This window comes from Kribbella sp. NPDC051952, from assembly GCF_040680855.1.
GTDB lineage: Bacteria > Actinomycetota > Actinomycetes > Propionibacteriales > Kribbellaceae > Kribbella.
The window spans coordinates 1-47,926 of record NZ_JBFAXQ010000044.1 but is presented as its reverse complement, the minus strand read 5'-3'; the positions used below and the strand labels follow the sequence as shown (position 1 = coordinate 47,926).

Annotated in this window: 40 protein-coding genes; 15 read left to right on the top strand and 25 right to left on the bottom strand. The window is 68.3% G+C overall.

What is annotated here, in order from left to right; translation table 11 throughout:
• On the bottom strand, positions 1-1,555 hold a 1,555-nt coding region (locus AB0L70_RS40110; protein ID WP_363692158.1), incomplete at its 3' end, for an AAA family ATPase.
• A 121-nt stretch (positions 1,556-1,676) separates the two neighbouring features.
• Between AB0L70_RS40110 and AB0L70_RS40105 the strand changes: the two genes are divergently transcribed.
• Positions 1,677-2,276 (top strand): dihydrofolate reductase family protein, encoded by a 600-nt coding sequence (locus tag AB0L70_RS40105; RefSeq protein ID WP_363692157.1) that lies wholly within the window; start codon positions 1,677-1,679, stop codon positions 2,274-2,276.
• A 4-nt stretch (positions 2,277-2,280) separates the two neighbouring features.
• Here the strand turns inward: AB0L70_RS40105 and AB0L70_RS40100 are convergent, their stop codons facing one another.
• The 9 genes from AB0L70_RS40100 to AB0L70_RS40060 all read right to left on the bottom strand — a co-directional run bounded on the left by AB0L70_RS40100 (position 2,281) and on the right by AB0L70_RS40060 (position 14,798).
• The gene (locus AB0L70_RS40100; protein ID WP_363692156.1) at positions 2,281-4,320 is read right to left on the bottom strand and encodes an AAA family ATPase; all 2,040 of its coding nucleotides are present in this window, start codon (positions 4,318-4,320) and stop codon (positions 2,281-2,283) included.
• Positions 4,321-4,444: 124 nt separating this feature from the next.
• A complete protein-coding gene (locus AB0L70_RS40095) occupies positions 4,445-4,864 on the bottom strand; it encodes a hypothetical protein (protein WP_363692155.1) in 420 nt (139 codons plus the stop codon).
• A 5-nt stretch (positions 4,865-4,869) separates the two neighbouring features.
• Positions 4,870-5,529 (bottom strand): DNA/RNA non-specific endonuclease, encoded by a 660-nt coding sequence (locus AB0L70_RS40090; protein ID WP_363692154.1) that lies wholly within the window; start codon positions 5,527-5,529, stop codon positions 4,870-4,872.
• 24 nt (positions 5,530-5,553) lie between these two features.
• Complete coding sequence (locus tag AB0L70_RS40085) at positions 5,554-8,298, bottom strand: phosphoesterase (RefSeq protein ID WP_363692153.1); 2,745 nt, start codon at positions 8,296-8,298, stop codon at positions 5,554-5,556.
• A 4-nt stretch (positions 8,299-8,302) separates the two neighbouring features.
• Entirely contained in the window at positions 8,303-9,655 is a 1,353-nt protein-coding gene (locus AB0L70_RS40080; RefSeq protein WP_363692152.1) for an ABC transporter permease, read from the bottom strand.
• On the bottom strand, positions 9,652-10,590 hold the full coding sequence (locus AB0L70_RS40075; protein ID WP_363692151.1) for an ABC transporter ATP-binding protein: 939 nt from the start codon (positions 10,588-10,590) through the stop codon (positions 9,652-9,654). Before AB0L70_RS40075 ends, AB0L70_RS40080 begins: the two co-directional genes overlap by 4 nt.
• 105 nt (positions 10,591-10,695) lie before the next feature.
• Positions 10,696-12,477, bottom strand: coding sequence for an ABC transporter ATP-binding protein (locus tag AB0L70_RS40070; RefSeq protein WP_363692150.1), 1,782 nt, complete (start codon positions 12,475-12,477; stop codon positions 10,696-10,698).
• A complete protein-coding gene (locus AB0L70_RS40065; protein ID WP_363692149.1) occupies positions 12,470-14,224 on the bottom strand; it encodes an ABC transporter ATP-binding protein in 1,755 nt (584 codons plus the stop codon). The genes AB0L70_RS40070 and AB0L70_RS40065 overlap by 8 nt, the downstream gene beginning before the upstream one ends.
• A 118-nt stretch (positions 14,225-14,342) precedes the next feature.
• Positions 14,343-14,798 (bottom strand): nuclear transport factor 2 family protein, encoded by a 456-nt coding sequence (locus AB0L70_RS40060; protein ID WP_363692148.1) that lies wholly within the window; start codon positions 14,796-14,798, stop codon positions 14,343-14,345.
• 77 nt (positions 14,799-14,875) lie between these two features.
• Here AB0L70_RS40060 and AB0L70_RS40055 point away from each other — a divergent pair, with 77 nt between their 5' ends.
• Entirely contained in the window at positions 14,876-15,385 is a 510-nt protein-coding gene (locus AB0L70_RS40055; protein ID WP_363692147.1) for a helix-turn-helix domain-containing protein, read from the top strand.
• On the opposite strand, the gene AB0L70_RS40050 is transcribed toward AB0L70_RS40055, so the two are convergent.
• Complete coding sequence (locus AB0L70_RS40050; RefSeq protein WP_363692146.1) at positions 15,362-15,775, bottom strand: hypothetical protein; 414 nt, start codon at positions 15,773-15,775, stop codon at positions 15,362-15,364. The genes AB0L70_RS40055 and AB0L70_RS40050 overlap by 24 nt on opposite strands.
• 18 nt (positions 15,776-15,793) lie before the next feature.
• Positions 15,794-16,990, bottom strand: a complete 1,197-nt coding sequence (locus tag AB0L70_RS40045) for an ROK family transcriptional regulator (RefSeq protein WP_363692145.1) — start codon at positions 16,988-16,990, stop codon at positions 15,794-15,796.
• A gap of 159 nt (positions 16,991-17,149) precedes the next feature.
• Here AB0L70_RS40045 and AB0L70_RS40040 point away from each other — a divergent pair, with 159 nt between their 5' ends.
• The 6 genes from AB0L70_RS40040 to AB0L70_RS40015 are packed head-to-tail and all read left to right on the top strand — an operon-like array spanning position 17,150 to position 23,849.
• A complete protein-coding gene (locus AB0L70_RS40040) occupies positions 17,150-18,097 on the top strand; it encodes an ROK family protein (RefSeq protein WP_363692144.1) in 948 nt (315 codons plus the stop codon).
• A 31-nt stretch (positions 18,098-18,128) separates the two neighbouring features.
• Complete coding sequence (locus AB0L70_RS40035) at positions 18,129-19,847, top strand: ABC transporter substrate-binding protein (RefSeq protein WP_363692143.1); 1,719 nt, start codon at positions 18,129-18,131, stop codon at positions 19,845-19,847.
• 50 nt (positions 19,848-19,897) lie between these two features.
• Positions 19,898-20,896: an ABC transporter permease gene (locus tag AB0L70_RS40030; RefSeq protein WP_363692142.1), complete on the top strand. Its 999-nt coding sequence runs from the start codon at positions 19,898-19,900 to the stop codon at positions 20,894-20,896.
• 4 nt (positions 20,897-20,900) lie between these two features.
• Entirely contained in the window at positions 20,901-21,839 is a 939-nt protein-coding gene (locus AB0L70_RS40025; protein ID WP_363692141.1) for an ABC transporter permease, read from the top strand.
• Positions 21,817-22,812 (top strand): ABC transporter ATP-binding protein, encoded by a 996-nt coding sequence (locus AB0L70_RS40020; protein WP_363692140.1) that lies wholly within the window; start codon positions 21,817-21,819, stop codon positions 22,810-22,812. Before AB0L70_RS40025 ends, AB0L70_RS40020 begins: the two co-directional genes overlap by 23 nt.
• Entirely contained in the window at positions 22,809-23,849 is a 1,041-nt protein-coding gene (locus AB0L70_RS40015) for an ABC transporter ATP-binding protein (RefSeq protein WP_363692139.1), read from the top strand. Before AB0L70_RS40020 ends, AB0L70_RS40015 begins: the two co-directional genes overlap by 4 nt.
• 7 nt (positions 23,850-23,856) lie before the next feature.
• Here the strand turns inward: AB0L70_RS40015 and AB0L70_RS40010 are convergent, their stop codons facing one another.
• From AB0L70_RS40010 to AB0L70_RS40000, 3 genes are all read right to left on the bottom strand, one after another.
• The gene (locus tag AB0L70_RS40010; protein ID WP_363692138.1) at positions 23,857-24,630 is read right to left on the bottom strand and encodes an SDR family oxidoreductase; all 774 of its coding nucleotides are present in this window, start codon (positions 24,628-24,630) and stop codon (positions 23,857-23,859) included.
• Positions 24,631-24,644: 14 nt separating this feature from the next.
• Entirely contained in the window at positions 24,645-25,445 is an 801-nt protein-coding gene (locus AB0L70_RS40005; protein WP_363692137.1) for an alpha/beta hydrolase, read from the bottom strand.
• A gap of 113 nt (positions 25,446-25,558) precedes the next feature.
• Positions 25,559-29,173, bottom strand: coding sequence for a GH116 family glycosyl hydrolase (locus tag AB0L70_RS40000; RefSeq protein WP_363692136.1), 3,615 nt, complete (start codon positions 29,171-29,173; stop codon positions 25,559-25,561).
• A gap of 578 nt (positions 29,174-29,751) precedes the next feature.
• On the opposite strand from AB0L70_RS40000, the gene AB0L70_RS39995 reads away from it, so the two are divergent.
• From AB0L70_RS39995 to AB0L70_RS39985, 3 genes are all read left to right on the top strand, one after another.
• Positions 29,752-31,140, top strand: a complete 1,389-nt coding sequence (locus tag AB0L70_RS39995) for an MFS transporter (protein ID WP_363692135.1) — start codon at positions 29,752-29,754, stop codon at positions 31,138-31,140.
• Positions 31,141-31,201: 61 nt separating this feature from the next.
• Positions 31,202-33,184 carry a heparinase II/III family protein gene (locus AB0L70_RS39990; RefSeq protein WP_363692134.1) on the top strand — a complete coding sequence of 661 codons (1,983 nt, stop codon included), beginning with the start codon at positions 31,202-31,204 and terminating at the stop codon, positions 33,182-33,184.
• A gap of 168 nt (positions 33,185-33,352) precedes the next feature.
• Complete coding sequence (locus AB0L70_RS39985; RefSeq protein ID WP_363692133.1) at positions 33,353-34,690, top strand: peroxidase family protein; 1,338 nt, start codon at positions 33,353-33,355, stop codon at positions 34,688-34,690.
• Here AB0L70_RS39985 and AB0L70_RS39980 read toward each other — a convergent pair.
• Positions 34,665-36,008, bottom strand: coding sequence for an FAD-dependent oxidoreductase (locus tag AB0L70_RS39980; protein ID WP_363692132.1), 1,344 nt, complete (start codon positions 36,006-36,008; stop codon positions 34,665-34,667). The genes AB0L70_RS39985 and AB0L70_RS39980 overlap by 26 nt on opposite strands.
• Positions 36,009-36,258: 250 nt before the next feature.
• Between AB0L70_RS39980 and AB0L70_RS39975 the strand changes: the two genes are divergently transcribed.
• Complete coding sequence (locus tag AB0L70_RS39975; protein WP_363692131.1) at positions 36,259-37,989, top strand: FAD-dependent oxidoreductase; 1,731 nt, start codon at positions 36,259-36,261, stop codon at positions 37,987-37,989.
• 6 nt (positions 37,990-37,995) lie between these two features.
• Here the strand turns inward: AB0L70_RS39975 and AB0L70_RS39970 are convergent, their stop codons facing one another.
• A complete protein-coding gene (locus AB0L70_RS39970) occupies positions 37,996-38,910 on the bottom strand; it encodes a LysR family transcriptional regulator (RefSeq protein WP_363692130.1) in 915 nt (304 codons plus the stop codon).
• Positions 38,911-38,992: 82 nt separating this feature from the next.
• On the opposite strand from AB0L70_RS39970, the gene AB0L70_RS39965 reads away from it, so the two are divergent.
• Positions 38,993-39,865: an EamA family transporter gene (locus AB0L70_RS39965; protein WP_363692129.1), complete on the top strand. Its 873-nt coding sequence runs from the start codon at positions 38,993-38,995 to the stop codon at positions 39,863-39,865.
• Here AB0L70_RS39965 and AB0L70_RS39960 read toward each other — a convergent pair.
• From AB0L70_RS39960 to AB0L70_RS39935, 6 genes are all read right to left on the bottom strand, one after another.
• Positions 39,862-40,503 (bottom strand): NAD(P)-binding domain-containing protein, encoded by a 642-nt coding sequence (locus tag AB0L70_RS39960; protein ID WP_363692128.1) that lies wholly within the window; start codon positions 40,501-40,503, stop codon positions 39,862-39,864. The genes AB0L70_RS39965 and AB0L70_RS39960 overlap by 4 nt on opposite strands.
• Positions 40,500-41,540: an LLM class flavin-dependent oxidoreductase gene (locus AB0L70_RS39955; RefSeq protein WP_363692127.1), complete on the bottom strand. Its 1,041-nt coding sequence runs from the start codon at positions 41,538-41,540 to the stop codon at positions 40,500-40,502. Before AB0L70_RS39955 ends, AB0L70_RS39960 begins: the two co-directional genes overlap by 4 nt.
• 67 nt (positions 41,541-41,607) lie before the next feature.
• Positions 41,608-41,988, bottom strand: coding sequence for a hypothetical protein (locus AB0L70_RS39950; RefSeq protein ID WP_363692126.1), 381 nt, complete (start codon positions 41,986-41,988; stop codon positions 41,608-41,610).
• Between the two features lie 16 nt (positions 41,989-42,004).
• The gene (locus tag AB0L70_RS39945) at positions 42,005-42,880 is read right to left on the bottom strand and encodes an RNA polymerase sigma-70 factor (protein ID WP_363692125.1); all 876 of its coding nucleotides are present in this window, start codon (positions 42,878-42,880) and stop codon (positions 42,005-42,007) included.
• A gap of 17 nt (positions 42,881-42,897) precedes the next feature.
• Positions 42,898-43,128: a hypothetical protein gene (locus AB0L70_RS39940; RefSeq protein WP_363692124.1), complete on the bottom strand. Its 231-nt coding sequence runs from the start codon at positions 43,126-43,128 to the stop codon at positions 42,898-42,900.
• Positions 43,129-43,133: 5 nt separating this feature from the next.
• Positions 43,134-43,889 carry an SDR family oxidoreductase gene (locus AB0L70_RS39935; protein ID WP_363692123.1) on the bottom strand — a complete coding sequence of 252 codons (756 nt, stop codon included), beginning with the start codon at positions 43,887-43,889 and terminating at the stop codon, positions 43,134-43,136.
• 150 nt (positions 43,890-44,039) lie between these two features.
• On the opposite strand from AB0L70_RS39935, the gene AB0L70_RS39930 reads away from it, so the two are divergent.
• Positions 44,040-45,248 (top strand): low temperature requirement protein A, encoded by a 1,209-nt coding sequence (locus AB0L70_RS39930; RefSeq protein WP_363692122.1) that lies wholly within the window; start codon positions 44,040-44,042, stop codon positions 45,246-45,248.
• Here the strand turns inward: AB0L70_RS39930 and AB0L70_RS39925 are convergent.
• Positions 45,238-45,801: a helix-turn-helix domain-containing protein gene (locus tag AB0L70_RS39925; RefSeq protein WP_363692121.1), complete on the bottom strand. Its 564-nt coding sequence runs from the start codon at positions 45,799-45,801 to the stop codon at positions 45,238-45,240. The two genes, AB0L70_RS39930 and AB0L70_RS39925, sit on opposite strands and share 11 nt — an antisense overlap.
• 87 nt (positions 45,802-45,888) lie before the next feature.
• Between AB0L70_RS39925 and AB0L70_RS39920 the strand changes: the two genes are divergently transcribed.
• Entirely contained in the window at positions 45,889-46,797 is a 909-nt protein-coding gene (locus AB0L70_RS39920) for an SDR family oxidoreductase (RefSeq protein WP_363692120.1), read from the top strand.
• On the opposite strand, the gene AB0L70_RS39915 is transcribed toward AB0L70_RS39920, so the two are convergent.
• Complete coding sequence (locus tag AB0L70_RS39915) at positions 46,794-47,786, bottom strand: Gfo/Idh/MocA family oxidoreductase (RefSeq protein ID WP_363692119.1); 993 nt, start codon at positions 47,784-47,786, stop codon at positions 46,794-46,796. The two genes, AB0L70_RS39920 and AB0L70_RS39915, sit on opposite strands and share 4 nt — an antisense overlap.
• Positions 47,787-47,926 lie beyond the last annotated feature (140 nt).

Sequence of the window (47,926 nt, the reverse complement as noted above, 5' to 3'; positions counted from 1 at the left end):
CGTGCTGCTGCGCCTCGACGCCGGGAGCTCCGACGAACTCGGTGAACGCCAGCCCGGACAGCATCCGGCTGCGTAGCGCGTCGTTCCCTTCCGGCACCAACTCGACCGCACGCGCGAGGTCGCCGCCGCCACCGCCGTCGATGCGGCACTGCAGCAGGCCACGCAGCCGCAGCAGATTTGCCACCCGGAACGGTTCCGCCGACGGATCGAGCTCAGCCAATGCGGCGGACGCGTGGTCGACACCGGTCTGCGATCGGCCGGTGGTGAACGACACCGCAGTCGCCAGCTCTTGCACCGTGGCGCGGTCGACCTCGATGAGATCCTCGTCGATCCACAGCGCCAGGACGCGTTCGAGCAGGTTGAGCTGCTCGTCGTACGCGTACTGCCGCTCGGCGACCGCTGCGGCCCGCCACGCGGCGACCAGCGCCTTGGCCGGCTCGCCCGCGACGGTCCAGTGCTCGGCCAGCGCGGCGGTCGGCTCCGATCCGGCCGCGATCGCCTCGGCGTACCGGGCGTGCAGACGGCGGCGCTCGCCCGGTAGCAGGGCGCCGTACACCGCCTCGCGGATCAGGTCGTGCCGGATCATGTAGCCGTCGTCGTGGATCGAGATCTGGTTGCGCTCGATCAACTCGCGGACAGCGTCGTCGACCGGTTCGCCGGAGACCTCGGACAGCAGTTCGTCGGTGACGGTGCCGCCCGCGACCGCGATCGTCGCCAGCACCTTCCGTGCCGACGGGGAGAGATCGGCCACCCAGTCCAGGAGCAAGGTGGTGAGTCCGTCGGAGGACGCCGTACCGGCCGCGCGGAGGGCCTCCACGAAAAGCGGGTTCCCGTTGCTGCGGCGGTAGATCTCGCTGCTCGCGACCGGGTCCGGCGGCCGGCCCTCGATCGCGGTCAGCAATGCGCTCACCTCTTGGCGTCCGAGCGGCGCCAGGTCGAGCCGCACGACCTCGGCCCGCCGGCCGACCTCCCCCAGCAGTTGCCGGGTCGGATGCCCTGGGGGCAGCTCACCGGTCCGCACCGTCCCGATCAGCAGTACGGCGTGGGCACCGAGATTGCGGACCAGATACACGAACAGCTCCCGGCTGGAGGCGTCCGCCCAGTGCAGGTCCTCCACCACCAGGACCAGCGGCCGCGTTTCCGCCGCCCGTGCGAGCAGGCCGAGGACCTCACCGAACAGCCGGACGTGACCGCCAGGGGCCTCCGGCAACGACAATTCCGGCAACCATCCCGCCAGCGCGGAGCCGCCGGTCGGCAGGGCCGCGCGCAGCTGGTCCGGGCCCCATTCCCGCAGCAGGCCGCGCAGGATCGCCACGAAGGGCATCCACGGCGTGCCGTCCGCCCCGAGTTCGAGACAGCCGCCGGTCAGCACCAACGGCTTCGCCCCGAGTTCCTCGACCACCGTCGCGACGAGCCGGGATTTCCCGATCCCGGCCTCCCCCGAGACCAGCGCGGTCACCGATTGCCCCGACTCGACCTGTGCGTACGCCGTGCGCAGCGCAGCGAGCTCCGGATCTCGGCTGACCAGCACGGGGCTGATGACGGCGGACGGCATGCGCCCATCCTTACATCACGTGGTTCCCGGTCGAGATGTCATCAGATCTGGTGACGACGGTCGCGGGGCTCGACGCCGAGAGTTGAGGCATCAAGTTCCGAACCACCAAGGAGTTCCCACCATGAGCAACACCCCGAATCGGACCGTGGTCGGCAATGTCTCGCTGTCTCTGGACGGGCGCTTCAACGGACCGGGCGGTGACTACGACATGAGCTGGATCGCTCCGCACGCAGTCACGCCCGGCTCACTCGCCCACATGAGCCGCGTGACCACGCCGGCGACCACGGCCCTGCTCGGCCGGAAGAACTACGAGGGCTTCGGCGGCTACTGGCCGACGGTCGCCGACGACGAGAACGCTCCCGAGGAGAGCCGGGCGTTCTCGCGGTGGCTGAACGACGTCGAGAAGGTGGTCTTCTCGTCCACCCTCACCGAGGCGGCCTGGCAGAACAGCCGGATCGCGTCGACCGACCCGGCCACCACGGTCAAGGAGCTGCGCCGCCAGGAGGGTGGCGACATCATCGTCCTGGCGAGTTCCAGTGTCATCCGCGCCCTGCTCGTCGCCGACGAGCTCGACCGCCTGTCCGTCACCCTCTGCCCCGAGCTGGTCGGCGGCGGTGGCCGGCTGTTCGACGAGACGATCCCGGCCGCATCCTGGACCCTGACCGACTCGACCCCCACCGAGAGCGGCGCCCTCTGCCTGCTCTACGACCGCATCCGCTAATCGATCAGGGATAGTCGATAAGGGCCGTTGGCAACGGTTTTGCGTGGACCACGTGCAGCCGGCTGACGGCCCGGGTCAGGATGACGTAGAGGCGGTGCAGGCCGCGGGGTTCGGCGGCGACGATCTGGGCCGGCTCGGCGACGACGACCGAGTCGAACTCGAGGCCCTTGGCGAGGGTGGCCGGGACACAGACCAGCCGGGCTGCGTCCAGGTCGTCCTCGGTCTCACCGAGCAAGGTCGGCTGCAGACCGGCGGCCGCGAGTACGTCCCGGAGCTGCGCGATCTGCTCGTCGGCGGCGATCAGCGCGACCGAGCCTTCCCCGGCCAGCGCCGCTTCGCAGGCGGCGACGAGCTCGTTCGGGAAGGTTCGCTCATCGGCCTCGACGATGGCGAGCGCGTCGGCGACGGTACGGATGCCGGTCGGAACCCCGAGCGTGGGAGCGATCTGCGGCAGCAGCCTCGCGGCGAAGTTGATGATCTGGGCCGGGACGCGGAAGCCCCGGTCGAGCTCGGCCACCACGCCATCCGTCTTGTCCAGGTGACCGAGGACCTGATCCCACGGACCGGCTGCCCACGACGTCGTCGCCTGAGCCAGGTCTCCGAGCACTGTGGCCGAGCCGGTGCGGCACCGGCGCCCGAGCGCCCGCAACTGCATGGCGGACAGGTCCTGTGCCTCGTCCAGGACAAGGTGACCGAGTGATCCGGGCGTGCGTTCGATCAGGTCCTCGAGCTCGTCCAGCAACACCGTGTCGGCGAACGACCACTTGGCCGACTTCCATGACCGGGCCGGCTTGGCCCACAAGAGCGCCGTACGCTCCTCTTCCGTCAACTCGTCACCGACGACCTGGGTCAGGAAGTCCGCGTTGGACCACAGCCGGTGCAGGATCTGCTCAGGTACGACGCGTGGCCACACGGCGTCGAGTAGCGACTTCACGGGCTTGGAGCGCGCCACTGCGTTCTGGACGCGGTCGTCCGGCGACTCGGCCCGCTCCTCCATCCGGACCAGTACGGCGTGGGCGATCCGCTGCGCGAGCGCGTTGCGACCGGGAGCGTACCTGGTCGACTCCCGCAGGTCGGAGACGATGTCGGCGACCTCGTGCTCGTGTACCCGGTAGCGTCGGGATCCCTTGCTGTACAGGATTCCCTCGGTCGGCGTACCGACGTATGACCAGAGCGCGCGCCGCAGGACTCCCGCCATCCGGGCATCGCCCTTGAGCCGCGCGGCCTCCGGATCGTCCGGTTCCGTGGACGGCCTGGTGATCAGCTCCTCGATGGTGATCTGCCGTACGTCGACCTCGCCCAGCGCGGGCAGGACCTTGCGGATGTACGACAGGAACGAGCGGTTCGGCCCGACGATCACGACGCCACCGCGGCTGAGCCGTTCCCGCTCGGTGTACAGCAGGTAGGCGACGCGATGCAGGCCGACCGCGGTCTTCCCGGTCCCGGGGGCTCCCTGCACGCAGACGCTCGGGTGCAGCGGCGCGCGGACCAGGTCGTCCTGCTCGGGCTGGATCGTGGCGACGATGTCGCGCATCGGCCCGGTGCGCGGGCGCTCGATCTCGGCCCGCAGGAAGGTGTCGGCCTGATCGGACCGGGCCACGCCGACCATCGGCTCGTCCTCGAAGCCGGTCAGCGCGGCCGCGTCGGAGAACCCGTAGCGACGGCGCAGCAGGACCCGCTGGCGGTCGCTGTGGGTGGCTCGGTAGAACGGCACGGAGACAGGTGCACGCCAGTCGATGACGAGCGGTACGCCGCTGCCGTCGTGCACATGCCGTCGCCCGATGTAGATCTGGTCGTGCCCCTCGATCGTCCCGGCCTCGTAGTCGAGCCGGCCGAAGAACAGCGGTACGTCGGGCAGGTCCAGCAGGGCCTGGGTCCGCTGCAGTTTGGCCCGCTCGTTGGCCTCGTTGGTGAAGCGTTCGTCGTTGTCCTCGCCACCGATGATCGGGACGTCGCGAACCTCGACCTCCTGGTGCATGCGGTGCAGCGCGGCGCGGGCGGTGGCGAGAAAGGCGCGTTCGGCCTCGAGTTCCGGCTCGACCATGACAGGTCCCCTCGAATCAGCGGATGGACAGGGTCCCGCCCCGGAGCCAACTCATCCGGTTCGATTCGATCCCGAAAAAGACAGGTCGGGGACGCTACCACCCACGTCGGGGACGTGCCACTGATTAAAGCTGGGCCGATTGAAGCTTGGCGCGGAGCCAGTCCGGGACGTACTGGTCCTCGCGCGGGAACTCGGCCAGGTCCTCGGCGTAACTGGCGTCGTCGACCGGCATCGACCAGGCCGGCTCGCCGTCGTAGTCGAAGTCGGTCTCGAAATGCCCGTCCGGGGTGATCGTGAGCCGCGCGGTCAGCCAGGCGCCCTTCCCCGGCTGGTACATCTGCGACCGCAGGGTCTCGAAGTCGTCCTCGAGCGCCTCCGGCAGCGGATCGAGCGCCGCGTCCCCGGCCGGGCCCGTCACGGTGGCGCCCAGTTCGGCGTACGGCGCGGTCGCGAGGTAGACCGCCGTCACCGCCTGCCAGCCGGCCGGCAGGTCGGCGATGAGAGCGCGGGCGATCGTGTCGAGGGTGCCCATCTCGTTGGCCATCGCAGTCAGGTCTCCCGGTTTCGTTGCGACTTCGGATCCCTGAAGATACTCCGCCGGGGTGGTCGGCCTTCGTGGTGCAGGGTGACGTTGCGCGCCGACGGCCGTTCCGTCGTACCGTCCGGGTACCGGACCGCGATCGTCGCGTGCACCTGGATGCCGGCGACTCGCTTGGCCAGCAAGGCGTCCTCCATCCGGTGCCAGTTGTTGCTGCCCTTCACCGGCTGGTTCTGGCTGCGCGCTTGCGCGGTCAGATTGATCGCCTCGCCCGGGCCTTCGAAGGACGTGGCGAACAGGTGACCACCGTCGTCGGAACGTTCCCGGTCCGGCTTGCCGGCCTGCCGCTGGGCGTACAGGTTGCGCCGGTCGGCGTTCTCCTCCGACGGCAGCCGGCCGAGCCAGCCCTCAGCGTGCTCGACCCGGCCGGCCTTGTCGGTGACATACAGGTACCGCTCGTCGACCAGGTAGACCATCGAAGGCTCAGGGGCGCTCAGGTTCGGGTTCCAGAAGTCTCTGCGGCCCGACTCCTCCTTGTGCACAGGCAGGTCGGCGAACCGCCGCGGCACCTGCGGCAGTTCGTCCGGGCCGTAGCCGACGGCCCGGACGTCGTCCGGGTGAGGAGGTTGCTCCTCCGCCCATCCCGACGCCCGGGCCGTTCGATCGGTCATGTCCGCATCAACTGAGGTTCTCCATCACCCGTCGTTCTCCGCTGACGGAATGATGGCACCTGGGACGTCCACCGGGGCGAAGATCTTGCTCTCACCCGGGTACGGCGTCGACCAGTCGTGCGCCTGGTACCAGTCGAAGTGGTTCATCTGCGCGGGGTTCGCGTAGTCGGCCCGGGCGTCCGGACCGGTCAGCTTCTGCTGCTTCTTCCAGGTCTCCCACTGCGCCGCGACCGCCTGCTGATCGGCCGGAACGACCGCCTTCGGGGCGGGTGCGGCCGCCGGGTCCTGGGCCGCAGGAACGTCCGCGCCACACGGCGGCAGCGTGCTGATCCCCGCCGTCAGCGAGGTCCGGTTCGGCAGCGCCTTGAACGGCGTGTAGTTGGGCTTGTTCGTGAACGCCGCCGCCATCGGCGTGGCCGCGGTGTCCTTCTGGTTCATCGGCGTGATCCCGAGGATCTGCTCGATCGTCCGGATCATCGTGATCTGCGTGTAGTAGTGGCTGTCCACGATGCCGTGCTGGGCGTACGGGCTGATGATCTGGACCGGCGCCCGGTGACCGTCGATGTGGTCGAGACCGGCCTGCGAGTCGTCCTCGACGACGAAGATCGCCGAGTCCTTCCAGTACTTGCTGTGCGAGATCTCGTCGACGATCTTGCCGACCGCGAGGTCGTTGTCGGCCACCTGCGCCGCACCGTTCGGCGGACCGCCGGTGTGGTCGCTGGACAGCCAGAACATGTTCAGGTTCGACGGCCCGTTCTGCTCGAAGTCACGCTTCCAGATCTCGTACCGGTAGATGTCCGGAACGTCGGTGTCGAACTTCGGGAAGCCGTGCACCGACACGTTGTTCAGCGACGGGATCGGTGACGACGACACCAGCGGGTACGCCGTGTCCTGCCCGGTCGCGGCCATGTTCTTCGTGTCGCAGTACAGGTTCTGCCAGGTCGCGCCGGCCGGCTTCGTGAGGAACTGCTGGAACTCGCCGAAGTCGCGGACGGTCTTGCCGGCCGCCTGCGCACCGGTCCAGATGAAGCCGCTCTTCTGGTGGCCGAGCGCGTCGTCCTCGGTGTCGTAGCTGCGCAGGTACTCTCCCGCCGACGACTCGGTGTATTCCGGGTTGTCGGCCTGCATCAGCCAGTTGTGGCCCTCGGCGGAGTTCGTGCCGATGTCGTAGGTGTTGTCGTACAGCCCGAACTGCGCGGCCAGTGCGTGCTGGTTCGGTGTCACGTTCGCGCCGTACTGCGCCAGCGCCGGGTCGCCGTTGCCTTCGGGGATGTCGCCGTACAGCTGGTCGTAGGTCCGGTTCTCCTTGACCAGCAGGAAGACATGCTTGATCGTCGACGGGTCACCGAGCTTGACCGGAACGGGCACCGGCTTGGGCTGGTGCCGCTTGTCCTGCGCGGCCTGTGCGGCGCCCTTGGTCCAGCCGTTCTGCTGGAAGACCTTGGCCGTGTTCGCGCGGATGACGTGGTCGTCCGGCAGCCGGAACCGGGTCAGGCTCGAGGTCGTGTCGTGCGTGGCGTGCCCGGCGGCAGTCGTCGTACGGCGTGCGTCGACACCGCGGGTGTTCGATACGACGATGTCCTTGCCGACGGTCGCGATCTCGGCCGGGAAGTAGTCGGTCGGGAGCAGACCGATGTAGCTGACCGGCTCCAACGGGTTCCGGTACTTGTAGACCGCGACCGCGTTAGCGCGGCCGAGCGTCACCAGCAGATGTCCGTCGTCGGTCAGCGTTACGCCGTTGGGCTCGTAGCCGACCGAGGCCTCTGGCCAGGGCTGGGTCGCGATGGTCTGGACGACCCGCTGGCGACGGGTGTCGATCACGGACACGTTGTTGGTCGCGGTGTTGGTGACGAACACGGCGCCGTTCTTCGCGTACATCGCGGTCGGGTGCAGACCGACGGAGATGCTCGCGGGGGTGGCCGTCGGATGCGTCAGGTCGATCACGCTGACCGTGCCGGTGGTGGTGGCCGCGGTGATCTGGGAGGCGGGCACCTGGGTGCCGTACGAGTTGATCGTGGGCTCGCCGGGCTTCGCCGGCCGTCCACCCTCGTTGCTCACGTAGAGCTTCGACCCGACCTGAACCATGTCGCGCGGTGCGTTGCCGACGGCCCAGCTCTGCTTGACGGTTCCGGTCGCCGTGTCGATCGCGACCACGCGGTTCTGGCCGTTGACCGCCGAGTAGACGGTGGAACTGTCGGCCGAGAACACCGCCTCACCGACCAGCGCGTGCTTCGCGCCGTCGGCCGCGATCGTGACGAACGTCGGGTTCGCGAGCGAGCCGTCCGGGTTCACCGTGAACCGGCGGTAGCCGTCGGTCTGCCCGAGCCACACCTGCGAACCGTCGGGCGAGTACGTCGGGCCTTCCTGGCCGATGTCGTTGCCCGGGATCTTCAGGTCCGCGGCGGCGTTGTTGCCGACGTACTGCTGGACCTTCCAGTTCTTCAGGTCGACGACGGCCAGCGCCATCCCGCCGTCGGTGATGCCGGCGGCCAGGTGGCTGCCGTCCGGGCTGACCGCGGACGACATGATCTTGCCCTTGTCCAGCACCAGCCGGTTGCCGTACGGCGCGATGTACTGGTCGCTCGAGATGACCTGGCCCTTGTCGGTGACCTGACCGACCTGGTCCTTGCCGAACTGGTGCGTCGACGCGACGGCCGTACCGGCCAGCGCGACGGCGAAGGCGGTGGTGCCCGCTGTGACCAGCGGTAGCCGGTGACGCAGCCGGCGTGTCAGGCCCTTGGTGTCACGCCTGCGGCGTGTTACCTGCATGGGGCTATCCCTTCGAGGTGGACGGAAGCAGTTCGATGTTGCCGTCGAACTGCCAGAGCGGATTCGGTTCGTCGCCGGACGACGTGCGGACCAGGAAGAAGCCGTTGACTTCCTTCGGTCCGTCCCCGTCGGCGACGTACCGGCCGAGTGGGTTGATGTCGAGTTGGTAGATGGCCGAGCCGGCGTTCTCGACGCCGGGGACGTGCCAGCTGATGACGCAGCGCCAGTCGTTGCCGGCTCCCTGCGCGGCGACCTGGTCGCCACCCTTGGTGCATGCGGCCGAGGTCTGCAGCTGCTCCTCGGTGACATCGGGCCGGTTGAGCTGCTTGGTCTGCAGCCGGTAGAGATGCGCGAACGCCGTCGCGGCCGAGCGCTGCACCTTGTCCTGGTCGATCCCGGAGCCGGTCCCGGCGACCGGGATCATGACCGCGGCGGTGAGGCCGAACAGTACGACGAGCGGCAGCAGGCCGGCCGTGATCGCCAGCCGGCCGGACCCGTCGTGCGTCGGGTTCGTGAAGTCACGCCGTACGAACAGGAGGTAGGCCAGCGCGGTCGCGACGACAGCCCAGACCAGGCTGACGGCGATGCCGATCAACAGCGGTCCGAGTTGGCCCGGACTCGTGAACAGGCCGTTCCAGCTGATGAAGGCGTAGCCCGGAAGTGCGTACCGGACGGCGACCGGGAGCGGCAACTGCTGCAGGATCTGCATCGCCAACGCGACCACGGCCGGGAGCAGCAGGCCCATCGGCGACCGGCCCAGCGCGACCGAACCGAGCAGGCCGATCGCAGCGAGCGCCAACGTCGGCGCGAGGGCGCAGGCCCACGCGAGCAGGACCTTGCCGGCCGCATCGCCCGGCGCCAGCTGGTGACCGTCGAGCCCGATCAGGAATCTGTTCCCGACCACCGCGACACCGCTGACCGTGCTCGAGCAGACCAGCCCGATCACGAGCACCAGGATCACGGTCAGGCTGGCCAACGTCTTCGACACGAAGATGCGGCGCGGCGACCGAACCGCCACCAGCAGGTGGCGCCAGGTGCCGAGCCGGTCCTCAGCGGCGAAGATGTCGCCGGCGATCAGCGAGGTCAGTAGCGGAAGCGCCCAGGAGCCGGAGAAGCCGAGGATCACCAGCGGTCCGGCCCAGCCGGTCGCGTGCATCCAACGCCCGAAGAGCGTGTCGACCGGGAGCGAGGCCTGCTGGCTGATCACGGCAACGAAGGCCGCGGGTGCGAGCCAGCACGCGACGATCAGCAACCGCACCCGCCACTGCGAAACCAGCTTCACCAACTCGAAGCGGTATCCCCGCGCCACCGACACTCGCCGGACGACCGGGGCCTTCTCGACAACGGTCGCGGTCACTGGTCGGACTCCTGCTCGGTGAGCGCGAGGAACGCGGCTTCGAGTGGCGACACCACGGGTGCGAGCTCCCGCACGGCGATGCCCGCGTGCACGAGCCGCTTCACGAGTTCGTCCAGCGCGGGCACGGCCGCGGTCACCACCAACGCTTCCGTCCCTTGCCGTACGGCGCTGTCGTCGACGACCCGGATCCCGGCCGTGTCTCCGGCCAGCCGCCGGGCCTCGGCCAGGTCGGAGGTCAGTAGGCGGTAGTCGAGTTCGTCGTTCGCGGCGGCGAGCTTGGTCAGTGGGCCGGAGAAGGCGACCCGGCCGGTGGAGAGGATGGTGACCTCCGAACAGAGCGACTCGACGTCGTCCATCCGGTGACTCGACATCACCACCGCCACGCCGTCGGCGGCGAGCCGGCTGAGGACGCCGTACACGTGCTTCTTGCCGGCCGGGTCGAGGCCGTTGGACGGCTCGTCGAGGATGAGCAGCCGGGGCTTGGTGAGTAGGGCGGCCGCGAGACCGAGGCGCTGCCGCATGCCGAGCGAGAACCCACGGACGCGGTCGTCGGCGACATCGGTGAGGCCAACCTGGTCGAGGGCGTCGTCGATGCCCAACGTGTGCGCGTCATCTCCGCGCAGCGCGGCCAGGGCGGCGAGGTTCTGCTTGGCGGTCAAGGACGGGTAGAGACCAGGGCCGTCGACGAAACCCGCGACTCCCTCCGGGACCGCGAGCGCGCGGCCGACCGGCGTACCCAGAATCTCGAGGCTGCCGCTGTCGGCGACGGCCAGGCCCAGCAGCAGACCGAGCAGGGTGGTCTTGCCGGCGCCGTTCGGCCCGACCAGTCCGTGCAGCTGCCCCGGCGCGACCTCGAGGTCAATGCCGTCGAGCGCGATCACCTCACCGAAGCAACGGGTGATGCCGCGGGCTCGGACAGCAAGCGGTGTGTCCATGGATTCCTTCTGGGGGGCGGATCCTGACCAGAAAACATTAGACAGCGATACATATTAACGCAGGAACCGGGAGTTGAACGATCGAAGAACGCCTGTGATCAGATGTCAGCGGTAGGCGCGGGCCTGGAGCTCGAAAAGTTCGGCGTACCGGGCACCGTTGGCGAGGAGGGCCTCGTGGGTGCCGACCTCTTCGACCCGGCCGTGGTGCATGACCACGATCAGGTCGGCCATCCGCACGGTGGAGAAGCGGTGCGAGACCAGGATGGTGATGCCGCCGGTCTCGGCGGCCGCGATCTTGGCGGCGGCGGCGTACTGCTCGTAGAGGCGATGCTCGGCCTCGGGGTCGAGCGCGGCGGTCGGCTCGTCGAGCAGCAACAGGAGCGGGCGCTCGCGCATGAACGCCCGCGCCAGCGCGAGCCGCTGCCACTGGCCGCCGGACAGCTCGACTCCGTCAGTGAACTTCTTGCCCAGTCGGGTGTCGAGCCCGCGCGGCAATCCGGCGATCACCGACTCCGCGTCGCCTCTGGCGATCGCCGCGCGGACGGCGACGTCGTCGGACGACCGGGCGACGTCACCGATCCCCACCACCTCACGGGCGGTCAACTCGAACTTCACGAAGTCCTGGAAGCCCGCGGACAGCTGCGAGCGCCACTCGTCCGGTGAGATCGTCGACAGGTCCACGCCATCGACCAGGATGCGTCCCGTGGTCGGGTCGTACATCCGCGCGAGTAGTTTGACCAAGGTCGTCTTGCCCGCGCCGTTCTCCCCCACCAACGCGACCGCCGATCCAGCGGGCACGTTCAGCTCGATGTCGCTCAGTACGGCGGAATCCGAACCAGGGTAGGAGAATCCGACGTTCCGCAGCTCGATGCCGGACTTCAACCGCGGCGGCGCCGGGGTGTCCGAAGCCTTCCACGAGTTCTCCTTCGCGTACTCGCGCAACCAGTCGTACCGGCTGAAGCTCCGCACGACCTCGCCGACCCAGTACACGTTCTGCGCGATCCCGCCGGTCATCTGATCCACCTGCGGCGCCAGCAACAGCACGAGTACGACGTCACCCGCCGACTGCTGCCCGTTGCGGGCCCGGCTGATGATCCACACGACGGCCACGGCGTACGCGAGACCGAACACCAATCGGACCGATCCGTCCACCTTCCCACCCCAGCGGGCCGCCGCGACCCGGCGACGGAACCGCTCGGTCTGCAACGCGAAGATCTTGTCCAGCAACACTTTCCCGAGCCCGAACACCCGGAGCTCCAGACCCGTCCGCGGGTCCTTCGCCATCTCGATCAGCCGATCGACCAGGCGCTCCTGCGGCAGCGAATCCTCCCAGGCCTTCTGCTGCCGCGTGCTGCTCAGGTACGCGGACCAGATCCGCGCGGCACCGAGCAGCGGCAGGACCAGCAGCAACGGATGCACGGACCCGAGCAGCGTGAGCACGGTCGCCGTGTTGGTCACGGTCGCGAACACCCAGAGCAGGACCTCGGCCCCGACTCCCATCCGCCACGCGCGTTCACGGACGAGCTCCAGCCGGTCCGCGACGTCGGGCCGCTCGTGGTGCGTCAGGCCGGGAATGCCCGTGGTGACGTCGAGCAGGTCGGCGTGCACCCGGCCGGCCATCCGTTCCTGCGCGGTGTCCTGCAGCGGCCAGCCCACCACGTCGGCGACGAACGACACCGCCAGACCACCGACGATGATGCCGATCCCGAAAGCGATCGCATCGGAGTCGTCGAGGGCGATCCCGTTGACGAGCCGACTGACGCCGTACGTCTGGGCGGGTGCGGTGATCGCGCGGACCGCGACGAGCACGGTCGAGGCCGTCATCAGCACCGGCGCGGCTTTGAACGACGTCGACAGCCACAGCCACAGAACCCGGAAGCTACGCATCGATGGGATCCTCCGGTGCCGTCACGTAACGCTCGGCCTGCAGGTGGAACATCGCGGCGTACGCGCCGTCCGCGGCGAGCAGTTGTTCATGGGTGCCGTCCTCGACGATCCGCCCGTCGGCCAGCACGCAGATCCGGTTCGCGTTCCGGACCACCGAGAACCGGTGCGAGATGATCAACGACGCCACCCCGGACGTGAGCTCGAGATACCGCTCGACCAACTCCGCCTCGGCCCGTACGTCGAGTGCCGCGGCTGGCTCGTCCAGCACCAGCACCCCAGCTCCGGCATGGACGGCGAACAGCGCACGAGCCAGTGCGATGCGCTGCCACTCGCCGCCGGACAGGTCGACGCCACCGTCGAAGGTCTTGTCGAGCACGGTGTCCCATCCGTTCGGCAGGCCACGGACTACCTCGTCGATCCCTGCCTCCCGGGCGACCTTGGCGAGGGTCGTGTCGTCGTCGGCGCGTTCGATCGCGCCGTACACGACGTTGTCCGTGACCGACAGCGGGAAGCGCAGGAAGTCCTGCACGATCGCCGCGATGCGTCGCTGCCAAGCGGCAAGGTCGAGCTCGGCCAGGTCGACGCCGTCCACGGTGATCCGGCCGGTGGTCGGACGGTACGCACCGCCGAGCAGCTTCACCAGCGTGGACTTGCCGGCGCCGTTGATGCCGACGAGTGCGAGCGCTTCGTGGGCGTGGATGGTGAGGTTGAGATCGCGCAGTACGTCGACATCGGAGCCGGGATACCGGAAGCTGACGTTCTCGAAACGCACCTCGCGAGCCGGCATCGTCTCGATCCGGTGTGCGCTGACCGCGACGGGCTCGGGGTGACGTTCGGCGATCCGGTCCGGCAGCTCCTTCATCGCCCGGTACGCCGACAACCCGCGCCGCACCTGCACCACGCCGTACCCGTTCATCGAGACTCCGATGGCGAGGATCGCCGGGACGGTGGTCGCGACCTCGGTGAGCGGGAGGTCGCCGTTGAGGGCGGCCCGGCCGACCAGGAGGATCGCGAACCCGTTGGCGGCCAGGTGCAGGCCGCCGGTCAGGATCGACCACTTCACGTTCCGGCCGCGGCGCTCCCAGACCGCACGGAAGCCGTCGGTCCATTCACGGACGTAGCGATCGACCAGCCAGTTGTGCAGCCCGAAGACGCGGAGCTCCTTCGGCGCGTCACGCATGCCGAGATCGAACAGGTAGTTCGCTCGGCGCTGTTCCTCGGTGTTACCCCACCAGACGTCGATCTCGCGCTCGATCAGGCGGCCGCCGTACCACTCCAGCAAGGCGGTGATCGCGACCAGCATCAGGGCGACCCACCAGGAGAACATCACCGCGACGATCACGGCCGAGCCGATCAGCGTGACGCGGCTGGCGAGCAGGAACGGCAGGTTGGACATGCCCTGCGCGAGGTGGAAGCCGCCTTTGCCCTTGGCTCGTTCTTGAACGTCCAGCACCTCGGCGTCCTCGAGGTGGGCGACCCGGCGCGGCGTGAGCAGCGGCTCGGTGATGCCGGTGCCGATCGCCCGGACGAGGGCCGCGTCCATGACGAGCGAGGTCACCCGCTGGACCGCGGGCATCAGGCTCTCCAGCACGAACACGCCCAGCAGGAGGCCGAGCAACCAGCTGAATCCCGTGAACGACATCGCCCCCGGCGCATCGTCGATCACACCTGGAACCGCACCGACGACCTGACCGGTCAGCAGCGTGACCCCCATCCCCAGCACAGCGCCGAGGATCGAAAGCCCCACGGTCAGAAGGGTGCTACCAGGTGCAACACGCAGCGCATACCGCAGCAGAGTCAGCACCGAACCGACCGTAACGGTCCAGACCGACAATCCGCACGCGAGTTTCCCCCAGCCAGTTCTGTCAGCTGTCGGCGATGGGTGCTGCGTGGGCTTCTGTATATCCGGCTGCAGCCAACCGATCGAGGGTTTTCTCCAGTACGGCGGTGTCTTCCAGGGTCCGTACTTCGGTGATCTTTCCCCAGCGAATGGTTAGGAACTGGTGGACCACGTTTTGATAATGGGAGCCGTCGACCACCCCGACGTGAACAGTCACCGCCGTCGCAACCCGCGTGTTCCACGGCCACCCCGCCACCAGCACGTCCTGCACCTCGAAGCGCGTGTTCGGCAGCAACCGGAAGCACCGCTCCCACCACCGCCGCAACGCATCATGCGTATGCCGCTCCCCCGACAACGCATGATCCCCGTAGAACCGGTAGGTGAACGACGGCGCCATCCCCGCCACCATCGCCTCCCAGTTCCCCGCACTGATCTGCGCGAACGCCCGGCGCACCTGCCCCGCCACGATCCGGTGATACATGCCTCTCTCCCCTGGTCGGCCAGTGGCACCAACCTACAAATAGTGAGTTCAATGACGCAACTGACTACAGTGGTGACATGCGAAACACCAGCTTCGCCTCGATGCACTGCTCACTCGCCCAGTCCCTCGAACTCATCGGCGACTGGTGGACTCCCCTGGTGCTGCGCGACCTCTACCTGGGCCTCAACCGCTTCGACCAGCTCGTCACGGACCTCGGGATCTCCCGCAACCTGCTCACCGACCGCCTCACCACGCTGATGGACGGCGGCCTCGTCGTACGGACGCCGTACCAGGAGAATCCCGTCCGGCACGCCTACGCGCTGACCGAGGCGGGCCAGGAGCTCGTGCCGATCCTGCTTGCACTCACGGCCTGGGGTGATCGCTGGGCGACACCGCCCGCGGGTCAGCCGATCCGCTTCACCCACAACACCTGCGGCAAGGTCACGACGGCCACCATCTGCTGCTCAGAGTGTGGCGACGAGCTGACCTCCGCGGACGTCACACCCTCCCCCGGCCCAGGCGGCCGAACTGCTCCGGGGACTGCGCTGATTGCAAGCGTGCTGTCAGGAGTCGAGGCGAAGCCGTAACAGCTGGGCCATCGGCATCGACTCACCATCGCGAGCGCCGCGCCCGACATCGAGCGGCGGATCGGACGGAGTCACGCGGACACCGGTCACGCGAGCCTTCAGACTGGCCGGAACAGCGAGGATGTAGAAGTTCGCGTCGACATCCACGCCCAGCGACCGATTCTTCTTCAGGTACCACCCGGTGACCTGGGTCCGATAACTAGTGCCCGTGCCCACGACCTGCGCCCGCAGCTCCTCAGGCTCGACGCCCCGGGACTTCATCTCCTCGACGAATCCAACGAGCAGTTCCCGAGCCTGCGCGGTCTCACCGGCCTTCCGGCGTTCCAGCGCAGCCGCCTGTGCCGCAGCGGCCTCACGCCGTTCCGCCCGCCAGTTCTCCTGATCACCCACACCGCCACTTTACGGGCGCTAGATGGCTGGGCTTCGGGCGACCAACTGGTTCCACGCTTGGTCCAGGCCGGCCGCGATGCAACCGGCAACGACCGAGTCGGCGCCGAGGACACTCGCCTGGACATCAGGAAGGACCGGGGCGAGATGGCGAAGCTGACCGATCACCGCTTCGAGGAAACCGGCCGCCTGGCCGATGCCGCCGCCCAGGACGATCAGCTCGGGATCGACGACCGTGATCACAGTGCAGATGGCTTTGGCCACGAGAAGCGCTTCCTCGGCAACGACTGCAGCCGCGACCGCGTCACCACGCGCTGCCGCCGCGAACACCTTCTCGGCGGATGACGCTCGTACCCCTGCTCGCCGAGCCGCCCGGACCACGGCCGCCGCCGAGGCAGACGCATCGAAGCCCCCGCGCTTGCGGGCGTCACGCGGATCGCTACCGCTGCCCTCGGTGAACGGTAGATACCCGATCTCACCAGCCACCCCGTGCGAGCCGTGCCGAAGCTTGCCGTCGAGCACCAGCCCCATGCCGATACCGGTGCCGACCGACACGAACGCGAAGCTGTCGACGTCACGCCCATGACCGTGCACGCGTTCGGCCAGCGCGGCGGCATCGATGTCGTTCTCGATGATCAGCGAAGGCCCGAAGCGATCGCGCAACGCCGCCAGCGTCGCGGGCGAATCCCACCCGGACAGTCGGCCGGTCAACGTCAACGCGTCGAGCCGTGCGTCGTACACACCAGGGCTACCAAGCACGGTCTGCGTCAACTGCTCGGGCTTGATCCCGGCCTCGGCCGCGAGCGTTCCGGCCAGATCCGACAGCTCCTGGATCCGGGCCGTCGCGTCGGCAGCCTTGGTCCGCAGGTTCATCCGAGACCGGACGTTCCCGGCCAGATCAGCCACCGCGCCACGCAGGAACTCGCGCCCGACATCCAGCCCCAGGACGAACCCTGCCTCCGGGCGCACCTCATACAGCTGCGCCGCCGGCCCGGGGACGCCCGTCCGCTGTCCCGTCGCATGCACGAGACCAGCGCGCTCGATCGTGCTCAGCGCCGCCGATACCGTCGGCTTCGACAGTCCGGACAGCCTCGCCAGCTCGGTCCGCGATACCGGTCCGGACCGCCGGATGTGGTCGAGCAGAACCTGCTCGTTGATCGCCCGGATCAGCTGTGGGCGTGCCGCGGACGCACCTCCGGCGACTACCGTCACGTCCATCCCCCTTGCGTTCAGTGCTCTTCGAGCGGGCGCCCGGCGCTGTTCGAGTGGGCGTCGGTAACGCTTCGAGCAGCAGTGCCAGTTAGCCCTTGTGCCCACGGTGATTGTTAAGTTAGTTTCCTATCGATTCTATTGGTCGGCACGAGGAGGCGCCAGTCCATGATTCGTACGCCGGTCGTGGTCGGTCTCGACTTCGGTGGAACGAAGATTGCCGTTGCCGTCGGCGACGTCTCCGGACGGCGTCTCGGTGTGCGGACGGTCGACAGCCGACCCGAGGCCGGAGCCCGTGCGGCGATGGATCGCGGCCTGACCGCGGCCCGGGAGTTGCTCACCGAGGTCGCGCCCGGCCAGGAGCTCGCGGGGGTCGGCGCGGCCACCCTGGGCATTCCGTACGACGACCGCGTCGAACTCGCCCCCACCTTTCCGGGCTGGGGCGAGCTGCCGTTCGGACAGCTGTTGCGGGACGCCTTCACCGGCATCCCGGTCCGGCTCGGGACGGATGTGAAGGCGGCCGCGGCCGCCGAGCTGCGCTGGGGGGCGCTGGCCGGCTGCGACCCGGGCATCTATCTCAACCTCGGCACCGGACTCGCCATCGCGATCGTTGCCGGTGGCACCGTGATCTCCGGGGCACACGGCGCCTCCGGCGAGATCGGCTACAACCTACGATCCGCCGCGGACGTTTGGACCGGTGCCGAAGAGCGCACCATCCTGGAACATGTCGTCAGCGGGCAGGCACTGGAGACGACCGGAAGCACCCGGCTGGGGCAACCGGTCACGGCAGCTGATGTCTTCGAGAGGGCGCGGACGCAACCGGACGCCGCCGTACTCACCGACGAGTTCAATCGCGAACTGGCGATGCATCTCGTCAATCTGGCCATCGCGCTCGACCCGGACCGGATCGTCGTGGGTGGCGGACTGGTCGGTGCGTGGGACCGGATCGCACCAGAGCTACGCAAGGCACTCGATGCAGCAGTCCCCTTCCCGCCGGAGCTGATGGTGGCCCGCTTCCCCAAGGACGCGCCACTGGTGGGGGCACTCGCCCTGGGTGTCGAGGCCGCGGGTGCGGCCCTCGATGCGCAAGCATTCGATACCGGGGCATTCGCATGACCATGAGTTCGAGGAGTGAAAGGCAGAGACGATGAGGGGCATCAAACGGATCGGCGCCACCGCCGTGGCGCTCGGCGTACTGGCCGTCGCCGGCTGTGGCGGCGGTGACAAGCCGATCGGGGACGCGGCGTCGAGCAACAACCCGTCCACCTCGGCGAGCGGCAGTCAGGGCACCGGTGCCTACAAGAAGGGCGGCACCGTCACGATCGCCAACGTGGGCGGGCAGACCTGGCCGTGCCAGTTCAACCCGTTCAACCCGTCGTTCAACCAGGTGTCGCTCGGCTTCGTCTACGAGCCGCTCACCTTCGTGAACGTACTGAAGGCCGGCGCCACCACGCCGATGCTGGCCACCGACTTCACCTGGTCGCCGAAGAAGGACTCGATCGTCTTCACGATCCGCGACGGGGTGAAGTGGAGCGACGGCCAGGCGTTCAGCGCCGACGACGTCGTCTACACGTTCAACCTGATGAAGCAGGTGCCGGCGCTCGACCTGTACGCGCTGTGGACCGGCGCCGGGCTGACCAGCGTCACCGCGGCCGGCAACAAGGTCACGATGAAGTTCAAGGCGCCCGCGGAGCCGTACTTCTTCAACTTCGCGAACCAGGTCGGCATCGTGCCGAAGCACATCTGGTCGACCGGCGACCCGGCCGCCAAGCCGGCCACCTACCCGGACGCGAAGCCGGTCGGGACCGGGCCGTACAAGGTCGAGTCCTGCAGCAGCAACAACATCTCCTACGTTGCCAACGGCACCTACTGGCAGCCGGGCAAGCCGTACCTGGAGAAGGTCCAGTACCCGGCGTACCTGGACAACAACCCGGCCAACCTGGACCTGCAGAGCGGTAAGGCGCAGTGGGGCGGCCAGTACATCCCGAACATCGACGTGTTCTACAAGTCGAAGTCGCCGGAGAACAACTACTGGTTCCCGCCGACCGCGAACGTGGCGCTCGTCCCGAACCTGGACCCGTCGCACAAGGCAACGAGCACGCTGGCCGTCCGGCAGGCGATCGCCTACGCGCTCGACCGGGAGCAGATCTCCAAGATCGGCGAGAGTGGCTACCAGCCGGCCGCGAACCAGACCGGTGTGGTCACGCCGACCTTCGACAAGTACTTCGACAAGGACGCGCTGACCGCGGCCGGCTACGACAAGCCGAACCAGGACAAGGCCAAGCAGCTCCTGCAAGGCGCCGGGTATTCGGCGTCCAACCCGCTCAAGCTCAGCGTCATCACGGTCACCGGCTACACCGACTGGGACGCGTCCCTCGCGGTCGTCAAGCAGCAGCTCGCGGCCGTCGGTATCGAGCTGACGATCCAGGACCTGCAGCAGCAGTCGTACAACCAGAAGCTCTACACCGGTGACTACGACCTGGCGTACTCCAGCCAGTCCGGCGGACCCACGCCGTACTACGAGCTGCGGCAACTGCTGTACTCGAAGAACAGCGCCCCGATCGGCAAGCAGGCCAACAGCAACTACGAGCGCTACCTCAACCCCGAGGTGGACAAGCTGTTCGACCAGTACGCGAGTGCCGACCCGGACACCCAGGTCAAGCTGATCAAGCAGATCTCGGGCTTCATGATCAAGGACGTACCGGTCATCCCGACCACCGAGTCGGTCGACTGGTACCAGTACAACACCAAGGACATCGCCGGATGGCCGACGCAGGACGACCCGTTCGCCCAGCCTGCGCCGTACAACATCCCCGATGTCGGTCAGGTGCTGGCCAACCTCTACTCGAAGTCGGCCCAGAAGTAGTACCGACGTAAGGAAAGGTCTGTGAAGAGAGTGAGTGCGAGGAGCTGGTCGTGCGGTACCTGATACGTCGTCTCGGGTTCTTCGTGCTCACTCTCTGGGCGGCGATGACGCTGAATTTCTTCATCCCGCGGTTGATGCCGGGCAGTCCCGAGGACGCGCTGCGGCAACGACTCAGCAAGGGCGGCTCGGTCGTGTCGCCCGAGCAGCTGCGCACGGTCCTGGCCGAGTTCGGCTTCGACCCGGACAAGAACATCTTGTTGCAGTACGGCGCCTACCTGAAGTCGATGGTCACCGGGCACTGGGGCGTGTCCGTGGGGAGCAGTCTCGGTGTCCCGGTGACCACGCTGATCGGAGACGCGCTGCCGTGGACACTGGGCCTGGTCGGTATCGCGACCGTGCTGGCCTTCGCCCTCGGCACCCTGATCGGCACGATCGCGGGCTGGCGGCGGGGCGGGCTGATCGACGGGATCGTGCCGCCGGTCTTCATCGTCACCTCGGCACTGCCCTACTTCTGGGTGGCGCTGCTGCTGATCTCGTTGTTTGCGATCGGCAACAATCCGATCCTGCCGAACGACTTCAACTACGAACAGGGACTGACGCCGGGATTCAACGGCGAGTTCATCCTGAGTGTGCTCAAGCACGGCATCCTGCCGGCCGGCACGATCCTGATCACCGCGGTCGGCGGCTGGATCCTGACCATGCGCAACAACATGGTCACCACGCTGGCCGAGGACTACGTCCGGATGGCGCGGGCCAAGGGCATCCCGAGCCGCCGGATCATGTTCGGCTACGCCGGCCGGAACGCGTTCCTGCCGAACCTGTCCGGCTTCGCGATGTCGCTCGGCTTCGTCATCTCCGGCACGATCCTGGTCGAGTACGTGTTCAACTACCCCGGCCTGGGTTACATGTTCTACAACGCCACGGTGAGCACGGACTATCCGTTGCTGCAGGCCCTCTTCCTGCTGGTCACGCTGGCCGTGCTGATCTGTGTCCTGCTCTGTGACTTCGCGGTGTTCCTGCTCGACCCGCGAGCCCGGACGAAGGGGTAACCCGATGAGTGCAATAGTCACCGGCGCCGCCGCACCGACTACCGGTGCGCCTACTCGTCGTCCTCGGGGCGGGCTGTTCCGGGCCATCCTGCACAACCGCAAGGCGATGGTCGGCGCGGGGTTGCTGGTCCTCTTCATCCTGCTCGCCGCGTTCCCGCACCTGTTCGTGCCGTGGCTGCACGGCGATCCCCGAGCCATCGGCGACGTACCGCTGGCGCACCCGTCCGGCAAGCACTGGCTGGGTACGACGGGCCTCGGCCAGGACGTGTACGCCGAACTCATCTACAGCACCCGCGAGTCCCTCATCATCGCGGTCGTCGCCGGCCTCGGCGCGACGATCCTGTCGGTGCTGATCGGCGTCTCGGCCGCCTACCTCGGTGGGTTCGCCGACGACGGCCTGTCGATGCTGACCGACATCTTCCTGGTGCTCCCGACGTTCCCGCTGATCATCGTGCTGGCGACGTACGCCGGTAAGGGCAATCTGACGGTGATCATCATCGTGCTGATCCTGACCGGCTGGTCGTACGGCGCCAGACAGATGCGCGCGCAGGCACTCTCGCTGCGCAACCGGGACTTCCTCGAGTCGGCCCGGGTCCGTGGCGAGAGACGCTCGTACATCATCGTGGTCGAGATGCTGCCGACGATGATCTCGCTGATCGTCGCGAACTTCCTCGGCGCCGCCCTGTACTCCGTGCTCACCGCGGCCGGACTGCAGTTCCTCGGGCTCGGTGATCCGAACTCGCTGAGCTGGGGCACGATGCTCTACTGGGCCCAGAACCAAGGTGCCCTGGTGAACGGCCTGCCGGCGTGGGCGCTGTCACCGGGTCTGGCAGTGGCGCTGCTCGGTGTTTCGTTTGCCCTGCTCAACTACGCGTTCGACGAGATCAGTAACCCCGCGCTGCGGCCGGTACGGAGGCGACGTGTCAAGTCAGCCAATTCTTGAGGTCCGCGATCTGTCTGTCGAGTACGACACCGGCAGCCGTCCGGTCGTCGCGGTCGACAAGGTGGATCTCGACGTCCACGCCGGTGAGTTCGTCGGCGTGGTCGGTGAGTCGGGCTGCGGCAAGTCGACGCTGTTGTTCGCCATCGCCCAGCTGCTGAGTTCACCGGCCGCCATCACCGGCGGCAGCGTGAAGTTCCAGGGGCAGAACCTGGTCGCGATGAGCGAGAAGCAGCTGGCCGCGATGCGCTGGCGGGACTTCTCCGTGGTGATGCAGAGCGCGATGAACGCGCTCAACCCGGTGAAGAGCATCGGCGCGCAGTTCCAGGACGCGATCATGGCGCACGACGAGCCGGTCGACGACGACCGCCCGGCCGAGGTGATGCGGCTGGTCGGCATCGACCCGATTCACCTGAAGAGCTTCCCGCACCAGCTGAGCGGTGGCATGCGGCAACGGGCCATGATCGCGATGGCCCTGCTGTTCACCCCGGACCTGATCATCATGGACGAGCCGACGTCCGCCCTCGACGTGGTGGCACAGCGGTCGTTGATGGTGCAGATCAAGGAGCTGCAGCGGCGGCTCGGCTTCGCGGTCATCTTCGTCACGCACGACATGTCGCTGATCAGTCACTTCTCCGACCGGCTGATCGTGATGTACGCCGGTCAGGTGGTCGAGGTCGGCGGGACGCGGGCCGTCTTCGACCACCCCGAACATCCTTACAGCGCAGGGCTGCTCGACGCGTTCCCGTCGATCCGTGGTCCGAAGGTGCCGCTGACCGGGATCCCCGGTAGTCCCCCGAGCCTGTCCGACCCACCGCCCGGATGCCGGTTCCAGCCGCGCTGCCCGAAGGCGTTCGAGGACTGCCCGAAGATCGAGCCCGAGCTGTACCAGGTCGGCGCCGTGCAGGCTCGTTGCCTGCTGCACGCACCCGGCCACCAGCAAGCCGACGAGCCCGTCCGGGAGGCGAGGTCATGAGCGCGATCGACGTCGACGAGGTCGGCACCGAGTCGGACACGGCGCCCCTGCTCGAGACGAAGAAGCTGACCCGCCACTTCCGGGTCGGCCGCGGGTTCTCCCGGCAGATGCTGCACGCGGTCGACGATGTCGACCTGACCATCGGCCGGCAGGAGATCGTTGCCCTGGCCGGCGAGAGCGGTAGCGGCAAGAGCACGATCGCCAGGCTGCTCGCGGGCGTCTACACGCCGACGAGTGGGGAGATCTACTACCAGGGCCGGGCCGTGTCGGGCCTGCGGTCCCGGCGCGATCAGTTGTCGTACCGGGCCGACGTACCGATGGTCTTCCAGGACCCGTTCAGCTCGCTGAACCCGACCTTCCGGGTCTCCCACGGCATCCTGCGCAGCCTGAAGCTGCACCGCCGCGACCTGACCACGAAGGCCGAGCGGTTCGCCGAGGCCGAGCGGGTCATCGAGGCGGTCGGGTTGTCGCCGGCGTCGGACGTGATGAACCGCTACCCGTACGAGCTCAGTGGTGGCCAACGGCAACGAATCGGATTCGCCCAGGCGCTCGCCCACAAGCCCAAGCTCATCCTCGCCGACGAGCCGGTCTCGATGCTCGACGTGTCGATCCGGATCGGCCTGCTCAACCTGATGGCCGAACTGCGCGAGACCGAAGGCGTGTCGTTCCTCTACATCACCCACGACATCGCCAGCGCCCGGTACGTCGCCGACCGGCTGATGATCATGTACGCCGGTCACATCGTCGAGGCGGGCCCGGCCGAGTCGGTGCTGGCCAACCCCAAGCACCCGTACACGGACCTGCTCCTCGGCGCCGTCCCCGATCCGCGGGCACCGTTGTCCACGGCCGTCGAGGGCGACACCGGTGAGCCGCCGAAGGTCATCGATCCGACCCCTGGCTGCCGGTTCCGCTGGCGCTGCCCGCTCGTCGTGGACAAGTGCCACCAGGTCACGCCGACGCTCCGCCGGCTCGGCGAGTCGCACGACGCGGCCTGCCACGTCGCCGAACCGGACCCCGGCTTCCAGCAGGCCGGATAACCAGCTCTCAGATCGTCGGCGTCATGCCGCCGTCGATGACGATGTCCGCGCCGGTGAGATTGCCGGCGCGGTCACTGGCCAGGAACACGACCAAGTCGCCGACCTCTTCCGGGCGGGTGAACCGGCCGGTCGCGGCGCTCGCCGCGGCCTGGGCGGCCACGTCCCCGGGAGCGGCACCGACCGCACCGCCGACCGTCTCGGCAACTCCGCCCTTGCCCAACCAGAGGTCGGTCGCGACCGGACCGGGACTGACGGTGTTGACCCGAACGCCCTTCGGACCGAGCTCCTTGGACAAGGACTTGAAGAAGCTGAGGCACGCGGCCTTGGCGGCGCTGTAGTCGATCACCAGCGGATCCGGCAGGGTCGCATTCACCGAGCAAACCGTCACGATCACGCCGGACCGCTCGACCAGGATCGGTACGGCGGCCCGCGTCGTACGCACAGCCGACATGAGATCCAGGGTCAGCGTCTCGAGCCAGTCGTCGTCGGTGACGGAGGTGAAGCCGCCCGGCCGCGGGTGCACCAGCCCGACGTTGTTCACCAGGATGTCGAACCCGCCGACCCGCGCCAGTGCCTCGTCGACGAACCGGCCCGGACCGTCCGGCGTACCGAGATCGACCGCGATCGTCTCGACCGGCAACTCCCCCAGCTCACCGTCGACCTTCCGGGCGCCGGCAACAACCTTCACGCCCTCCGCCAGCAGCGAACGCGTCGTCGCCAGCCCGATCCCCCGGCTCGCGCCGGTGACGAGTGCGGTCTTTCCACCCAGTCGCAGATCCATCCGCACTCCTCCGGTCAGAGACCGTGCTCTTTGAGCCAGGTCAGTACGGCGTCCGCCACCTCACGCCAACCGTGGTCGACCGTGAGCGAGTGTCCACGCCCCTCGAAGGCCCGCAGTTCGGTGACCGCCGTCGAGTCACGGTACTGCTTCAAGGTCGACTCCGTGATCACCGCGGGGGCGGTGTGATCCTCGGCGCCCGAGATCAGCAGCAGCGGTCCGCGCGTCGAGTTGGCGGTGTCGACCTTCGCCTCGGAATGCATGACGAAGTTCGCCGCGGCCGCTTGGAAGATCGGACGCGCCGGTGAGGGCACGCTCCACTTCTCGAACAGCTCGTCGGACTCCTCGGCCGGCAACGCGTTCCCGAACCCGAAGCGGAACTCCTTCGCGGTCAGGGCGACCGAGCGATGCAGGTTCGCCGGGTTGCCGAGTGCGGGCAGTGCGGAGCGCAACTGGGCCAGCGGCAGCGGGAGGACGCCCTTGATCTGGGCCGGGTCGATCGCGACACCGGCCGCGCCGTACCCCTCGCCGAGCAGCTTCTCGGTGATCAGGCCGCCGAAGGAATGACCGATGATGATCGGGCGGTCGTCCAGCCCGTCGATGACCTTGCGGAAGTGACTCGTCGCGTCCTCGATGCTGGTGTTCGCGACCAGTTCGGGCGACTGGCGCGACTCGGCGACGGTCTCCGGCTCGTTCGGCCAGCGCGGAGCGACGGGCGCGTAGCCCGCTTCGGTGAACAGCTCCACCCACGGGCTCCACGAGCTCGCGTGCAGGAACAATCCGTGGATGAAGACCACAGGTCGGCGTGATTCGGTCATGAGCCCTCCCGGAGCAGATCCCCAACTCACGCGAGCCCGGGTGGCCTACCCAACACCCACGGAGTCTCTCCTGTCCACGCAATCGATCGTTTGGATTCCTGCCGGAGATCTGGTCATCGCGTCTTGAGGTCGATCTCGAGCGACCGGTCCGGGGTGACGACTACGGAGCGTCCGAGCGTGATCACCGCGCGGTTGCCAGTGGCAACTACCTTGGCCGGGATGCGGGAGTGGCCCTGGCGGACCTCGACCTCGTGCGCCGGCTTGGTGGTCTCGAAGGACAGCGTGGTGAGGCGGAGGTCGCCGTATCGGACGTCGACGATGGCGGAAAGGGTTCTTGAGGTCCTCCGCTGGCGGTAGAGGCCCCAGCCTTCCGCGGCGGTGAAGGCGCAGCGGAAGTCGTCGGGGTTGATGCGAGGCGCGAAGCCCAGGTGGCCCTTGGGGCCGTGGTACTCGTACCCGCAGGCGGCGAGGTAGACGCCGTACCCCATCATCGCCCGGGCGTAGTGGTCGCTGGCCTCGATCTCGTTGTAGGGATTGCGTTTCTCCGCGGAGTAGCGGTCGTACATCGCACGGGTGACGGCGAGGCCTTCGCTGGTCATCCCCTCGGCGAACAGGTGCGCGGCGAACTGGTACTCCTGCCCGGTCCACACCTCGTTGAAGTACATCAATCCGTGCGTCTCGGTCGACCCGCCGTGCGGCCAGGTCGCCATGATCGTGCCGCTCTCGCCGTCCGTCGTGTAGACCCGGCCGGCGTTGATGCCGGGCGGACGGTACGAGCCTGGGTCGACCCGGAAGTTCGACTGGTAGAGCTTCGTCAGCGCTGTGCGGGCCTGATCGGCCGGGAACACTCGCGGCAGGTTGAGCTGGGAGGCATAGGTCTGGCCGTACATCTGGTCGATGAACAGACCGCGGTTGATGTTCTCGGCCGGATGCGCGGGATCCACCGTCTGCACGTAGTACCCGAACTCCTCGTTCCAGAGCCGATCCTTCAGGTACGCCGCTCCCCGGCCGGCGATCGTGGTGTACCGGGCCGCGCTGGCGGAATCGCCGACGTCCGACGCCATCGCGGCCGCCGCCCGGAGCGCGGCGATGTAGAGACCGCTCAACCACGGAACCTCGCCGAACCACTCGGTGTCGAGCGTGTTCCACTGACTGCCGCGGATGATGCCGTCCTCGTCCGCGCCGTCCCGATGCGTGATCAGGAACTCGACCGCGGTCCGCACCTTCGGCCAGACCCGCCGGAGGAACGTGAAGTCCTTGCTCATCTGGTGCTCGCGGTAGATCCGCAGGACCGTCCCGCTCTGCCCGTCGGCGAACGAGCTCGACGCATCGCCGGCCTCGCCACGATTGCCGATCTCGCCGGTCGGCTTGAAGGCGATGCCGAGGTCGACGCGCTCGCGGGTGTCGCGTTCCAGCTCGGGGAACAGCCGGCCGATCGCCTGCGCGTAGTTCCAGACGTGCTGGCAGGTGCCGGCGCAGCAGTACGTCCCTTCCCACGCGTAGAAGCGGCCGTCGTCCCAGCGATAGCACGTGCCGGTCGCGAGGGTGGACGAGGTGGCCAGGGTTCGTTCCAGGAACCAGTGCGGCAGCGAAGAGTCGTCGTACCAGGTCTTCACCCAGGTCTTGGTTGCTCGCTCGAGGCGGTCGGCGTGCTTGGCCACGTAGTCGACCACGTCGTGAGCGGAGTCGAAGCGGGTGGCGTAGTGGCGGCGCAGGGTGGAGGCGTTGACCAGCTCGGAGAAGAGTTCGCGTTCGGGGTTCGGGAAGAACCAGCCGTAGACGAAGCGGATCGTCCGCGATTCACCGGGTGACAGGTCGGTGGTGACGGACACTGTCCCGGCCTGGGCTGCGTCGGTATCCGCCGGCCCGGCGGGTGAGTCGAAGAGCTTGTCGGTGCTGGACCAGTCCTTGATCGAGGGCCGGGTCACCGCGCCTGGGCTGAGTGCGGCGAGGGCGAAGGTGCCGCCGTCCGGGCGGTCCGCTACCGGTTGACGGCGTACCGGGCGATCGCTGAACAGGATCCGGTCGACGTTGACGTGGCCCCAGCCGCCAGTGTGATTGTCGACTATCTGAATGTGGGCAGTCCGACCGGCGTACTTGCCGACATCCATCGAGACCGCGGTGAGCGGTTCGATGTCGGTACCGGAGGTGCTCGCGACAACTTGACCGTCGACCACCACGTTCAGGCAGGTCTCGTCCTGGTGGTGACCACCGCCGACCCATGCCGTGACGAACCGGCGCTCGATGACGAAGTCCCGGCTCGTCAACGTGCCGGTGAACGAGTCGGGATCGCCGGCACCCGCGCGGAAGTTGTACGACGTGACGAACCGGCCCGTCACGTTGAGCTCGGTCCGCAGACCGAAGGGCCTGCGGAAGCCATCAGGCGTCTCGGCCGCGGTCACCGGCCCGGCCCCGAAGGCGTCACCGCTGACGGTCCAGCCGTCGTACGTCGTCTTGTCCCAGTTCTCGAACAGGATGTCCGGGCGGTCGGTGAACACGATCGCATCGCAGCTGAGGTGACCCCACGGACCGGCGTACGCGTCGACGATCTCGAGCTGCGCGGTCCGGCCGAGGTAGGCACCGACGTCGAGCATCTGCCCGACCAGCGGTTCGCTCTCCTCCCCCGTCGCCGACGCGACCACCTGACCGTCGACGAGCACGTTCACGCAGATCTCGCCGGGACGCCGTCCGCCGCTCATCCCGACCGCGACGTACCGCCGCTCGATGGTGAACTCGCGACTGGTCAGCTTCCCCGTCGGAGTGTCACCCGAGGTGGCGCCGTACGACGTGACGAAGCGGGTCCCGGAGACGTTGAGATCGCCGAAGCGCTTCATCAGATTCGGCATGTCGAGCGGCCGGACCGGTCCCGTTCCGAACGCGTCGCCGGTGACGGTCCAGCCGTCGTACGTGTCCTTCTCCCAGTCCTCGAAGAGGATGTCGCCCTGTTCGGCATCCAGATCGTCGACCGCGCCGAATTCGATCCCGCCGCGGAAGCCACGCGCTCGCAGAGTGGTTGGCTGGCGGTCGCGGCTGTCGATGCAGACCGGGTTCTCGGCGTACCCGAGGAGGGTCGCGCGGACCTTGCTCGACGAGGTGTTCCGCAGCGTGAACGCCATGATCGTCGCGGGCAGTGTCGAGTCGAGCGTGGCCAGCGGGATGAACGGCGAGAAGGCCTCTAGCGTCACCTCGACCGGGCTGTCGTTGGCGTCGTACGACACTCGGCCGATCGGGTACTCACCGGTGAAGCGGACGTCATCGAACCCGGCCGCGTCGACGGTCCGCGTCGTGGTCCGTCCGCGAGCGGTGGTCCGCAACGCGAACCCCTGCCCGAACTGGGACGCACCGAGCTGATCGGCCGAGAGCGGGAACGCGTAGTTGTGGCCGGAGAAGTCCGCACCACCGAGCGGGAACGACGACGGGTTGAAGATGTCCCACGCCCACAGCCGCCCGTCGCCGGCCAGGTACACCTGACCGGTCGTGCCACCACCAACCGGCATCCCGATCCGCGCCAGCGCGGCACCGCTGTACGACGTCGGCCGGCCGCGACCGAGCAGCGTCGCGGCGTCGATCTGGGGTGACGCAGCCACTGCTTCGATTGGTGCCACCGCCAGTGCGCCGACTGCGCCGGCGCTGAGCGAGATGAACGTACGGCGGCTCAGCTGGGCTCGTGGGCAATCGCCGGCACAGGAGCGATTCGCGCAACCGGCGGGCAGGTGATGGGAAGCCATGCGATTCTCCTCGGGGCGGGCGGGAGACCTCGGGAAATCGATTTCACGAAATCGATTTCCACACCGTAACCACGACCCACCCCAAGGTCAACGCCTCAATCCCCCAACAACCACAACCCCTTAGACCACCGCCAAGCACCCGGCCCCCGGCCCGCGGCACCCGGGTCCCACCCAGCCCTCTGCCCCCACCCTCAGCCGCCTACCCCAGCCCCCAGCCGCCACCCGCCCCCCAACCCCGGCGCCAACCCCCAGCCCCATGTCCCAACCCAGCCACCAACCCCAGCACCAACCGCAAACCCACCCCAAACCCCCACCTCCGACCCCAGCCGCCACCCCCAGCCCCCAACCCCAACCCCAGCCGCCAACCTCAGCCCCCACCTCCAGCCCCAGCTCAACCCCGTCCACCGTTCCTGGGGTGAGTGGGGGCCGGGGTTGGGGTGGAGGTTGGGGGTTGGGGTTGGAGGTTGGGGCTGGGGGGTGGAGGTTGGGGGTTGGGGGTTGGGGTTGGGGTTGGGGGTTGGGACTGGGGGTTGGGACACTGTTCGACGTTGGTCGAACAGTGTCGTAGGGTTTGTTCTATGACTGTCGAACATCGCCGCGGGGTGGTTGTGCTCGCGCTCGTCGCGGCCTTCATGGTCTACGCCGACGGCACGATCGTGAACGTCACGCTCGCCCAGCTCGCCACGCATCTGAACGGGTCCCGCGCCGAACTGGAGTGGGCGATCAACGCGTACACGCTCTCGTTCGCCGCGGTCATGCTCGGCGCGGGCGCGATCACCGACACCCTCGGCGCCAAGCGAGCCTTCGTGGCCGGTCTGCTCATCTTCACCGGCTCGTCCGCGGTCTGCGCCCTCGCCACCTCGATGCTGATGCTCAACCTCGCACGCCTCGTCCAGGGCGCGGGCGCAGCGCTCCTCCTACCCAGTGCGCTCGTCCTCGCGACCGCATCCGCCACAGACGAACACACCCGCAACCGCCTGGTCAGCTGGTGGGCCGCAGCCGGCGGTGTCGGCATGGCTGCCGGCCCTCTCCTCGGCGGTGGGCTGGTCGCGCTCGCCGACTGGCGCGCGGTCTTCGCGGTCAACGTGGTCATCGGCATCCCAGCCATCATCTGGAGCCTGCTCGCGATGCCATCCGTCGTACGCCGAGGCCGTCGACTCGACCTGGCCGGCATGGCGACCGCGACCGTACTGATCGGCGGGCTCGTGTTCACCCTCATCGAGGCACCGGGGCTGGGCTGGCATCCCGCAGTCATCACCGCCGCGGCGCTAGCCGTCGCCGGCCTGGCCGGGTTTGTCTTAGTGGAGCGGTCGGTCCGGGAGCCGCTCCTACCGCCCGGCGTCTACTCGGATCGTCGCTTCGTTGCGACGGCGGTCCAGGGCGGCCTGTTCAACTTCGCCTTCTACGGCGTGCTGTTTGCCCTGAGCCTGATGCTCCAGCAGGGCCGCGGATTCAGCGCGCTCGTGAGCGGTTTGCTGTTCCTGCCGCTGACCGGGCTCATCTCGCTCAGCAACCTCTGCTCAGCTCCGCTGACGCGACGCTTCGGCCGCCCGGTGATCCTGAGCGTCGGCTACGCGGTGTTCGCGATCGCGCTCCTCGGGCTGGCCTGGGCCGGCACGTCAACGGCGCTGTGGCCGCTCGTCCTTGCACTCATCCCAGCCGGCTTCAGTTCCGGGTTGGTCGTGCCCACGATGACCACCCAGGCAATCGGTGCCGTCGAACCCACCTTGCACGGCGCCGCGTCCGCGGCCTTCAACACCTCCCGCCAGATCGGCGGGGCGATCGGGGTCGCCACCTTCGGTCCCCTGCTCGGCACCAGCCACAACCTGACCTCCGGCTTCGTCACCTGCGTCCTCGTCGCTGCCGGGGCCGCAGTCCTCGCCTTGCTCCTGACCGCCGTGAGCAGGTTGTCGCGTACCGTGGAACCGACCGGTCTGGTCCGCACACGCAACCTTTCGAGGACCTGACCGCGTCTTCTCAGTGAGAAACCGGGCCGGGCGTCCCCGGGGTGAGCGTTGGGGGGTCTGGGTGGCGGCGCAGCGGAGCAGACGGTGGGGCACCACCGTCGCGCTGACCGTTGTCTGCGTGCTCGTCTGCGGGGTCGCATTCGCCGGCGCTGTCTTCGTGCTGATGCCCGAGGCCCGCAACGGCCGTACGCCGGTTGCCGCCACCGAACCGCCGTCCCAAAACACCCCCAACCCGACTCCGAAGCCGAGCAGCCCGACTCCGATCGATGAACCGCTCCCGGCGGTCGACACACCGATCGCTCCCCCGACGGCGACGCCGGTCGTGGCCGACGGCACCTATCGGTGCACCGGCTTCAGCGGCATCGAGACGAAGGTCCCGGTGTCGATGCTCGAGGCGGACATGTTCTCCTGGGGTGACGATCCGCCGTACAAGGTCGGGAACGGATCCGGCGACATCAACTGGCGCTCCGACCCGTATCACAAGCCGAGCTGGTACATGTGGCTGCATTCCCTGCGCTGGCTGGGCCAGGGCATCGTGGCCGGGTCGAAGGGCGACCGTACGGCGCTCACCCACGTGATGGCGATCATCCACGACTGGGTGCGCGACAACCCGTACTCATGGACCGTCGACGTCGGCGCGTGGGAAGCCACCATGCACCGGACCAACGTGCTGATCTGCGCGCGCCAGGCCGTGCTCACCGGACTGCATGTCCGCTCGCTGCCGGCGCAGTACTCCTGGCTCGATCAGTCGTTGCTCGATCATGCCAAGTTCATGACCGAGAACTGGGGTGGGCCGTCGAACCACGGCACGGACGAGAGCATCGCGATGTTCGGCGTCGGCTGCACGCTCGGCCGGACGGATCTCAAGAACCTCGCGATCCAGCGGTTGACCGAGGCGATCACGACCGCGATCGATCCGCAGGGATCGACCAACGAGCAGTCGGTCGGGTACGCCATGTTCAACTACCTACTCTGGGGCCGGGCGACCGAGGCCCTGCAGCGGTGCGGCGCCAAGCCGGGGCCGGTGATCGACGAACGCCGCCGCGCGCTGGCCGAATGGCTCGCCCTCGCCACCAAGTCCACGGGTGAACTCCAGCAGGTCGGCGACGCGATCCGCCAGAAACCCGCCATCGCGGCCGGGACCGGCCTGGAGTACGCCGGAACCCTTGGGAAACAGGGGGTCAGACCAACCCGGCGTACTGCGGTCTTCGATGCGGGCTACGTCTTCGGTCGGACCGGTTGGGGTGAGACGCGCCCGTTCGCGCAGGAATCGACGTACAGCATCAGGTTCGGGGCGAGCCGGCGGCTGCACGGGCACGACGACCACATGTCGATCACCTACACCTCGCATGGGCGCGACGTCCTGATCGATCCCGGTCACTCGGGATACATCCTCGACAAGTGGCAGGCGTGGAGCAAGAGTCCGGCCGCGCACAACGTGATGACGATCCCGTCGGCGAAGACGGCTCCGGTGGAGACCCAGCTCGTCCGGGCCGCGATCGCGCCGACGTCGGAGTACTACACGCTCACCGACAAGCCGGCGGTCGATGTACAGCGGACGCGGGACGTGCTCGTGCTGAAGGATCCCGACCTGATCGTCACGCTGGATCGGGGGGTGTCACCGAACGATCAGCGGTACGAGACGTTGTGGCATCTGACGCCGGATCAGAAGGTGACCGTGCAGTCGCCGACGACCGCGGTCGCGAGCAAACCGGGCGACGCCGCGAAGACCTACCTGCTGCAGATCCCTTACCAGCAGCAGCTGCCGGCCGATGCGATCACCGTCGTACAGGGCCAGCAGGAACCCGTGCAGGGCTGGTACTTCCCCGACATCTTCCACAAGCTCCCCGCCCCGGTGGTCAAGTTCAACCGGAACGGGACGAACGCCAACATCCTCTCTGCCGTGGTCCCGGCCGCCGCCGGCGAATCAGTCGCCTTCACCACCCGCACCGTCGGCACCATGTTCTACGTCGACCTCACCGTCGGCCAGCACAAGACCACCATCCGGGTCCTCCCCGACGGCCGCCTCACCCGCATCAAGTAGGCCGCCCGCCGACACCGCGGCAAGACGCGCCAAGTTGTATCCGTAGCCGCACATGGTCACAACGTTAGGTTCGGATCGCTCCCGGTGCTTCTTGATTCCTGATCGGTCACAAGGCAGGTTCCGGTGCTGTCTTGTCTGGTGGTAGGACTGCACAAACAGGAGGTTGGAATGGGTGAGCATCCGGCAGCGCGGGATCATTGTCTGGCGCCGACGCGGAGTGTTGACGCGCCAACGGGTGGGGCGCGGTACGGGCGGATGTTCGCCGCGCTCGAGCCGTTGGGCACTGAGCCGGCGGTGCTGATGCGCGCGGGCGGTGACGGTGGGATCTGTGATGCGGCTGCGGAGCTCGACCGGCAGACCGTCGGCGACGACGCGACCGAGGCGGCCGGGTGGCCGTTCTTCGGGCAGCTGATCGCGCACGACATCACCGCGGACCGCTCCCCCATCACCGGCGGCGTCGAGGCCGAAGCCTTGCGGAACGCGCGTACGCCGAAGCTCAACCTCGAGATCGTCTACTCCGACGGCCCGGTCGGTTGTCCCTACCTCTTCGAGGTCGACGACCCGGCCAAGTTCCTGCTCGGCCCCGACGGGTACGACGTACCCCGGAACCAGCAAGGGGTTGCGCTGATCGGTGACCCGCGCGACGACGTCCATTTGTTCACGCTGACCCTGCATGTCGCGCTTCTGCATGCGCACAATCGGATTGTCGACCATCTGCGGGCGAACGGCGTACCCGAGGGCGACGTCTTCGCCGAGGCGCGCCGGGCGCTTACCTGGCACTACCAGTGGATCGCGGTGCACGACTTCCTGCCGCGGTTGGTCGGGGCTGAACTGGTCGACGAGGTGCTGACCAAGGGCGGGCAGTGGTTCGCACCGGCCTCGCTGCAGGCCTACATCCCGTTGGAGTTCGCCGACGCCGCCTACCGCTACGGGCATGGCCAGATCCGGCACACGTACCGGCTCGTCGAAGGCGGTCCCGAGCTACCGCTCTTCCCAGACCTCGTCGGCTTCGGTCCGCCGGCCCACCGGCTCGACCTGGCGCAGATTTTCGACGTACCCGGTCGACCGCCGGCGCAACGCGCCAAGCGCCTCGACGGACGTCTGGCCGCCAGCCTGATCGGACTGCCCGAACGGGTCACGGGCGCAGTCGACACCGACGCCTACCGATCCCTCGCCGTGCGGGATCTGCTGCGCGGCGACACCACCGGACTGCCGAGTGGCGAAGCGGTTGCCGAGATCCTCGGCGTGCCAGCGCTCACTGTGGACACCTGGGACGACGGCACCCCGCTCTGGTACTACGTCCTGAAGGAATCCGAGCACCTCGGCGCCGGCGACCGGCTCGGCCCGGTCGGGGGCCGGATCGTCGCGGAGGTCCTCATCGGTCTGCTCCGCGCCGACCCGGCCAGCTACCTCAGCGCCGAGCCCGACTGGGAGCCAACACTGCCCGCGGCCGGACCGACCTTCGACCTGCCGGACCTGCTCATCCCGGCGTCGACACAGAGTTGACCTTCTCCACCCCGGCCGCCGTCGAGAACGCCTCGCGCGGCCGTTGCACCGAGGCCAGCGACACGATGTCCCGGCCGTAGAACAGGGCAGCGACCCAGATCGCGAACACGCGAACCTTGCGGTCCCAGGTCGGGACCGCAAGGACGTGGTACCCGCGGTGCATCAGCCACGCCAGCAACCCGGTGATGACGATCCGCTTGTACTGGAAGATCCCCCGGCCCAGCCCCAGCGTCGCCACCACCCCGAGGCTGTGATGCACGTACTTCTTCGGCTCGCGCCCGCGCAGCGACCGGACCAGGTTCTTCGCCAGCAACTTCCCTTGCCGTACGGCGTTCTGCGCGTTGGGCACCGTGTACGCACCAGGCGTTTCCGACGCCAGATCCGGCACGGCCGCATCGTCTCCGGCCGCCCACGCGTCCTGCACCGGGTTGTCCTCGGTCCCGATCCGAAGATCGGCACAGACCTGGACGAGCCCTCGCTCGGTGTGCGGCAGGTCCGTGTGATTGCGCAGCAACTGGGTGGCCGCATTGCCGGCCGTCCAGACGATCAGCTCCGAGTCGAACGACGTACCGTCCGACAACACGACCCGGCCGTCCTCGGCCGACTTCATCGTGGTGTTGAGGTGCACCTCGGCACCCCGCTTCTCGAGCATCGACACCACCCGCTGACCGGGACCGTCGGAGACCTCGGGCAGGATCCGATCGGTCGCCTCGACCAGGTGGAAGGCCAGGTCGCTCGGCGAAAGCTCCGGATAGAACTTCACCAGCGCGGTCGCGAGCGACAGTAGTTCGGCGAACCCTTCGACCCCGGAGAACCCGCCGCCGACGAACGTGATCGTCAGCAACCGCCGCCGCCGCGGACCGGGCTCGAGCCCCGCCGCCTCGTCGAAAGCGGTCAGCAGCCGATCACGGATCGCCACCGCTTCCTCGACATGCTTCATCCCGATCGCCTGCTGAGCCACCCCCGGTACGTCGAACGTCCGGGTCACCGCACCCGCGGTCACCACGAGTACGTCGTACTCCAGTGTGAAGTCAGGTCCGGACATCGGGTGGACGGTGACCGACCGGGCGGCGTGCTCGATCGACGTCACCGCGCCGGGCACGATCTTGGTCCGGTGCAGGTTGCGCCGCAGCGAGACCGCCGCGTGCCGGGCCTCCACCGAGCCGGAGACCACCTCGGGCAGGAACGGCTGGTACGTCATGTACGGGCGAGGGTCGACAACGATCACCTCGGCCTCGCCGCGACGGAGCTTCTTCTCGAGCTTCCACGCTGTGTAGAAACCGGCGTACCCGCCACCGATCACCAGGATCCTGCGCACAGATTTCTCCTCCCCTCGGTCGGCTCGTCAACTAAGACCGTTCAGACCGCCGGATGTGACAGCTGCTGACTGAGGACAATCTGCGCGCCGATCTCCCCGTTGGTCAAGCCGACTCTGCCTGGGACTACCAAGAAGGACCGGGGGGCCGCAGGTTGTGACGGACGGGACAGGCGTGTTGTGACCGGCGAGACAGTCACAGATGGCACCACTGAGTTGTCCTAGTAGGTGAGACTGCCGAGAGGAACAGCACATGAGTGTCACGGAACAGCAGATCGCCACCTCCGTCCTGGTGATCGGCACCGGCGGGGCCGGTCTGCGGGCGGCGATCGAGCTGGCCGAGCAGGGTGTCGAAGTACTTGCCCTCGGCAAGCGTCCACGATCGGACGCGCACACCTCCCTCGCCGCCGGCGGGATCAACGCGGCGCTGGCCACGATGGATCCCGAGGACACCTGGCAGCAGCACGCTGCGGACACTCTGCAGGAGAGCTACCTGCTCGCGAACCCGATCACGGTCCAGATCGTCGCCGAGGGTGCGGCCCGTGGCATCGCCGATCTGGAGGGTTACGGGATGCCGTTCGCCCGCGAGACGGACGGCCGGATCTCGCAGCGGTTCTTCGGCGCGCACACGTACCGCCGGACCGCCTTCGCGGGCGACTACACCGGACTCGAGATCCAGCGCACGTTGATCAACCGGGCCGTCCAGCTCGGGGTACCGATCCTCGACACCGTCTACGTGACGCGGATCCTGGTGAAGGACGACACCGTGTTCGGCGCGTACGGGTTCGACCTGACCACCGGGCGGCGGTACGTCATCCACGCCGACGCGGTGATCCTGGCCGCGGGCGGTCATACCCGGATCTGGCGGCGTACGTCGTCCCGCCGGGACGAGAACACCGGTGACTCGTTCCGCCTCGCCGTCCTGGCCGGCGGCCGGATCCGCGACCCCGAACTGGTCCAGTTCCACCCGTCCGGCCTGATCGAACCCGAGAACGCGGCCGGGACCCTCGTCTCCGAAGCCGCCCGCGGCGAGGGCGGTCAGCTGCGGAACGCACTCGGCGAGCGGTTCATGGGCCGGTACGACGCCGAGCGGATGGAACTGTCCACCCGGGACCGGGTCGCGCTCGCCGAGTACACCGAGATCAAGGAAGGCCGCGGTACGCCGAACGGTGGGGTCTGGCTGGATGTGTCCCACCTCCCGCGCGAGACGATCATGCGCCGGCTGCCCCGGGTCTACCAGACACTGCTCGAGCTGCAGATGCTCGACATCACCAAGCAGCCGATCGAGATCGCGCCGACCGCGCACTACTCGATGGGCGGGGTGTGGGTGCGACCGGAAGACCACGGCACCGGCGTCGAGGGGCTGTACGCGATCGGCGAGGCGGCCAGTGGTTTGCATGGAGCGAACCGGCTCGGCGGCAACTCCCTGATCGAGCTCCTGGTCTTCGGCCGGATCGTGGCGGAGGAGGCCGCGAAGTACTCGATCGGCCGGCAGTCGCAGCAACGCTCCGCTGAGGCGGTGGCCGAAGCACGGGCCGAGGTCGATGGGTTGCTGGCCAGTGATGGTCCGGAGAACGTGCGCGCGTTGCAGCGGGCTCTGCGGGACACGATGACGTCGCGGGCCGGCGTCGTACGCGATGAGGACGGGCTGTTGGCAGGTATCGCCGAGCTGACCGAGCTCGAGGACCGGATGACGCAGATGGGTGTCCACCCCGACATCGCCGGGTTCCAGGATCTGGCGCACGCGTTCGACCTCAAGTCGTCGGCAATGGCCGCACGAGCCACTCTCGACGCGGCCCTCGAACGCCGTGAGACCCGCGGCTGCCACAACCGCTCGGACTACCCCGACCTCGACGAGTCCCTCCGCGTCAACTTCGTCTGGTCCGGCCCGGGCGAGGTCGAAGTCGAGGAGATCCCACCCATCCCGGACGAGTTCCGCGCCCTCATGCGACACGTCTCCTCCGACGGCAAACTGGTCGAGTAGATGAACTCAGTCTCCAGTTGCTGCACGCCGTGAGAGGGCTGCGTGCTGTGACATGAGGTTGAGCACCAAAGACAGAGGGGCCCAGGTGGTGCGGCCTCGGCGGGTCAGGGCGTAGGCGCGCATGCGGGGTTCGGGAGCGCGGAGCCGGCGTAGGGAGATGCCGGTTGTCTTCGGGTAGTCGGCGAACAGGAGGGCGACGCCGAGGCCGGCGAGGATCATCTCCTGGACGAGTTGGAGGCTGTCGGCGCGGTGGGTGATGCGCGGCTCGAAGCCGGCCAGTGCGGCGAGGGTGCGGACGACCTGCTCGTCCCCGCTGTCGCGAGAGTTGACGATCCAGGGGCTGTCGGCGAACGCCGCGAGTACGTCGGCGGCGGGTCCCGTCGTACGCCGGGATCGCGACGGGACCGCCAGACTCCAGGCGCGCTCCCACAACGGGGTCGCGGACAGCGCAGGGTCGTGCGATGCGGGCGCGAGGTTGTAGTCGTAGCTCACCACCAGGTCGACCTGGTCCCGCTCGAGCATGGCCAGGGCCTCGACGGGTTCCTGCTCCTGGATCTCCAACCGGACCGCCGGATACTCGGCCGCCAGCTGATGTACGACGGGCAGCAGCGTGTCCCGGATGACGGTGTGAAACGCAGCCACACGCACCGTCCCGGCCGGTGCGGCGGACGGATCGAGATCCGCCAGCGCCTCCTCATGAGCGGCCAGGATGTGTACGGCGTGGGCCGCCAGTCGACGGCCGGCCGGGGTGAGCCGGACCCGGCGCCCGTCTGGCTCGAGCAACGGCGTACCCACCTCTTTGGCCAGGGCGGCGATCTGCTGCGAGACGGTCGACGTGGTGACACCGAGAGTCTCCGAGACCGCGTGCATCGAGCCCTGGCGGGACAGGGCCAGCAAGAGCTCGAGCCGCCGTACGTCCATGGCGTTATTGTTCAATGATCATGAACGGTCTGTCCATGATTCTCACGTGGACTTGAACGGATTTGCGAGCTTCACTGGGTTCATGAGCACGCGTGACAGCCGTATCGGGGTGACCTTCGCCGTCTTGTCGATGACGATGGTCCAGCTCGGCCTTGCCACCTCCGTCGGTCTGTTCGACCGGGTCGGTCCGGAGGGCGCGGCCTGGCTGCGGTTGGCCTGCGCCGCGGTGATCGTGCTGGTGCTGTTCCGGCCGCGCCCGAGCTCGTTCACCCGGGCCTCGTTCCTGGCTGCGGTCGGGCTTGGCATCGCGACCGGTGGAGTGACGCTGCTGTTCATGGCCGCGGTCGCGCGGCTTCCGCTCGGGACCGCGAGTGCGCTGGAGTTCCTCGGGCCGCTGAGTGTCGCCGTACTACGAAGCCGTGGCCGGCTGATCTGGCCAGGGCTCGCGCTCGCCGGAGTGCTGCTGCTGACGCAGCCGTGGCACGGTTCAGTGGACCCGCTCGGTGTGATGTTCGCACTCGCGGCCGCTGCGTGCTGGGCGGCGTACATCTTGCTCACCCAGCGCGTCGGCGATGCGGTCACCGGACTGCAGGGCATGGGCGTTTCGATTCCGGTCGCGGCGTTGCTCGCGACCGTGGTCGCCGGGCCGAGCACGATCCCGGTGATGACCTGGCAGTTGGTCGCGATCGGCTTCGGGCTGGCGCTCCTGCTCCCGGTCGTCCCGTTCAGCCTGGAGTACCTGGCCCTCCGCCGCCTCGACGCCGGCGTCTTCGGCACCCTGATGAGCCTCGAACCGGCGCTCGCCCTCCTGATCGGCTGGATCCTCCTCAGCCAGTCCCCCGGCCTGCTCCAGGCCGTCGGCATCGCCTGCGTAGTTGCCGCGGGCATCGGTGCCGAACGCGCCGCGCGGCCCTCGACCGATCAGCCGGAACCGGACCGCCTCGCCATTGGTTAGGAAGCGAGGTCCAGCACCGGAGCGAGCAGCTCGCGGAGCTCGTCAGCAGCCACGTTCGCGCCGAACGGGTCGGTGCCCGGCTGGAGATGCTTGCCCTCGGCAAGCGGGCCGATCCGCACCGGATCGAACCCGAGAGCGTCCACGATCGCGGCGACCTGGCTCGCGTCAGCCGGGTCGCCGGCAATCGCGATGGCCTTGCGATCCGGAGCCCCTGCGGGTCGAGCGCCTTCGTCCAGGTCGTGGTAGCCCATGTGGTTGAAGGCCTTGACCACGCGGGACTCCGGCAGAAAGGCCTGCACGATCTCGCTGGACGAGGTCCGCGGATCGGTCAGGTCGTCGCGGATGCCGTCGACCTCCCACCAGTAGTTCATCGCGTCGATCACGAGCTTGCCGCGCAGCGCCTCGACCGGGATGGTCCGGTACTTGCCCAGCGGCAGCGCCAGGATCACCACATCGGCCTCCGCGACCGCCTCGGCCGCGGTCGTCGCGACCGCGCCGGGAGTCACCACCTCGACGATCAGCGCGATCTTCGACACCTCGCCGGAGCCCGCGATCAGCACCCGGTAGCCGGCTGCGATCGCGAGCCGCGCCAGTACGGTGCCGACCTTGCCGGCACCAAGGATGGCGATCGTCGTCACTTGTCCTCCGTGGCCAGGATGTCGCGGACCAACGGGATCACCTTCGCGCCGTACAGCTCGACCGTCTTCATCCGCGCGCTCACCGGCAGCGGACCAGCCGAGTAGATCAGGTCGAACCGGCCGACGCCGAGCGTCCTCACCGCACCCGCAATCCGCCGCGCCACCGTCTCCGGCGAACCGACGTACATCGAGCCGTGCTCCACCTCGGAGTCGAACTCCTCCCGCTTGATCGGCGGCCAGCCACGCAGCTTCCCGATCCGGTCCCGCATCACCTTGTAACGCGGGTAGAACACCTCGCGAGCCTCTTCGTCGGTGTCCGCGACGAAGCCCGGGGAGTGCATCCCGACCGGCAGCGCCTCCGTGCCGAACTGCTCGGCCGCCCGCTTGTACAGATCCAGGTACGACGCGAACCGTTCCGGCGAACCACCGATGATCGCAAGCATCAACGGCAGCCCGTAGAACGCCGTACGCACGACGGACTGGGGTGAACCGCCGACGCCGACCCACGTCTTCAGCCGGCCGGACTCGGTCTTGGGATAGACGTCGGCGTTGTCGAGAGCGGCCCGGGTCGTCCCCTCCCAGGTAACCGGCTTCTCGTCGAGCAACCGGCTGAACAGCTGCAGCTTCTCCTCGAACAGCACGTCGTAGTCGGCCAGGTCGTAGCCGAACAACGGGAAGGACTCGGTGAACGAGCCACGTCCGAGGATGACCTCGGCCCGCCCGTTGGAGAGCGCGTCGACGGTGGAGAAGCGCTGGAACACCCGGACCGGATCGTCCGAGCTCAGCACGGTCACACCGGACCCGAGCTTGATCCGCGACGTCTGTGTCGCGATCCCGGCCAGTACCGTCTCCGGCGTCGAGATCGAGTACTCCGGCCGGTGGTGCTCGCCGAGCGCGATCGCGTCGACGCCGAGCTCGTCGGCCAGCACCGCCTCCGCCACGACCTGCCGGATCGCCGCCGCGTCGGTCACCGGCGCGCCGTCGTCCCCCACCGGAATATCCCCGAACGTGTCGAGCCCGAACTCCAGGTCGGCCATGTCCACTCCCATCTCATGTTCCACATCAAATACTAGGTTGACGTGTCAACACAATCCGGACCGGGGTTCATTCCCGGACGGCCCAGTGGCGGAGCTTGTCGGGGTTGAGCACGATCCAGACCGCCGCGATCTTGGCCCCGGCGACACTCAGGCTCACCACGGCGACGACCGCCCCGGCCCGGCGCAGTACGACGCCGGCCTGGCCGTTGACCGCCTCGACGGACAACGCCGTACCGGGCTGGCGGCTGAGTGCCTCGGTGATGCGCCGCGCGACCGCATCGGCGCCGCGGGTCGGGTGTAGCTCGGCCGCGACCTTGCCGCCGCCATCGCTGACCACCACCGCCTCCGGCGCGAGCATGCCCCGGAGCGCGGCGACACTGCCCGCGGTGCAGGCGGTCGCGAACTCGTGGGCGACCGACTCGTCCGCCCGCCTCACTCGGAAGCTCACATCTCCTCCAGCACCATCAGGCGGGTACGGCGGTGAGCTTCGCCGGGTTCATCATCCACAGGATCTCGTCGATCCCGTCGTCGGACGCGACGATCGTGCAGACCGCGAACACCGGGCCGCCGTCGCGTCGCAGGAACACGGCCGCCTGGTTGTTCGCCGTACCGGCCTCGACCTCGACGCCGGCCCAGAAGCGTTCGTGGAAGGCGCGGAAGTACTTCGCCACCGTCGACCGGCCGACCACCGGGAAGCGCGACACCTGCCGGATGCCGCCGCCGTCGGAGTAGCTGATCGCGTCCTTGGCCAGCAACTGCTCGAGCTCGTCGAGGTCACCCGACCGGGCCGCGGCGACGAACGCGGTCAGCAACTTGCGCTGCTGCGGTCCGGTGATCTCGGTCCGGCGTTCGGCCCGGATCCGCTTGCGGGCCCGGCTGACGAGCTGCCGCACCGCCGCCTCGGTGGACTGCAGGATCGCGGCAAGCTCGTCGTACGGATAGTCGAACGCCTCCCGCAGGATGTACGCCGCACGCTCGGTCGGCGAGAGCCGCTCGAGCACGAGCAGTACGGCGAAGCTCAACGCCTCCCCGCGTTCGGCACCGAGGAGCGGATCGGCGCTGGTGTCGACCGGCTCGGGCAGCCAGGGACCGATGTAGGTCTCCCGCCGGGCCCGCGCCGACTGACTCGCGTTGATCGCGAGCCGCGTCACCGCGGTCGACAGGTACGCCACCGGGCTGACGACCGCACTGCGATCGGCCGCCTGCCAGCGCAGCCAGACCTCCTGCACCAGGTCCTCGGCCTCGCTGTGACTGCCGAGCATCCGGTACGCGATCCCCATCAGGCGCGGCCGCACCTCGGTGAAGATCGCAACTGCCTCGTCGAGATCGCCGTCCGCCATCCGCCCCATCCTGTCTGTCAGCTCGAGGATAGGTCCGGGCCGAGATCCTGCCGCGGATCGCCCTCGAGGGCCTCGATCGCGCCGCGCAGGCTCTGCAGCTCGACCGCCTCGACCTGCGCCTCGACCGGATCGAGCAACCACTCGCTGGGCGACTCGACGTCGTCCACGGGCAGCGTGCCGGCCGCGTTCAGCTCGATGTCGGCGTCGACCTCCGCCTCGAGCGAGTGCAGGTACGGGTCGTTGGTCATCCCACTCACTTCCCGATGTACTGCGTGGCGAACCACTCGTCGTAGTGCAGGTCGCCGAGGGTGGCCGGGCCGATCGGGACCAGGCTGCGCTCGACCAGCTCGGAGCCGAAGTAGCGGGCGTGCGTGTCGGTCACGATCTCCCGCAGGTCGTTGCGCTCGGCAAGCGCCTTGCGGAAGAACTCGTCCATCCGGTACTCGTCCGGCCCGGCGATGTCGATCCGCGTGTTCAGCGGCTCGCCCACCGCGGTCCGGCCGAGGATCTTCGCGACGTCCTCCGCCGCGATCGGCGCCCAGGCGACCGGCGCGATGTGCACCTCGTTGCCCTGCGTGCCCTCGTCCGCGATCGCACCCACGAACTCCATGAACTGGGTCGCGTGCACCAGCGAGTACGGGATGCCGGAGGCCTTGATCAGGTCCTCCTGGGCGATCTTGGCCCGGAAGTACGCGTTCTCCGGCAGCCGCTCGGTGCCGACGATCGAGATCCCGACATGGTGCCGGACGCCGGCCTCGGCCTCGGCGGCGAGCACGTTACCGGTCGAGGTTTGGAAGAACTCCATCACGGCCTTCTCCTCGAACGACGGCGAGTTCGCCACGTCGATCACGACGTCGGCGCCCTGCAGGACGTCTGCCAGGCCCTCGCCGGTCAGGGTGTTCACGCCGGTGCTCGGCGCGGCCGGTACCGCCTCGTGCCCATGCTCCCCGAGCTTCGCCACCAGCTTCGACCCGATCAGGCCGGTGCCACCGATCACGACGATCTTCATCGCAGAAACCTTTCGTTCGCCGGCGGCATCCCTTGCCGCCCGTCATCAGGTAAGACAGGACACCCCTCCCACCTGTGACAGCCCGGGTCACAGCCACGCGGCCTACGCTGTCTCACTGACTGAAGGAGACCCTGACCGAGAGGAACCGCCGTGCCCGACGGACCACCCAGCACGATCCGGATCCGGGTCCGGATGACGGCGCGGCCGATCGACGAGCCGCATCGGGTGTCCAGTCAGCTCGAGCTGCTGTTCGACCTGACCTTCGTGATCGCGGTCGCCGCCGCCACCGAGCAGTTCGCGCATACGATCGCCGAGGGGCATGCGGGGTCCGGACTGGTCGCATTCCTGCAGGTGTTCTTCGCGATCTGGTGGGCGTGGATGAACTTCACCTGGTTCGCCTCGTCGTACGACACCGACGACGTCGCTTACCGGCTGCTCACCATGGTCCAGATGGCCGGCGTACTCGTCCTCGCCGCCGGAGTCACGGCTGCCGCCGATCACCAGGACTACCGCACGGTGACCATCGGCTACGTGATCATGCGTCTCGCGCTGGTCGTCCAATGGCTACGGGCGAGCGTCGAGGATCCCGAACGCCGCCGTACCGCCCGCCGGTACGCCGTCGGCATCAGCATCGTCCAACTCGGCTGGTTGCTGCGTCTCGTCCTGGCCGACACCGGTGTGCTCACGGACTCCACTCTCCTGGTGGCCGCGTTCGTCGTACTCGCGATCGGCGAACTGGCCGTACCGCGATGGGCCGAACGGACCGCGTCGACCAACTGGCATCCACACCACATCGCCGAGCGGTACGGCCTGTTCACGATCATCCTGCTCGGCGAGACGGTCCTGGCCGGGACCAACGCCGTACGTCGTGCTCTCGACGCGACCCATGTCAACGCGGCCCTCATCACCGTCGCGGCCTGTGCGCTGGTGCTCGTGTTCGCCTTGTGGTGGTTGTACTTCTTGCACCCGGCCGGCCCGGGACTCGAAGGACGACGGGAGCGCTCGTACCACTGGGGCTACGGCCACTACGGCATCTTCGCCGCCCTCGCTGCCCTCGGCGCCGGCCTCGAGGTCGCCGTCGAGCAGACCGGGCACGAACTGCACATCTCCGCGACCGCCGTGGGGTACGCCGTTGCCGTCCCGGTTGCCGTGTTCATCGGGCTGCTGTGGATCGTCCACAGCCTGATCGCGGAAAGGGCAGTCGTTCACCTCGGCATCGCGAGCGCCGCGATCGCGATCATCCTGCTCCTCCCGCTGACCACTCCTGCGCTCGGCCCGACGACCGTGCTCGCGCTGATGACCGCGACCTGCGTCGCCCTGGTCGGCGTCGCGTCCTGGCGCGGAGCGCTCAGGCAGTAAGACCCGCGAGTGTGGCCAGGGTCGATCGGATCACGTCCGCGATAGGGACGTCCGCCGGCCCGGCGACCCAGCGCTCGAACGAGACCCGGAAGACTGCGATCCCGGTCTCGGCGGCGAGCGCCGCGACGTCCGGGGCCGCTCCCCGGTTGCGCAACGCCTCGGTGAAGGCCGCCGTCATCGAGGCCATCTTGATCAGCTCGCGCTCTTGGAGCTCGGGGGTCGCGGCGATGACGGCGTACCGCCGCCGGGAGAAGTCGCGGCGGGAAGCGTCGAAGATGTCGCCCGCCGAGACAACGGCTGCCGTCACGGCTTCCATCGGTGTCGCCGACGCCGGCGCCGCGGTCAGTGCTGCGACCATGTGGTTCAGGAGCTCCTCGGAACCTGCGAACAGCACCTCGCGCTTGTCCGCGAAGTGCCGGAAAAAGGTCCGCGCGGTCACCCCGGCCCGGTCCGCGATATCGGCCACGGTCGTGCTGTCGTAGCCGCGCTCGGCGTACAGCTCCATCGCCGCCTCTCGCAGCCGTCCTGCCGCGCCGGGTTCCCACCGTGCCATGGTTCGATCCTAGCTGATGTCATTGACTGACATCAGCGGGTGTAGCATCGTGATGTCACTGACTGACATCACGAGAGGACCAGCACCATGCGCGTATTCATCACCGGAGCTTCCGGGCACGTCGGCTCCGGCCTCGTCCCTGAACTCCTCCAGCACGGTCACTCGGTCGTGGGCCTGGCGCGCTCCGACGCATCGGCAGCCAAGCTCACCGAGTGGGGCGCCGACGTCGCCCGGGGCGATCTCGACGACCTCGACGGTCTGCGGGCAGCAGCCGCAGCGGCGGACGGAGTCATCCATCTCGCGTTCCGGCACGACGCGATGGTCGCCGGCGACCTGACCGGCGCGGCCGAAACCGATCTCGCCGCCGTGCGGGCCATGGCCGACGCCCTGGCCGGCACGGACAAACCGTTCGTCGGCACCTCGGGAACCGGGCTGCTCGGGCGGGCGAACCTGGGCCGCATCGGCACCGAGACCGACACCATGCCCGGCGGCTACCGGATCGATGCGGAGAACTTCCTCATCGACCTCGCGGCCAAGAACATCCGGTCCTCGGTCGTCCGGCTGCCACCGGTCACCCACAGCACCCTCGACACCAGCGGCTTCGTCCCGTCGCTGATCTCCTTCGCCCGGCGGAACGGATTCTCGGCGTACATCGCCGACGGCGCGAACCGCTGGCCGTCCGTCCACACCCTCGACGCCTCCCGGCTATACCGACTCGCCCTCGAGTCCGCTCCCGCGGGCACGCGCCTGCACGCCATCGGGGACGAAGGCATCGAGGTACGCCGGATCGCCGAGGCGATCGCCCGTGGCCTCGACCTGCCCACCCGCTCGGTCACACCGGAGCAGGCGCCCGGGTACATCGGCTTCCTGGCGGCGTTCGCCGGGATCGACAACCCGACGTCGGCCGCCCGGACCAGCGAGCTGCTCGACTGGCATCCGACGTACCCGGGCCTGCTCGAGGAGCTGGCCGAGGACTTCTACTTCAAGGAGGCCTAAACCTTGAGAACGGGCGCGATCGTCTTCGCCCGGGAGCCCTCGTAGGCGGCGAGCAGGATGCCGAGTACGGCGATGCCCTCCTCCTCGGTGTGGAGCGGACGGGTCTTGTTCAGCAGGGAGTCCGCGAAGTGACCGATCTCCGCGACGAAGGTGTCGACCGGCTCCAGCTCGAAGGTCTCGGTCTCCCCCGAGCGCAGCTGGTAGGACAGCGACGTACCGTCACTGTGCAGTGAGCCGAGCTCGCCGACGGCCGAGAACCGTTCGGTCGACGCGGCCGGTTGATAGGCCCAGCTGGTCACCATCTGACCGACAACGCCATTGTCGAATCTGATCAGGACCTGCGCGGAGTCCTCGCCCTCCATGAACTTCAGCCGGTGCGTGGAGAGCATCGCGGTGGCCTCGACCGGCAGCCCGCCGGCGAGGTGCAGCATCAGGTAAGTGGGGTGGTACCCGGTGTCGATGAGCTCGCCACCACCACTTGTCTTGGCGCTGGCCCGCCAGCCCATCGAGCTGGGGTCGAAGTTGTTGTAGAAGCTGTCGGTGGTCCGGACCTCGTAGACCGTGCCGATGGTCCCGGCGACGAGCAGTTCCTTGGCCTTGGCCACGGCCGGCATGAACAGCTGGTTGTGCGCGCACATCAGCGTCACACCGTTCTTGACCACGGCCTTGCGGACGTCCGCGGCCTCCTCCGCACTGAGGCAGAGCGGCTTCTCACACAGGATGTGCTTGCCGGCTTCGGCGGCCGCGATGATCGCGTCCCGGTGCAGGTGGTGCGGCAGGCAGATGTCGACCGCGTCCAGCTCCTCGGACGCCAGCATCTGCCGATAATCCGTGTACGGCGTCGCACCCAGCTCCTCGCCACGCGCCGCAGCCGTCTGCTCGACCGCGTCGGCGACCGCGGTCACAGCGATCTTGTCCGCGTGCGCCAGATAGCCCTTGATGTGTGCCGACGCGATCCCGCCGGCACCGATGAGCCCAACCTTGATCATCGACGTCCCCTCACTTGTAGGTGATGACGGTGCCGGTCTCGGCCGCCGCGGGGGGGGGGCCGGCCCGCCGGGGCCGTTGAGGAAGGTAGTTGAAACCACGGTAAAAACCGGAAGAGGAAAGCGAAGGGGGTTGGGGGGGT

What these genes read in the sequence shown, in the direction of transcription:
- AB0L70_RS40105 (WP_363692157.1), top strand. Translation starts at nt 1,677, where the DNA reads ATGAGCAACACCCCGAATCGGACCGTGGTCGGCAATGTCTCGCTGTCT.
- AB0L70_RS40100 (WP_363692156.1), bottom strand. Translation starts at nt 4,320, where the DNA reads ATGGTCGAGCCGGAACTCGAGGCCGAACGCGCCTTTCTCGCCACCGCC.
- AB0L70_RS40095 (WP_363692155.1), bottom strand. Translation starts at nt 4,864, where the DNA reads ATGGCCAACGAGATGGGCACCCTCGACACGATCGCCCGCGCTCTCATC.
- AB0L70_RS40090 (WP_363692154.1), bottom strand. Translation starts at nt 5,529, where the DNA reads ATGACCGATCGAACGGCCCGGGCGTCGGGATGGGCGGAGGAGCAACCT.
- AB0L70_RS40085 (WP_363692153.1), bottom strand. Translation starts at nt 8,298, where the DNA reads ATGCAGGTAACACGCCGCAGGCGTGACACCAAGGGCCTGACACGCCGG.
- AB0L70_RS40075 (WP_363692151.1), bottom strand. Translation starts at nt 10,590, where the DNA reads ATGGACACACCGCTTGCTGTCCGAGCCCGCGGCATCACCCGTTGCTTC.
- AB0L70_RS40070 (WP_363692150.1), bottom strand. Translation starts at nt 12,477, where the DNA reads ATGCGTAGCTTCCGGGTTCTGTGGCTGTGGCTGTCGACGTCGTTCAAA.
- AB0L70_RS40060 (WP_363692148.1), bottom strand. Translation starts at nt 14,798, where the DNA reads ATGTATCACCGGATCGTGGCGGGGCAGGTGCGCCGGGCGTTCGCGCAG.
- AB0L70_RS40055 (WP_363692147.1), top strand. Translation starts at nt 14,876, where the DNA reads ATGCGAAACACCAGCTTCGCCTCGATGCACTGCTCACTCGCCCAGTCC.
- AB0L70_RS40045 (WP_363692145.1), bottom strand. Translation starts at nt 16,990, where the DNA reads ATGGACGTGACGGTAGTCGCCGGAGGTGCGTCCGCGGCACGCCCACAG.
- AB0L70_RS40040 (WP_363692144.1), top strand. Translation starts at nt 17,150, where the DNA reads ATGATTCGTACGCCGGTCGTGGTCGGTCTCGACTTCGGTGGAACGAAG.
- AB0L70_RS40035 (WP_363692143.1), top strand. Translation starts at nt 18,129, where the DNA reads ATGAGGGGCATCAAACGGATCGGCGCCACCGCCGTGGCGCTCGGCGTA.
- AB0L70_RS40025 (WP_363692141.1), top strand. Translation starts at nt 20,901, where the DNA reads ATGAGTGCAATAGTCACCGGCGCCGCCGCACCGACTACCGGTGCGCCT.
- AB0L70_RS40015 (WP_363692139.1), top strand. Translation starts at nt 22,809, where the DNA reads ATGAGCGCGATCGACGTCGACGAGGTCGGCACCGAGTCGGACACGGCG.
- AB0L70_RS40010 (WP_363692138.1), bottom strand. Translation starts at nt 24,630, where the DNA reads ATGGATCTGCGACTGGGTGGAAAGACCGCACTCGTCACCGGCGCGAGC.
- AB0L70_RS40005 (WP_363692137.1), bottom strand. Translation starts at nt 25,445, where the DNA reads ATGACCGAATCACGCCGACCTGTGGTCTTCATCCACGGATTGTTCCTG.
- AB0L70_RS40000 (WP_363692136.1), bottom strand. Translation starts at nt 29,173, where the DNA reads ATGGCTTCCCATCACCTGCCCGCCGGTTGCGCGAATCGCTCCTGTGCC.
- AB0L70_RS39995 (WP_363692135.1), top strand. Translation starts at nt 29,752, where the DNA reads ATGACTGTCGAACATCGCCGCGGGGTGGTTGTGCTCGCGCTCGTCGCG.
- AB0L70_RS39985 (WP_363692133.1), top strand. Translation starts at nt 33,353, where the DNA reads ATGGGTGAGCATCCGGCAGCGCGGGATCATTGTCTGGCGCCGACGCGG.
- AB0L70_RS39975 (WP_363692131.1), top strand. Translation starts at nt 36,259, where the DNA reads ATGAGTGTCACGGAACAGCAGATCGCCACCTCCGTCCTGGTGATCGGC.
- AB0L70_RS39970 (WP_363692130.1), bottom strand. Translation starts at nt 38,910, where the DNA reads ATGGACGTACGGCGGCTCGAGCTCTTGCTGGCCCTGTCCCGCCAGGGC.
- AB0L70_RS39965 (WP_363692129.1), top strand. Translation starts at nt 38,993, where the DNA reads ATGAGCACGCGTGACAGCCGTATCGGGGTGACCTTCGCCGTCTTGTCG.
- AB0L70_RS39955 (WP_363692127.1), bottom strand. Translation starts at nt 41,540, where the DNA reads ATGGCCGACCTGGAGTTCGGGCTCGACACGTTCGGGGATATTCCGGTG.
- AB0L70_RS39945 (WP_363692125.1), bottom strand. Translation starts at nt 42,880, where the DNA reads ATGGCGGACGGCGATCTCGACGAGGCAGTTGCGATCTTCACCGAGGTG.
- AB0L70_RS39940 (WP_363692124.1), bottom strand. Translation starts at nt 43,128, where the DNA reads ATGACCAACGACCCGTACCTGCACTCGCTCGAGGCGGAGGTCGACGCC.
- AB0L70_RS39935 (WP_363692123.1), bottom strand. Translation starts at nt 43,889, where the DNA reads ATGAAGATCGTCGTGATCGGTGGCACCGGCCTGATCGGGTCGAAGCTG.
- AB0L70_RS39925 (WP_363692121.1), bottom strand. Translation starts at nt 45,801, where the DNA reads ATGGCACGGTGGGAACCCGGCGCGGCAGGACGGCTGCGAGAGGCGGCG.
- AB0L70_RS39920 (WP_363692120.1), top strand. Translation starts at nt 45,889, where the DNA reads ATGCGCGTATTCATCACCGGAGCTTCCGGGCACGTCGGCTCCGGCCTC.
- AB0L70_RS39915 (WP_363692119.1), bottom strand. Translation starts at nt 47,786, where the DNA reads ATGATCAAGGTTGGGCTCATCGGTGCCGGCGGGATCGCGTCGGCACAC.